Raw genomic sequence first — 57,671 nt, forward strand, 5'->3', positions numbered from 1 at the left:
TGGAAAATCGTGACCGGATATCGTGATGATGAAAGTGATGGGATTGAAAATGTTCCGCCACTGGATAAAGGTACCGTACTGACATGTCGTGAGGGAGAAATTGGTGATCATAAAACCGAGCCGCCCCGTCCGTTTACCGAAGCGACATTACTACAGGCGATGACCGGTATTGCCCGGTTTGTTGAAGATAAATCACTGAAAAAGATTTTGCGGGAAACCGATGGTCTCGGTACGGAAGCTACCCGGGCCGGAATTATCGACACGCTGATCAAGCGTCAGTTGTTGCAGCGGGAAGGGAAGCAGATTCGCAGTACTCCTGCCGGGCGGGGATTGATTCATGCATTGCCGGCTGAATCGACATACCCCGATATGACGGCCCACTGGGAGCATCAGTTGCAGGATATGGCTGAAAAGAATCAGGCTTATCAGCCATTTATGGAAACACTGACCCGGCAGATCGATGATCTGATGCAACGGGTAAAAACCTCTCCGTTACCGGATTCTTTGCGTTCATTACCACAACCAGCCAAACGCTCCCGGACCAGAAGAGCGCCAGCGAAACGTTCGGCAAGAAAGTCATCGGCCCGGTGATAAAAAACTATTGGGTAGATTTTTGCAGATATGCAGCCATTTCAGATTCAGGAACCATACCGCCACCAGTGGCCCAGACTAAATGGATGGCATTTTGCATGACCAAATCACTGAGCTGAAGACGAGAGCGGTACGCCTTATCTTCCATCACTCGGAGTGGTCCGGACATACCCGCCAGTGCTGAAGGTTCCAGCTGTATATTTTCCTGCTGACTCAGTGTCCCCAGATCATGATACAGATGTTCGTCAGTGACGGTATAGAAACCATCAATCAACCTTTCCATCGCTTTACCAACGAAACCTGAAGCCCGACCAACAGCAAGACCATCGGCTGCGGTGAGGTTATCGATACCGAGATCCTGCACAGAAATTGCGTCATGTAATCCGGTATACACGCCTAACAGCATACAGGGAGAATGAGTTGGTTCGGCAAACAGACAATGGACATGGTCACCAAAAGCTATTTTCAGGCCGAAGGCCACGCCACCGGGGCCACCACCGACGCCGCAGGGCAGATAGACAAATAACGGATGAGTTTCATCGACAACGATGCCCAATTGATCAAATTGCTGTTTCAGACGCAGACCTGCGACGGCGTAACCCAGAAAAAGAGTCGTGGAATTTTCATCATCGATGAAGAAACAGCGTGGATCCTGAGCTGCGGCTTTGCGCCCCTGAATCACTGCCATACCATAGTCTTGTTCATGTTCAATCACATTGACGCCATGAGCCCGAAGCTTGTCCTTTTTCCACTGACGGGCGTCGGCAGACATATGGACTGAGACGGAAAATCCCAGTCTGGCGCCCATCATTCCAATCGATAGTCCCAGATTCCCCGTTGAGCTGACTGCAATCCGGTACTGGCCGAAAAAGTCCCGGAAACTTTGGCTCAGTAACTTGCTGTAGTCATCCGACTCAGAGAGTAATCCCGCTTCAATGGCCAGTTTTTCGGCCAGGACCAGCACTTCATAAATACCGCCTCGGGCTTTGATTGAACCGGAGATGGGTAAATGACTGTCTTTTTTGAGCATCAGACGGCCGGGAATATGGGTTCCTGCCTGTAAGGCTAGAGTCTGTAACATGTGGGGAATATCGACAACTTCCGACTCGATAATACCACCTGAAGATGCGGTTTCCGGAAAAGCTCGGCGGATATACGGTGCAAATCGTGTCAACCGTTTACTGGCATCCTGAATATCCTGCTCATTGAGACCAACATACGGCAACCCGTTTGTCAGAGTTGTGGAGCTTGGATTAAACCAACAAACTTCTTCCAGAGCGATCAGGTTTTCTGTCAGTGGGTATTGGGCGATCAATTGCTGAAGGTTAGGTATTGCCATAGTTCGGTTCCTTGAACGGTTATACCAATCGCAGTGATTATCTGCTCGTTCTTGCTCTCAAGTTTTTTGTCTGCGCAATTTCTGACCATCGAATTACTTTGACTGGTATTATTTATGTGGATGATTTTTCATCATAAATTAATGAATTTCGGTCAGGAAGTCGATGATTGCCCGGTTCTCTGACATCATTCCCCTGACCGGGGGTATTTATACTCTTGCTGTTCGGGAATGTGGATGTTTTGTAAGAAGCCTCGGCAGGAGAAGCCCCAGAATCACGATGCTCATTCCGGCGAGCTGAACCGGGGAGATGCTTTGCCCCATAGCAAAAGAAGTCAGAGCCGAAAATACAGGAACACAGTTAAAGAATAGTGCAGCTCTTGCCGGGCCTAAATGTCGGACGCCATTGATCCACAGCAGATATCCGGCCACAGTGCCAAAGATTCCGATGTAAATCACATCAAGTATTACCAGTGACGAACTGGTCATGAGTGCGTCCAATGGATGAATTCCCTCAGTTATCATACAAACGAAGCCAATCACTACCATACCAGAAAGCATGCCTGCAATTGTGTAAGGGATGAGCGGCATCCAGCGGCTGATTTGCTGAGTCCAGAACGTATACAGGCTCCATGCCAGCATGCCGCAAAAGATCAGAATATCGCCATGATTCAGACGAAAACTGAGTAAGTAGTCGATATTCCCCTGAGTAATCACCAGTAATACGCCGCCAAGACTGACGATCAAACTGAGTAGCTGGCGATATCCCGGTATGGTTTTCTGGGCGAATGAGGTAATTAAGGAGGTGATCACCGGGCTCAGAGCCATGATCAGAGCACCATTGGTTGCTTCTGTATACTGAAGGCCGGTAAACAGTCCGAGATTCAGTCCGCCGACACCAATGACACTGACGGCAGAGACAATCAGGTACTGTTTTCCGGTTAGATTCGGCCAGTTTATCCGGCGAATTCTGAGATAAACCAGCAAACACAATGCCGCAATGGTAAAACGCCATAAAACCAGAGAGAGTGCGCTGAGTTCCTCTAATGCATGCTTGCCGATTGGAAAGCTGCTTCCCCAGAAAAAAGTACACAGAACGAGCAGAAAAATAGCAGTAGTTGTTGAAGATCTCATAATGATATCCAGGTATTGTGAATCATGTAAATTCAGTGTATAGATTTTACTATTGGGATAAATAAGCAAATTCAGGATGGTATATCTCACATATGAAATCTAATTATTCTCTGGATGATATGCGTTGTTTTTGTGTCGTTGCCCGTTTGGGGAGTTTCAAACAGGCAGCGCAGGCACTCGATATGCCACTTTCTACACTGAGTCGCAGGATTCAAAAACTGGAGCAGGATCTGTCACTGAGGTTATTTCACCGGGATGCCCATAAAGTGTTGCTCACAAATACCGGGAGACGTTACTACGAACGTACTGAAGCACTGTTTGCCGAGCTGAACGATATTGCTGAAGATCTACATGCGGATAAACATGAAGCGAAGGGAATCATCAGGATTGCTGCACCAATTAATATCGGTTCGCAGATACTGGGAGATAAACTGAACCTTTTTTTACAGCAGTATCCGAATATTCAGCTTGATCTCAAATTATCAAACAGTATTACCGATATTGATGAGCAGGCGATCGATGTTGCTTTCAGAATGGGAGTTCCGGCAGTCGATGACTGGATTGCCCGCCCGCTCTGGAATATTCGCTTTGTGGTCTGTGCCGGACCTGACAGACAGGAATGGCATACCATCAGTCATCCGGCACTGCTGGAAAACTATCCGATCATCCTTTGTCATCCACTGAGATTGTGGGAATTGGAGAATCATATCACCGGAGAAAACATCCAGTATCAGCCTGGTCAGAATCTCCGTTTGAATGTGGATGAATTTACCGTGACTATTGGGGCGGTCAGGACAGGAATCGGCATCGGTCTGATCCCCGATTATTATGCCAGCACATTGATTGAGCGAGGGGAAGTGGTCCGGATATTACCTGAATGGAGCAGCCACCCCCGAACTTTGCATATGCTTTACCGGGATCGGGATAATCTGCCACACCGGGTGCGGTTACTGATTAGCTTTATGCTGGAGCAGTTTAAGTCTGTAACATGATTAGGTTTCGTTGTTATTGATGGATTTGTTATGGCAGGTTGGTCTTAGTGTATGCTTTCGGGAGCACTTATTGTGCCAGCAGGAGCATGTGACATATCGCCTATAATTTGTACTGTATCATATGAATTTCTCTTGTTATCGTCACAGATAACAAGCTATTAACGGAATAATTTATTGTTGTATATGACTGAAGAATGATTGTCTCTTTCTGTAAATGAACTATGCTTATGGGGGCAAATTGTCACAACATGGACGATAGTTGTTCAGTCTATGGAACCTGTTGATTGATTTGTTCACATATCTATATGAATAAGAACGAATAAACCAGAGGCAACTCTCGAGGTGATTCCAGCAATGACATATTGCCTTTTATTGGAGTCTATTGCCCTATTTCTTAGAAAAACCCTTTTATTGTTTTTGCAATGCTAAATGCTATTTGTCAAAAATATAATAACGGAGACGTCATGAAAAAATATAAAGCCGAAGTCATTCATATTAATCCAGAAGCCCGGGAAGAAGTGACATTTGATATTCATGGTTCAACTGTTGAATGTTTTCTTGGTCATGTTCCGAATGATATTCGCGAGGGGAAACACTACCTGATCACTTTCGCATTTCTTGATGATGATCTGGCAGAGCAGTTTGGGGAAGGAATTCCCGCAGTAACATCAGAACACGATGATTCTATTGAGTTATCTCTTTCGATCGGAGATGCACCTATGGGAACAGAGTATGCGTCACTGAACGGAAAAACTATATCGATTCAGCTTGAACCGTTCGAACAATGTATGGAATCTTAATCAGTTCAGAACCGATAAAAATAGAATACTGTCATCTGATAAAAATCATTGATGGCGTCAGATGGCAGTTATATTTCTCTCATTTATGATCATCCTTTCTTTGTTTTCCCGTATCTTCTCAATTCTTTAAAAAATACCCGAATGTACGCTCTCTGTGACTGCATCTTCAGGTCATTTGGGTATATATTCATTGAGAGTCAGTAAACATTCCGGAGATTACCCTGATAGATTAAGATTTTTGATGTATGTCTCTTGAAGATGCAGAATCTTATATATCTGAGATCTATGGAATAGAAAATCAGTGCGTCATCATGGCGCCAGCAGAATAATTGATGAGAGAGGAAAACATGCAGACATATCGGGCTGTTCACTTAGTTGCCAGACCCCAGCAGGAAATCACTGCCGATGTATTCACTTTAGCGACAGCAAACATACCAGAACCTCAAGAGGGTGAATTTCTGATTAAGGTGACACACTTGTCTCTGGATCCGGCAATGCGTGGCTGGATGAGTGCGGATGAAAATAGTTACATTCCGCCGGTTAAACTGGGAGATGTCATGCGTGCCAGCGGAGTCGGTGAAGTGGTGGCTTCCAGACATCCGGACTATCCCGAAGGAACCAGAGTTATGGGGCTGACCGGAATGCAGGAATACCTGATTTCAAACGGTGCCGGAATGAATAAAGTACCGCAGGGACTCCCGACAGAAGCTGTTCTGGCTGTTATCTCACTGCCGGGAGTAACCGCTTATCATGGCTTATTTGAAGTCTTACATCCGGAATCCGGACAAACACTGGTGATTACGGCCGCTGCCGGCTCAGTTGGTTCTCTGGTCGGTCAGATGGCAAAGAATCAGGGAGTTCGGGTTGTTGGTGTTGTCGGTAATGAAGAGAAGGCCCGGTGGATTACTGAAGAGTTGGGGTTCGATGCTGCCCTGAACTACCGCGAGCAGGATTTTGCTAAGCAACTGGCGATAGCGACACCAGATGGAATCGACCTGTTTTTTGAAAACACCGGAGGTGTTGCTCAGGGGCCGATTTTTGCCCGGATGAATGCGCATGGGCGAATTGCCGTATGTGGTCTGATTGCCGAATATAATAAGGAACAGCCGGATCCGGGGCCAAGTTGGATCAATATCATTAAACGTCGTCTTTCTATACAGGGTTTCACAATGCCGGATCACTTTGATCGTTTTGCCGAATATGGTCAGGCATTAGGGGAAATGCTCGTGAAAGGGGAACTGAAATACCGGACTCACATGATTTCGGGAATTGAAAATGCTCCTGATGCGATCAAATTATTGTTTAGCGGTGACAATCAAGGGAAGTTAATCGTACAACTCTGATACTCTGTCACTGATGTTTACCGGGCTCTGAAGAGCCCGTTTTTGTCTTTTTTCCCGTTAATTTTCTCATATTTTTTGACTTTGTTATAAAAAAGCCATATTTCATAACTATTCTTCTTTTCCTATTCATATGATTATTAAATTATTTAGCCCTGATTTGGGATAGGAACTTCAATAAAGCCTACAGATGTTCAAGGTACCTCACTTCTGTCGCTGAGTGCTGTTATCTTAGGTTTTGTATGGATTCATACCATATGAGTGAGACAATTACCGATCAATCAACTGTCCTGGGAGGGCACATGCTACGTCGTCTTATATTTACAATTGCTGCTGTCATGATGATTGGCAGCTGGCATCTATCTTTAGCTGCCACTTGTCCGGATTACACTGCTCTTGAGCAGACACCAACGTTGCCGACACCGGAGAAGGAGAGTTTTGACCATTTTGGCAGTCGTCTGATTTCATCACTTTATACGCCTTATCATATGGTTCATGACGCTTTGGTGACTGAGGGAAATCAGGCAACCGTCGTTGGAAAGTTCGATTATGATATTGCGCTGCACAAAGATCTTGAAGATGAAACGGTATACGCTTATCTCTATGGCACAGGGATGAATTCATGGGAATTTCTGGGTACTTATACCACCGACTCTGACGGAAAAGTGTATGTGGATGCCGGAAAACGGGCTGCAGGTGAATATACCGTCTATATGGTTGTTGCCGGTGACCTTTCAACGGCGACCGGTTACCTGAGCGTGATTGAACCGGGAAGTGATGCGATTCTCTTCGATATTGACGGGACACTGACGTTAACGGATTTTGAAGAGGTTGGTGACTATCTGGGAATTAGTACGGCAAAAGCTTACAACTATGCGACAGATGTTGTGAATGCCTATAAGAATAAAAACTACCGGATTATTTATGTTACCGGTCGTCCTTACTGGCTGGCAAAAGATTCCCGTGAATGGCTGGCATTAAAACAGATTCCGATGGCTCATCTGCATACCAATCCGAACGGAGAAATATTCCAGCCTTCAGACGTTGCTGTTTATAAAGGTGACTATATTCGTCAACTGATTGACAGCGGGGTTAATATTGTGCGGGCTTACGGTAATGCAACGACTGATATCGAAGCCTATGCAGACGCTGGTATTGCCAAATCCAATACCTATATTATCGGTAAACATGCCGGGGAAGAAGGGACACAGGCTCTGGGCGAAGACTACAGCGAACACTATGCGACAGTTGTAGCCAACACGCCGGTTGCCAGCTGTAGCCGGTAACACTGGTATCGTCCTCTGAATCCAGAGGATGGAAGCCGCGAAGCAGTACCATGACCGGAGCACTTGTGCTCCGGTCTGGTGTTTTTGTTCTATGAGTTGGTTTCCAATAATCGTCGGCATGACTCTCAGTCTTTACCAGATTTTATAAATATGCTCATAGCCGATACTCAGGGCTGCATAAATCAGCAGCAGTGCCAGTATCTGCTGGATACGTTGTAGCCAGACTGCATTGAGCAGATGTTTTCCGACGACTGCGCCAATGACGGAATAACTTCCCGGTGCACATCCTGCAAACAGAGCCAGTGCAACAGACCAGTACAGGATTTGCCCGCCGGTAATGCCCTGTGCCGGAAACTGAATGGTGGCGATTGGGAGTGTGGCGATCATACCTTTCGGATTCAGCAACTGGATCAGTAGCCCGTTTTTAAATGAGAGTACGGACGGTGAATCCTGTTTTAATGTGACCGGTGAGCGAAGCAGCTTCCAGGCCAGATATAAAATGTAGCTGCATCCGGGCAGTGCAACGTACGGCAGGATAGCATCATTGATCATATAGCCACCCAGATAGCTTAAGCTGATGAATAGGATCAGCATCGCGCAAGCCACTCCGAGAAAGAATCCGAGATGGTGACGGGTGTGTCCCTGAATACCGCCATTCAGGCTGAGTAGGTTGACGGGGCCGGGGGAATACATAATTCCCAGAGCATAGGTCCATATATCAAGCATAATTTTCCTTACCCGGGCAAACGGGCATCAAGGTGATGAGTGAAAGGTGTGTTGTTTTCTATCTCTGGGTGTCAGCAGTCAGCGTTAGCTGGTTCTGGTATTGCTTTGGTGTCATACCATAAAGCTTTTTAAAGCGCCGGTTCATGTGGCTGACATCAGCAAAACAGAACATCTGGGCAACGGCGGTGGCCGGAAGACCGGATTCAAGTGCTTTCTGGGCTCCGTTGATCCGGCAGTTCACTACATACTGATGCGGTGTTATGCCAAACTGTGCCCGGAACAGCCGGATGAAATGGTATTTCGACATACTGGCGACTGCAGCAATATCATCGATAGATAAATTGTTCTGATACTGGCTGTTGATAAACTCTTTGGCCCGGGTCAGTAGTGTGTCCTGACGCCGTTGGGGCGTGGCTTCATGCAGAGCTCCCGATTTTTTCACCAGTGTATGAGCCAAGCGGAACAGCGACAGTTCCTGTTCGATCTTCGAGTGATAACCGCTGTTGATCATTCGGGTTAGCATCAGAATTTGTTGTTTCATAACCAGATCATCAAACAGAACGCCTTCAATACGCAATGTATGATCTGGTTTCACGCCCAGTGCGAGGAAAGGTGCGTGCAACGCCCGGGGGTGAATGTAAGTCATCACATAAGATAAATCGGTTGTTCCACCCGAATGTCCGTCGTGAACATCATCAGGATTGAAGAGCATCACACCGCCGGGAGGACTTTTATGAAAACGGCGACAACAGAAAAAATCCTGCCTGCCCTGTACAGTTACTCCCAGAGAGTATTCTTCGTGGGCATGCTTGTCATAACTGAAATCATGCATATTTGCCGTCAGCACTTTTACGCCCTGAAGGTCTGTACTGCTTTCAAATCTGAAATGATTCCCTGTATTCATGAGGATACCCGACTTGCTGTCACTTTACTTTCGTTCCATGATAGAAAGGTCAATTCAGGAAAACTTGAACAAAATTGCTGAATTGCCAGCTCATATAAATCCTGTTTTTTTAAATACTGACAGAAATGTAAGAAATTAAGCTTATGCTCACAATACATTTTATTCAATGCAGGTAAGCTGCTCTTGATTACAAAATGAAATCTTTCGGGATTGTCATAGCAATAGCAAAACCCGAAGGCGATGATACTGAGACATCATCGCCTTCGGGTTTTTTATTATCTGAGTAAAATGCCTATTCAGTTTCATAATGAAGGTTTTTTCAGGAATGGCACTTGGATACAGGTTAGCAGAAGTTTGATGGAGTTATCGCCATGATCCCTACGAAATTGAAAGTATTACCTCTATTGATGTCAGCACTGGTTTTTAGTGGTATCAGTCTGGCAGAGAATAACGTGCCTCATACTGATGGTATGGCGGATAAAACCCGTGTCATTGTATTAACGGACATCGGTAACGAACCGGATGATTCAGAATCATTTGTCAGATTTCTGACTTACAGTAATGAGTTTGAGATAGAAAATATTGTGGCAACAACATCAACCTGGCAACGGGATCAGGTACAGCCAGAGTTGCTGAAGGAGAGGATTGATGCTTATGCAAAAGTGTATCCGAATCTGATCCGCCATGCGGAGGGATTTCCGACACCGGAATCTCTGAAAGCGAAGATTCTCAGCGGCCGGGTTGCCTACGGAATGAAAGGTGTCGGCCATGGTCTGTCGACGCAGGCCTCACGCAGTATTATTGCGACCGTAGACAAAAGTGACGACCGTCCGGTCTGGATTACTCTCTGGGGCGGTGGCGTTGACCTGGCACAGGCGTTGTGGGATGTGAAAGCGACACGGACATCTACAGAAGTTGCTGATTTTATAAGCAAGATACGAGTTTATTCCATTTCGGATCAGGATAATACCGGCGCATGGATTCGGCGCAACTTTCCGACGATGACCTGGATTAGTAGTATTCACAGTTACAACGATTACTGGTTAGCAACCTGGGTTGGTATCTCTGCGCCAAATCTTGAAGGTGCAGATATGGCGCAGGTGAACAATGACTGGGTGAAAAAGCATATTCGGCTGGGGCCGCTGGGAGAAAAATATCCACCGATTATGTATATTATGGAAGGTGACAGCCCCTCGTTTATCTATTTGCTGAAAAATGGCCTGAATGTACCTGAACATCCTGAATACGGTAGCTGGGGTGGGCGTTATGCGCCGGTTGCACCGGATGATGAATCAGGGTTGCGTACCGGCACATCGGACAATGTACTGGGAACCGATGGAAAAATGCATAAGACAGCACCAGCAACCATCTGGCGTTTCAGACATCAGTTTCAGAACGATTTTGCCGGACGGATTCAGTGGACGCTTACAGATAACTATGCCAACGCGAATCATAATCCGGTTGTGAAGCTGAATGGCGAACCGGGCATACAGCCGTTGCAATGGCAGGTGAAATCCGGTGAGAAAGTGGTGCTATCAGCCAAAGGGAGTTCGGATCCGGATAACAATCAAATCAGCTATCGCTGGTGGCAGTACGGAGAGCCGACAGCTCAGGCTTTGCAAATCCATTTTGCCCCGGAAATCAAACTGGCCAATGATTCTCAGGAATCGACCAGCTTTATTGCACCTGAGGTAAGTAGGCCAACACCATTCCATGTCATTCTGGAAGTTCATGACAATGGTACACCTGAAATGTATGCCTATCGCCGGGCCATTGTGACGGTCATGCCTTAAACTGGAAAACAGAGACCGGCAGACTTGGTTTAAGGGTTTCAGTGAGTGTCAGAAGGGTGAAATGAACGAGCCAGACATTATAGTCTGGCTCGTTTTAACATCGGTCAATGTCCGATCAGTTTACAGTACGATCGGACAAGCTACAGCGTGTTGTTCGTCTCCGCTCAGTACCGGTTTATTCTGGGCACACTGTGGCTGTGCTTTCGGGCAACGGGTCCGGAACACACAGCCTGACGGCGGATTGATTGGCGACGGCAGATCGCCTTCCAGCATCTGAATCTTTTTCTGTCGTTCCAGGTTAGGATCGGGAATCGGCACCGCCGACATCAGAGCTGTTGTATACGGATGCTTTGGTGAAGCAAACAGGGCATCAGATTCACCGATTTCGACCACATTACCCAGATACATCACCATAACCCGGTCAGAAATATGCTTCACCACGGACAAATCATGGGCAATAAACACCAGACTTAACCCTAGTTCTTTTTGCAGCTCTTTGAGCAAGTTGACCACCTGAGCCTGAATCGAGACATCCAGCGCAGAAACCGGTTCATCACAGATGATCATTTTCGGTCGGAGAATCAATGCGCGGGCAATACCGATCCGCTGGCACTGGCCGCCTGAGAACTCATGCGGATAACGGTTGATCACATTGGGCAATAGCCCGACCCGCATCATCATCTCTTTAACCCGGTCTCTGACTTCCAGAGATGTCAGTTGCGGATAAAACGTTTTAAGCGGTTCGGCAATAATATCGCCAATCGTCATCCGGGGGTTGAGTGATGCCAGCGGATCCTGAAAGATCATCTGAATCTCTTTGCGGGTTTCCCGCCGTTGCACGGCTTTCATCCGGGTCAGATCCTGACCGAGCCAGACGACTTCACCTTCTGTTGCATCGACCAGACCGATAATCGCCCGGGCAAAAGTTGATTTTCCGCAGCCGGATTCACCAACCACACCTAGTGTCTCACCTTCATAAAGACGGACATTCACCCCGTCAACCGCTTTCAGAGCAGTAGGTGTCGACCAGGGCCAGGCTGATTTTGAAGCCATCTGGAAGTGGACCTTCAGATCCTTGATATCAAGTAGTAAAGGTTTCTGGTTCATTTTTCCCAAGCCTCCCAGTCAGAAAAACAGGCCCGCTGACGTTGGTTGCCAAAAGTTGTCAGGGCCGGTGTGTCACGTTTACAGCGATCGGTAACCCGGTGGCATCGTTCCTGATAAGGACAGCCGGGTGGCAGACGTAACAGGTTGGGTGGATTGCCCGGAATCGTCGGAAGGATTTCTCCTTCGGTATCCAGACGAGGGATTGCCTGAAGCAGACCTTCGGCATATGGATGACTCGGATTGTAGAAAATATCATTGACGCTGCCGTATTCCATTGTTCTTCCGGCATACATCACCAGAACTTTTTCACAGGAACCGGCAACAACACCGAGATCGTGAGTAATCATGATAATGGCTGTATTGAATTCTGATTTCAGCTCATTGAGCAGATCCATAATCTGAGCCTGAACCGTTACGTCCAGCGCGGTGGTCGGTTCATCTGCGATCAGCAGTTTCGGCCGACAGAGCAGGGCCATTGCAATCATTACCCGCTGACGCATACCGCCGGAGAATTCATGAGGATACATGGTGATACGTTTACGGGCTTCCGGGATTTTGACTGCTTCCAGCATACGCACCGACTCTTCGAATGCGGCTGCTTTCCCCATACCTTTATGCTTCATCAGTACTTCCATCAGCTGCGTGCTGACTTTCATGTAAGGATTAAGCGAGGTCATCGGATCCTGAAATATCATCGCAATCTGTTCGGCGCGGATTTTATTCAGTGCCTTTTCCGGGAGGTTCAGAATTTCTTTCCCTTCAAATAATGCGCTACCGGAAACCTGTCCGTTCTTTGCCAGTAATCCCATCATGGCAAATACAGTCTGGGATTTCCCTGAACCGGATTCGCCGACGATGCCCAGAGTTTCTCCCTGTTGTAATGAAAAATTCAGATCGTTGACGGCGGTGACAGTGCCATCCGGTGTCGAGAATTCAACCCGCAGATCTTTAACATCAAGTAAGTTCATACAGTGCTCCCGGATTATCTGTCTTTCGGATCGAGTGCATCACGCAGCCCGTCGCCGACATAGTTAAAACAAAACAGAGTGACAATCATAAATGCGGCAGGAAATGCCAGTTGCCAGATAGCCAGATCCATGGTGTTCGCACCTTCCTGAAGCAAAGCTCCCCAACTGGTTCTGGGTTCCTGAACACCAAGACCGAGGAAGGACAGAAACGATTCTGTCAGAATCATGGTTGGGATTAGCAGTGTAGAATAGACCACCACAATACCCAGTACGTTCGGTACAATATGGCGGGTGATGATATTCCACTGACTGACGCCACAGACATGAGCCGCTTCGATAAATTCTTTACTGCGCAGGCTGAGGGTTTGTCCACGGACAATCCGTGCCATATCCAGCCATGAAATGGCTCCGATAGCGACGAAGATCAGCATGATATTCCGGCCAAAGAAAGTCACCAGAACAATCACGAAGAACATAAACGGGATTGCGTACAGAATTTCCAGAAAACGCATCATAATCCGGTCGACTCTGCCGCCGATAAAGCCGGAAGTGGCACCATAGAGTGTCCCGATGACGACTGCAACCAGTGCACCCAAAACACCAACGGCCAGCGATATCTGACCACCGATCAGTGTCCTGACATACAGATCCCGACCCAGTGCATCGGTGCCGAAAACGTGTTCGGCTGAAGGTGCTGCATTCATCGCATACCAGTCGGTATCTTCAAAGCTGTATGTTGCGAGATAGGGCAGGAGGATGACTGCCAGCGTAATCAGAACCAGAATAACCAGACTGACCATGGCCGCTTTGTTGCGCAGAAAACGCATTCTGGCATCCTGCCACAAGCTGCGGCCTTCAATTTCCAGCTGTTCGCTGAATCGCTCCAGTACCTGGGCATTATCTTTTTTTCCAATCATGTGTCTTTCTCCCTTTAATAGCGGATTTTCGGATCGATATAAGCGAGGAGAATATCGACGATCATGTTGAACAGAATAAACAGGAATCCAATCAGAATGGTGATTCCCAGAACCAATGAGTAATCTCGGTTAAAAGCAGCGTTGACAAATAACTTTCCGATGCCGGGTAAACCGAAGATTGTCTCAATGACCACTGAACCGGTAATAATGCCGACGAACGCCGGACCCATATAGGAAACCACCGGTAACAGGGCTGGCTTTAATGCATGTCGGATAATAATGTAACGGTAACTAAGGCCTTTAGCTTTGGCGGTGCGGATAAAATTACTGTTGAGGGTTTCAATCATTGAACCCCGGGTTATCCGGGCGAAAGTTGCGATGTAGAGCAAAGACATACCGAGCACAGGGAGTGCCATATATTTGAAAGACCCGTCGTTCCAGCCACCAGCGGGCAGCCATTCCAGATTAATTGCAAAAATGTATATCAGAACCGGAGCAAAAACGAAGGAAGGAATGACGATTCCCAGCATCGTTGTCGCCATTAATGAGTAGTCGATCCAGGAGTTTTGCTTCAGTGCCGCGATTGTACCGATCGCAACTCCGAGAATAACAGTAAAGATAAAAGCGGTTGATCCGATTTTTGCTGAAACCGGCAGCGCATTTCCTACCAGTTCGTTCACACTGAAATCTTTATATTTGAATGATGGTCCGAAATCACCATGCAGGATATTGTTCAGATAAGTCAGATACTGAACACTAATGGGCTTATCCAGACCATATTCTGCATTGATGTTAGCAAGTACCTGTGGTGGGACGGCCCGCTCTGATGAAAATGGGTTTCCGGGCGCAAAGCGCATCAGAAAAAAGGAGACTGTGATCAGCACCAACAGCGTTGGTATTGCTTCCAGCATCCGCTTCGCAATGAATTTAAGCATAAACTCACTCTTGTGTATTAATTGCAACCATGAAATGAAAGGCTGTATAGCAAAAACATACCATACAGCCCTGTTTGTGATGACTCAGGATTAATTATTCTGCTTTGATATACATATCCCGGGTATAAGTCATATCTCCTGCATTATGAGTCGGATAACCACCGACATGAGGAGCGAGTAAGTGTGCCTTAACATACTGATATGTCGGTGCTACCGGCATATCCTGAGCAATCAGCTGTTCCGCTTGCGAGTAGTAATTAACACGTTCATCTTCGGAGGTGCTCAGCATTGCTTTTTCCATTGCGTTGTCGTATGCCTTGCTGTGATAGCGGGCATAGTTTCCGCTGTTGTTTGAAAGCATCTGAGAAAGGAAAGTCGAGGCTTCGTTATAGTCACCACACCAGGCATCGCGAGCAACTTCGAAGTTCCCCTGGCGACGGTTATCCAGAAATGTTTTCCACTCCTGATTTTCCAGATTGGCATTCACGCCCAGTGCACGTTTCCACATAGACTGAATGGCTGTGGCAACTTTCTTATGGTTATCCGAAGTGTTGTAAATCAGCGTAAGAGTCAATGGATTATTTTTGTCGTAACCGGCTTCGGCTAGCAGCTCTTTTGCTTTTTCGTTGCGCTCTTTCTGGGTCCATTTGCCATATTCCGGCATTGGCGGATTAAAACCGGCAGTAATATCCGGAGTGAAGGCATAAGCTGGTTTCTGACCCTGCCCCATAACTGCCTTGGTAATGATATCCCGATCGATTGCATAAGACAGTGCTTTCCGGACGCGGACATCATTAAATGGTTTTTTCTCCATATTGAAATCGTAATAGTAGTTACACAGATATCCGGTCACGGAAACTGACTCCGGATATTCTTTCTGGAGTTGTTTAAAGTGCTCCACCGGCATCTCATAGGTGAAATCCATTTCACCGGCGAGGAAACGGTTCATTTCCGCATTCTGGCTTTCAATTGGTAGATAGGTGACTTTATTGATAATAGTCTGGACATCATTCCAGTAAAGCGGATTCCGCTTCAGAACCAGGCGCTCATTGACGACCCAGTTTTCCGGAACATATGCACCGTTACCGACAAAGTGTTCAGGTCTGGTCCACTTGCTGCCCCATTTTTCTATAACGGCACGAGGAGCCGGGAACGTTGATTGGTGAACCAGCATTTTAACAAAATAAGGGGTTGGTTTATCGAGATGAACTTCCAGTGTCTGTGCATCGATAGCTTTGACACCCAGTGTTGACTTATCTTTTTTACCGGCGACGATGTCCGCAGCATTGGTGACATTGCCTAATTCTAAATATTCAGCATAAGGAGAGGCCGTTGCAGGATCAACAAGGCGCTGCCAGCCATAGACAAAATCCACCGCAGTTACCGGTTCGCCATTTGACCATTTTGCTGTTTTACGCAGGTGGAAGATAAATGTTTTGTTGTCTTTGGTTTCCCATTTCTCGGCAACACCGGGAATAATTTCGCCGTATCCGTCTTCATTGACCAGACCTTCAAATAAGTCTCTGTCTACGTTGGCTCCGGGAACGCCATTTACTTTTTGCGGATCGAGTGTTTCGATTTCTGAGCCATTTCCCCGAACCAACTCTTGTACCGGGGCTAATTTGGTTCCTTCCGGAACCTGTGCTGCGTTGGATGGAAGTGTAGTACCGGCCAGAGTTAGGCCGAGTCCCAGCAAAATTGCCCGGGAAATATTATTTTTATTCATGTAAAACTCCAGATTTTGTGTGATGACATCCGTGATCGTATTTATAAAGAAGTTTGCTGTGTTGGTATGATCGATACCCAAATGACCTGAAGACACGCTGAGTTTTGGTATCTCAGGATAACTTGGCGTATTTATTAAGCCCACTTTATAAATATCCCGTTACCCTAGCAACTTTTGGATGAATTTACCATTTGCTATACGTTGAATTAACAAATTGATCTGATTTTTAATATTATTATGGTTATTTATTCTATTTTTGTTGTGAAAGTTAGATGGAATAGAGTTATGCAATCCATTTCACCAATATTTTATGACGCAGGTTTTGTTGGGGGTTTATGCTGTTCATAGCCATCATTATGATATTTTTATCTAATATCGGTTGGGATTTAAATAACATAGCGTTTTCTTTACTAAATAACCTTATCAATGAGGTGGAAAATCTGGTCTACGCTTTGTATAGGATAGGATTGATTCGAATGATACTGCATACAAAAATAGTGTGATAATAACGGTATGTCTTTCTTGTTATGCCCGGATGAGTACATTCATCGAGGATGTATTAAGATTATCCGGGGATAATTTTTGCCCAGAATATGCTTATTAGATAAAGATGAAACATAAATTAATTCAGACCAGTCTGGAAAAAGAAGTCCGGGAACGTGCAAAACGGGATTTTTTCTATGTCTGTTTCACTGTCCTGATACTGACTTTATTCTCTTTGCTTGCCAGTGTTGATCTATTTGAACAGCTCTATCACTTTAGCCGGGAGCATGAACATTGGGAAATGGATGAGATTACGCTGACGGCTTTGTGGTTTGGGCTTGGCGGACTTTTTTATGCATACCGCCGGATGCAGGATTTGCGTAGTTTACTCCACGAAGCATCGGATAAGGCTTTTTTCGATCAGGTCAGTCAGTTGCCAAACCGGACTTATTCTCTGGAATGCCTGACGCAAATGATTCATCGGGCTGAACGTCTGGATCGGCAGGTGGCGGTCATATTTATCGATCTGGATAATTTTAAAATGGTTAATGATACCTACGGGCATGCAAAAGGCGATTTGCTGTTGCAGTCCGTAGGGCAGCGACTCCGTAACTCAATCCGTAAAAGTGATGTTGTCGGACGATTAGGGGGAGATGAATATCTGGTTCTGATCGAATTAGCTGATGAAGATGAGCTTGCCCCGGTTCTGGAACGTATCAAACTGACTCAGGAAGAGGCTTATCGTCTGGATGAAAATGACCTGTTTTTACGTTTTAGTGCCGGTGTGGCTATTTATCCATATGATGGGCGTGATGCTGCTGATTTGCTCAAAGCTTCTGATATCGCAATGTATAGTTCCAAAATTAGCGGAGAAGGGCATATTCAGCTCTACACACAGGGAATGGCTGAGACGTTATACGCCCGGTACCAACTTGAATCCGATCTGAAAAAAGCGATCCAGAACAAAGACTTTTACATGGAGTATCAACCGCAGCTGTCACTGGAGAATGATCAGATCATCGGATACGAAGCACTTATTCGCTGGGAACGGAAAGGCGAGCTGGTTCCGACAGCTCAGTTTATTCAGGTAGCAGAAGAAACCGGTCATATCGAAGAACTCGGTCTATGGGCTCTACATCAGGCGCTTGAAGATGCGAAATTTTTTCTGCGTTCTGATCAGGTGCTGGGGGTGAATATCACGCCGCGTCAGTTCAGGCATAGCGATTTTGTTTACCAGATTCAGGGAGGTTTATCTATTTATGGGTTCTCTCCCCATCAACTGGTGCTGGAAGTGACGGAATCTGCCTTAGTCAGTGAAGCATTTGATGATATTCGCCAGAAACTGACTGATCTGAGACAACTCGGAGTGAGTGTAGCCATTGATGATTTCGGGATTGGTTACTCTTCTTTGGGACGGCTGAAAGATCTGCCAATCACCTGCCTGAAAATCGATCAGCTTTTTACCCATGCGCTGATGACCTCAGAGTTGGACCGGAATCTGGTATCGACGCTGATTACACTGGCAAGAAATCTGCGTTTGTCTGTACTGGCTGAAGGTGTTGAAACCAAAGAACAGCTGGAGCTTCTGCGTCAGATGGGTTGTCATCTGGCTCAGGGGTTCTATATCGGTAAGCCAACATCGTTGGCACAATTGGCTGACTCTGTGAAGTTCTCATCTGAATAAGATCTAATATCAGGATAAAATATAGACTTAGGTTATCTTTAGATGCTGGATTGCATGTCTTCAGACCGTAAGCCAAAGGAAGATAACCGTTGAAACTGTGACTCCATTTCAACGTATATTCATCCCCTGAATTATTCAGGGAAGGCTTTCCATACAACGGGAGACCTTCTATGTCCCGACTGATTTACCATGTCATCCTGATGGTATTACTGACAGCATGTCAGACTGATGAGAACAAAGTCGCGTTGGGAACGCTGGAGCGTGACCGGGTGACATTAACGGCGACAGCCAGTGAGATTGTCCGGGCTTTACCAGTAAAAGAAGGGAGTACAGTCAGTCAGGGGCAGATTCTGGTACAGCTTGACCGGAAAGAACAGGAAGTGCTTCTTGCTCAGGCAGTTGCCGAGCAGGCCAAAGCCACAGCTTATTTGCAGAAACTCACCAATGGGGAAAGACCGGAAGATATTGCGGCCGCGCAGGCCGATGTAGCCCGTTCCGAAGCCCGTTTCATTGAAGCAGAAAAAAACTACCGGCGAACCAGTGAACTGGTCGCGAAAAAACTGCTAAGTCAGTCAGAGAAAGATACGGCACTGGCAACCCGGGATGCCGTGAAGGCTGAGTTGAATGCTGCCAGAGAAGCATTCGGGAAGCTGACTGCCGGTTCACGGATAGAAGATATTGAACAGGCAAAAGCCGCACTGGACGCCGCTGATGCCAGCGTGATGCTACAACAACACCGGCTGGATGAGCTGACGGTTGTGGCAACCCGGGATGGTGTACTGGACAGTTTACCTTACAAACTGGGAGAACGGGTGACTGCCAATCAGGCAGTGGCGGTGATTGAAGCCGGTCAGGTGCCTTATGCCCGGGTTTATGTCCCGGCCAGATACCGGGTTCGTTTTGTTCCGGGGCTGGTTGTCCGTGTTCATGTCGACGGGGTTGAACAGATCTTTCAGGGCACAGTCCGGCGGGTTTCCGATGAACCGTCGTTCACGCCTTATTATGCGTTGACGGAAGAAGAACGCTCCCGCCTGATGTACATGGCCGAAATCGATCTGGACCACTCGGCAGAATCACTACCTTCGGGAATCCCGGCACAGGTTGAACTGGAGGGGATTAAGCAGTGACAACCTATGCGATTGAGGCAGAAAACGTAGTGAAGCGCTTTGGGGATTTTACTGCGATTGAAGATATCCGGCTGCAAATACCGAAGGGATATATTTATGGTTTTTTAGGGCCGAATGGTTGTGGTAAATCCACGACAATCAGGGTGTTAACCGGCCTGTTGCATCCCACATCAGGACAAGTGAATGTGCTGGGGTTGGATATTCCCCGCGAATCTGAACAACTGCGGCTGAAAATCGGTTACATGACTCAGAAATTCTCACTCTATGATGATTTATCGGTTGAAGAGAACTTGCAGTTTATCGGACAGATCTTCGGTATGGATCGTCAGCGACTCAGACAGCGTCTCACCCAGCAGCTCCAGACATATGGATTGGATCAGCGTCGTAAGCAACGGGTCGGAGGCATGAGTGGCGGGCAGAAACAGCGCCTGTCGCTGGCGGCGGCAACAATGCATAACCCCGAACTCCTGTTTCTGGACGAGCCGACATCTGCCGTCGACCCGGAAAACCGCCGGGAGTTCTGGGAACAACTCTTTGATCTCTCTGATCAGGGAACGACCATTCTGGTGACATCCCACTATATGGATGAGGCCGAACGCTGTCACCGGCTGGCGATTATGGATTCCGGCCGGATTCGTGCCGACGGAGAGCCGGAGCAACTAATGAACGATATGGGTGTGAATGTTGTTGAAGTCCGGGCTAATAACCTCCGGACGTTAAAAGAACATCTGCTGACTTTTCCTCAGGTCCGTTCGGCAGCACAGCTGGGAATTCGTTTACGGGTTCTGATCTATCAGGATATTGTTGAGCCTGCTATGTGGCTGAGAAGCCAGATTCCTGAGCTGGCAAATGCAGAAATTGCAGTGGTCCGTCCCAGTCTGGAAGATGTTTTTGTCACAGTTACCGGGGAGGGACGGCAATGAATTCGCTATACCGGATGAAAGCAGTGATGATTAAAGAGCTGCGTCAGCTCTCCCGTGACAGGATTACTTTCGGGATGGTGGTGATGATCCCGCTGATTCAGTTGTTACTGTTTGGTTTTGCGATTAATACCAATGTCCGTCATGTTCCGGTTGCTGTCGTTGATCTCAGTGAAAGTACCACGGGCAGGATGTTGACTGAAGCCGTCCGGGTGACTCAGGTTGTGGATATTAAACAACATTATGCAACGGCTAAAGAAGCTGAGCTGGCGATTCACCGGGGCGTTGTCCGGGCAGCAATGATTTTGCCGAAAGATTTAGATCAACGTCTGACGCAGGGACGGGTGCTGGGCCAGTGGATTGTGGATGGATCCGATACGATGATTAGTTCTGCGGTGATGGGATTGCAGAATATGTCGCTGAGTGGCTTGGGATTGCAGAGAAATGGCCTTTTGAAGCAGTCAGCGGAGCAGACATTTCATGTCGCGCTGTATTACAACCCGAGCCGGCGCTCGGCAGTGAATATCGTGCCGGGATTACTGGGTGTGATCCTGACCATGACCATGATTCTGTTTACCAGTGCTGCGATTGTCCGGGAGCGGGAGCGCGGCAATCTGGAACTGTTGATTACCACCCCGATTCATTCCATCGAACTGATGGTGGCTAAAATCGTACCTTATATCTTTGTCGGTCTGATTCAGGTGTGCATTATTCTGGGGCTGGGCCATTTAATTTTCGATGTGCCGATTAACGGAGATCTCAGTCAGATTTTGTGGGGCACGTTGCTGTTTATTTCGGCGAGTCTGACTCTGGGACTGATGATTTCTACAATTGCGACGACTCAGTTGCAGGCGATGCAGATGACAGTTTTCATCTTACTGCCTTCGATTTTGCTGTCCGGGTTCATTTTTCCTTATGAAGGAATGCCAGTCATCGCACAATGGATTTCTGAAGTTTTACCGGCGACTCACTTTATGCGGATGATTCGGGGGATTATTTTACGGGGAGCCGATCTGCTCGACCTGTGGCGCGATACCTTATGGATGGCCGGATTTACCCTGCTTGGCTTGCTGGTTGCCTCCATGCGGTTTAAGAAATCTTTAGATTAATCGTTATGCTCAAAAATTCATGGCAAGCCAGTCGGTCTCGCCATGAATCTTCCACCGGTCTGGATTTCAGAAGTAGTTATGACGGAAGAAGTAGTTATGACGGAATATGCAGTTGAAATTCCTCCGCATCCTGTTCCAGAGTCAGCCGGGTATAATTTGTCATGGTGCTGACACCCATCAGTGCCTGCGAATCCTTTGCCTGTGTTAAAACACCGATGACCTGACTGCCTGCCGCCAGACCGGAGCGAACACCCGCCAGAGCATCTTCAAACACCAGACACTCCTGCGCTTTAAAACCAAGCGCGTTTGCGCCGAGCAGATAAGGTTCGGGATCCGGTTTCCCGCGGGTAATCTGATCGGCCGTAATAACAATTTCAGGCTGAGGCAGATTAGCGGCTTTGATTCTGGCATAGGCCACGGAGTCATTCCCGGAGGTCACAATTGCCCACGGAACACGGTATTCATTCAACTGGTGCAGAAATTCGATTGCCCCTTCAATCGGGATGATGCCGTCAGTATCGCTGGACTCGGCTTCTTTCAGCCAGGCAATTTCCTGCTCTATCTCAGACTGAGGTTTCCCGGCCATAAACTCTGCAACCGATTCGCTGGCAGGACGCCCGTGAATATGATGTAAGATGTGTTCCGGATCGAGATCCTGCCGAGTGGCAAATGCAGTCCAGGCCCGGTTAACGGCGGCCAGTGAATCGATGAGTGTTCCGTCTAAGTCGAACAGACAAGCGCGAAAATGAAATACTGTGGACACAGCGACTCCTTGATTGAAGGTGAACTGAAGACGTGTTGTTACATACCTGTGCTGCATCATACCCCGAAGCAATCATCACTTGAAGTCAGAGAATGGTCAACTTGTTGCAATATACGAGAGGAGAGAGTGGAAGGAAAAGAAGAAAGCCTCTGAAAGTCAGAGGCTTGAAGTTATTCAGAACGGTTGTTAGCCGCGGGGGCGCCACAGCATTGTTCTGACATAAGCAAATTTAGTGAGTTTACTCATCAGAATAATGGCACTGATGTGAATGGTTACGGCTGCCATGGTTGCGTTAGCAAAGAACTCATGAAGCTCAACCATCCAGTCTTCTCCCCAGAACCAGTCAGTTTCGGATAACCATCCGCTCCCGGCTGTACTCAGAATGAGAAACCACATCAGCCAGATCATGATTGCCCCGGCCGGATTGTGACCAACATGCTCGTCTTTCTTGGTCACCAGTACTTCTTTCAGGTGTTCCAGCGCCTGAGGAACAGAAGGTTTGAACGCAGACAGACGCGCCGGAGAACGGGCAATCAGCCCCCACAACAGACGAATACAGACCACTGCAATGACGATGTAGCCGAACCACTGGTGCAACTGACCACCTTCTTCGGTCAGAAAGTAGTTCGACAGAAACAGCGCTGCGGTTGTCCAGTGAGTGACCCGGACGACAATGTCCCAGATAAAATCTTTTTTAGTCATCTTTTTCCTCTTTTACGACACTCATATCAACCGGATTATAGTAAATCTCAACTCTGTTTTTATTGGAGTCATAGCCGTAAAGCTCATAACAGCCTGTGTGGGTTTTCTTAAATTTTTTAATCTGATATCCCATTTCGACAACTTTGGCTCTGGCTGTTTCAAAAGGCATCCAGGATGATTCAGGCTGTTGCGTACAGACTGGATCAGCAAAGACCAGAGAAGAAGCTGTAGTAGTAGATAACAGAACCGCCAGACGGATGAACGTTGCTTTTGACATATTGTATGCTCCTATTGCATAGAGGTTTAATTGTACTTCTGACCGGACTGATTATGTGGATATAAACTTAAGAACAGCTTAAGAAATTCACTTGGTCAATGTCACTGACATAATTTTTTATCGCTTCTATCTGCAATTATTCTTTCACTCAATTGTTATTGCTGTCCCAGATATGGGATAGGCAACCTGTCTCTGGGAACTCTTTTGCGTTCAAAATTGGGATTCTTACCTCCGAATGAATGGAAAATCCTTAAAAAACAAATAAATACAATGTTGGCATTGTTTGTGCTTATTGAGTATCAACTTATGAATGAAACTGGTTATTCACATATGGATATTCAAAAAACTCGGACGAAATCAATTCCGAAACGAAAGTTGTGGTTCGCATTGATTGCTGTAGCTGTTGTGACGTTGGGCGCATATGCGACGACCGTCAGTCCCGGAAGTTATGAAGTCCGTCGGGATAGTATTATCATTTCTCAGGTAAATCAGGGTGATATGAATGTTGAAGTCCGTGGTAACGGGGTATTGGCCCCGAAACACATCCGCTGGATTTCGACTAATGTCGATGGCAGAGTCGAATCTGTTCTGGTTAAACCGGGGGCGGTAGTCAAAGAAGGTGATTTGATTGCGGAATTGATCAATCCGGAGCTGGTGCAGAAAACGGATGAAATCCGTTGGGAACTGGAGGCTGCACTGGCAGAGAACAAAGCGTTATCTATTCGCCACGACAATAATCTGCTGGATGCTCAGGCCCGGATTCTGAAAGTAAAACATTCTTATGAGAAAGCAAAGCTTCAGTACGATGCCGAGAGTACGTTGTTAAAACGCAACAATGGTTCTGTTTCTCTGATCGACTACAACCGTTCCAAACTGGATCTGGAACAGTACAGAGAGCAGTTGCAGATCGAAAAAGAACGTCTGGAAAAACTGAAAGTGACACAGGAAGCCGAGTTTCAGGCAAATACCGCGATGGTGAATAAGCTGAAAAAGAGCCTTTCCCGTTCAGAGATGATGATTCAGTCGCTGAAGGTGGTCTCGAATCAGTCTGGTGTGATTCAGGCAGTTAATATTGAAGCCGGTCAACGGGTACCGTTAGGTCTCAATGTCGCCAAACTGGCCCGGCAGGATCAGCTACTGGCCGAGTTAAAAATTCCGGAGCGTCAGGTTCGCACGGTTGAGATTGGTCAGGATGTTATTATTGATACGCATAACAATCAGATTCACGGTTCAGTGATTCGGATTGATCCGGCGGTAAATAATGGTACGGTTCAGGTTGATGTTTCGCTCAATAGCCCGTTACCACCGGAAGCCAGACCGGATTTGAGTATCGAAGGAACGATTCTGGTCTCGAAATTACAGCATGTGTTGTATGTCAATCGTCCGGCATTTGCTCAGAGTAATTCTCCCGGTACGGTTTACCGATTAGCCGCCGATGGCCGGCAAGCCGACAAGACCCGGGTTATTTTCGGGCAGGGTTCTGCGGATAAGATTGAAATAAAAAGTGGTTTGCGGGACGGGGATCGGATTGTGACATCGAATCCCAGTGCCTGGGAACACCAGGACCAGATCAGCATTCAGTAACATTACCGATTCATAATAAAAAGGAAGAAATATGTCATTCATTGTCGAGTTGAGCGGGGTTAACAAAGTCTTCCATACGGAAGAGATTGAAACTCATGCATTAAACGATATCAGTTTTGCCATCGAGAAAGGTGAGTATGTCTCTATCTCCGGGCCTTCTGGCTGTGGGAAGTCAACTTTATTATCGATTTTAGGTCTGCTGGATAGCCCCAGCGGCGGAAAATATGTCATTAACGGTTTTGAGGTCGGTTCACTAAATCCCCGCCGGATGGCAGAGATCCGTAATCAGGAAATCGGTTTTGTCTTTCAGTCTTTCAATCTCATCAGCGATCTGACGGTTGAAGAGAATGTCATGCTGCCACTGACATATCGTAAAGGTATTGCTGCAAAAGAAATGCAGGCTGCTGCGCTGGCGGCGCTGGAAAAAGTAGACATGCAGCACCGCAGTAAGCATTTCCCGTCTCAGCTTTCCGGCGGACAACAGCAGCGGGTTGCAATTGCAAGGGCAATCGTCGGTCAGCCTTCATTGCTGCTGGCGGATGAACCGACCGGTAACCTGGATTCTAAAAATGCCGAAGCCGTCATGAATCTGTTTGACCAGTTACATTCCGACGGTGTGACTATCTGTATCGTCACGCACGATCCTCGTTCTGCGGCGCATGCTCTGCGGCAGATTGATATATTTGACGGGATGGTCATTGATGACCGTCATCTTGACAGTCAGGGGCTGGTTGCCTGAGGAATCAATGCATATGAGTTGGTTATTTGATCTGAAATATGCCGTCAGGCTGATGCTCAAACGTCCGGGATTTACGGTCTTCACCATGCTGATCATGGCTTGTGGACTCGGTTTGTGCATTTATATGTATTCCCTCATCAATACGCTGGCATTTAAGCCGCTGCCATTCCCTGGCGGTGAACGTATGGTGATGGTCAGCCCCAGTATCAATGGGATTCGCTTCGGTGATTCACCGATTAGTTATGCAGACTTTAAAGACATCCGGGATAAGAGTCAGCGCTTGGAAGAGGTTGGTTATTACTACGGTGATGTGGCGAATGTCAGCATCGACGGTAAAGCTTCTCACTATATCGCGATTCGCAGTCGGTCTGATTTATTCGCATTCACGCATACTCAGCCGGCCATGGGACGATTATTTACCGATGCCGATACGATTGAAGGCGCGAATCCGGTTGCTGTTCTCGGCTATGAACTGTGGCAGAACTATTTTGGCGGACGTCAGGATATTATCGGTCAGCGGGTTCAGATTAACGGTATCGGAACGGAAGTCATCGGAGTGATGCCACCGAAATATGAATTTCCGATGAATAATCAGATCTGGCTGCCGAGCCAGCTCAACGAAGCTAAATTTACGGTAGAGAATGCCCCGAAAGTCTCCATTTTTGCCAAGCTTAAACCGGGTTTTAGTCTGGCAGATGCCGACGTCGAATTGCAGGATATTATGGCGTCCCGGGCATTACAGTATCCGGAAATTAATGCCGGGCACTCTGCTTTCACCATTACCTTCATGGATAGCTTCATCGGAGAAGATTCGAAACCGATTTTCCTGGTGATGCTTCTGGGCGTGGGATTTGTGCTGCTGCTTGCCTGTTGTAATGTCGGTAACCTTCTGCTGGCCCGGGCAACCGAGCGTTCCAAAGAGAGTGCCATCCGGATTGCCCACGGTGCACCCACTTTCAGACTGGTGATCCAGATGATGTGGGAAAGCACCCTGATATGTACGCTGGGTGGCATTCTGGGTGTGTTGTTTGTCGGCTGGGGATTGTCGCTGACGAACGGCCTGATTAGCTCGATTGTTCCCGGAAAACCTGCGTTCTGGTGGGTTCTGGGACTGGATGCCGATGTATTGCTGAAAACGGTCTTACTGGTGGTTCTCGTCAGTCTGGCAACCGGATTGCTACCGGCATGGAAAATGACTCAGTGTAATATTAATGAAGTGCTGAGGGACGGTACCCGTGGCGCACAGAGCCGCAGCAGCGGGCGGGTCAGCCGGATACTAGTGATCTTCGAAGTCGCGCTGTCCTGTGCGGTACTGTCGCTTGGTGCGCTGCTGTCTATGGTGGTCTATGAAGCGACAAAGATTGATTATGGTGTTCAGCCACAAGGCATTTATACCGGTAAAATCAGTCTGCCGGATCAGTATTATAATACGCCGGAAAGTCTGCTGACGTTCTATAACCGGCTGCAAAGTGGTCTGGAATCTTCTCCGGCTGTTTCCAATGCAGGAATCATTAGTTCGGTTCCCGGTGCGTTCATGGTTGCCGGAAAAGTCGAACTGGAAGGTCACCAGCAGCTTCGTTCCCAGCAGAATCTGCTGCCGCGGGCAAACAATGTGACTGTGATGCCGGGAACGCTGGATCTGTTGGGTGTCACGCTGGAAGAAGGCCGGATGCTGAGTCTGTCTGATGACCAGAACTCACAGAAAGTGGTGGTGGTTACCCGTTCATTTGCCCAGCGATACTGGCCGGAAGAACGCAATATTATCGGGAAGCGGATCCGCAAAGCCGGAGAGAATGACTGGTATACCGTGGTTGGTGTCGTTTCGCATGTGATTCAGGGACGTCCGTTCGGTTACAGCAAGCGGATGCCGACGGTGTACCGTTCACTGATGCAGGCGCCAGTGCGTAATCTTTCCGTGGTTGCAAACTCTGCCCAGAGAGAAAATCTGACTCTTCCAATCGAGCAGGCTGTAGCAGATATCGATACCGGATTATCGGTTTATCAGGTGAAGCCACTGGCTCAGGTGATTGCCCGGAATACTGCCGGTCTGACATATATTGCTATATTGTTCAATGTATTTGGTATGATTGCAGTCTTACTGGCAGGAAGTGGAATTTATGGTGTCATGGCAAAAGCAATCAGCCAGCGCTATCAGGAACTGGGTATTCGTCGCGCACTGGGTGCAACGGAAAGCCGCATCATCCATATGCTGATGAAGCAGGGATGGTTACAGCTGCTGATTGGCCTGCTGATTAGCGGACCGATCGTGATGTTTGCCGGTCCGTTGATTACCCGGATTCTGGGACACAGTCCGTGGAGTGTCTGGGCTCTGTTTGCGCTGACTGCTGCCGGCATTAGTGCTGTGGTATCGCTTGCAACTTTGCTTCCGGCATTGCAGGCCGTCAGATTAAGACCAATGGATGCCCTGCGGGAGCAGTAACCGTGACGCCGGTTACATTTGGCAACAGATAGACTGAGTGTGTCGGTGGACACACTCCTGTCTCTGTCTTTATATTCCTGAACATGATAACAACGTCAGTATGGCCGGGATGCAGCCGAGGCTGCTATCAATAAAACAACAATGAAAAACAACAAATAAGAGTTTTATGCGTAATCAACAATATCGGGTTTTAGTCGCAGACGACGATGAGAATATCCTGAACACACTGAGGTTAATTCTCAAAGTCCGTCATTTTGATGTGGTGACGGTCAATTCACCTGAGCTTGCTCTGGAACTGGTGAAACAGGCCGATGCAGATATTGCGCTTATCGATCTGAATTATCAGCTGGATACGACATCAGGACAGGAAGGTCTGGACCTGATCCAACAGATCAAATCCATCGACAGTGATCTGCCAGTCGTGGTGATGACCGGATGGGGCTCGGTCGATATTGCCGTTGAAGCGATGAAAAACGGGGCGGTGGATTTTATTGAGAAGCCCTGGGATAACGAACGGTTGGTGCATATTCTCAACACCCAGATCCGTCTGAGTGAAGGCTTAAAGAAACAGTCCCGCTTGCAGCAGCAGAATCAGTTGTTGCAGGAACAACTCAACTTATGTGCTTTTGACAACATTGTGGCGTTTTCTCCGGCGATGAAAACCCTGATGGAGTCACTGACGCTGATTGCTGAGAGCGATGCCAATATTCTGCTGACCGGAGAAAACGGGACCGGGAAAAGTCTGCTGGCAAGTTATATCCACCAGCATTCTTCCAGAGCTGAACGGGAATTTATCTCCGTGGATATGAGTTGTATTCCGGATACGCTGTTTGAAAGTGAAATGTTCGGTCATGTGAAAGGCGCATTTACCGATGCGAAGCAGCAGCGTATCGGCCGGTTTGAACTGGCTGACGGCGGCACGCTGTTTCTGGATGAAATCGGAAATATGCCTGTCGGTCAGCAGTCGAAACTGCTACGGGTGCTGGAAGAGAAGCAGTTTGAGAAAGTCGGCGGGGCGAAAACACAGCGGGTTGATGTCCGGGTGGTTTCTGCCACCAATGCTGACCTGAATGAGATGATTGGTGAAAGGGTATTCCGTCAGGATCTTTTTTACCGCCTGAATACGTTTGAATTCCGGGTGCCGTCGCTGCGGGAACGGGTGGAAGATATTATTCCGCTGATCGACCGGTTCGTGCAGATTTACACCGAGAAATACCGAAAGCCAATCGGTGAATTAACGGCTGAAGCGATTGCCATTCTGCAATCTTATGACTGGCCGGGGAATGTCCGTGAACTGAGTCATGTGGTTGAACGTCTGGTACTGCTGAGTCAGGGGAAAACCTTAGACAAGCAACTGCTCCAACGTGTGTTACCCGATTATCAGGCAGATGAAGTGTTTCAGAATGCGCCTTTGCCGTCACAGAATCATATCGCTTCAGTGAATGGCAGTATGACGTCAGTGAATAACAATACTGTGGCGGAGAGCCGCGCAACCTATTCCGGTAATGTAGCGCATTCAATTACACTGGAAGAGATTGAACAGGACGTCTTAAAACAGCGTCTGGATTATTTCGATGGCAATGCAGGTCAGGCTGCCGAATCTCTGGGACTCAGCCGGAGTGCTTTCTACCGGCGCTTAGGGAAGGCGAAATGAGGGTGCAGCCATGTTAGAAGCTTCAATCCAAATCGTGCAGCGCCGGCTGATGCTGGTTGCTTCGGTAACGCCGACTTGTCTGCTGCTGATTATGATGGCAGTGCATGGTTACTCCGGCTATCTGATTGCGCTGACGGCATTTCTGAGTGCATTACTGATTATGTATTGTCTGGTGACGGTAGATCACAGTTTAAATTTTCATCTGGCAACCGTAATGAATCTGGTGGAATCGCTGACCAATAATGAGTTCAGTATGCGTGGGAAGCGCACCGGACGAAACGATTCTATGGATGGTCTGATTGGCATGATTAACCGTCTGTCTGAATCGATGAACCAGCAGCGTCTGGAAATCCGCCAGCAGCAATATCTGGTAAAGAAAATCATCAACAACATTGATGTCGCGATATTCGCCTTCAATGAGCAGGGAGAGATTGCATTCGTCAATAAAGGTGCCGGTCTGCTGTTCGACCAGGAGCCGAAATCAATGCAGGGCCAACCGATTGACTCACTGGCGATTCATGACTTACTCCAGTGTGCCTCCGGGGATGTAATGGAGTGGCATTTCCCGCAGAAAAGCGGCAAGTTTCAGATCAATCAGGACAGTTATTACGAAAATAGCCGCAGACAAACTCTGCTGTTTGTCACGGATGTCAGTGAGTTGCTGCGCGGACAGGAACACCGGGCGTGGAAAAATCTGCTACGGGTATTGAGCCATGAAATCAATAACACTCTGACGCCGATTGCATCATTGAGTCAGATTCTGAGAGAACTGCTGCCGCAGGAAAAAGACGAGTCGATTACGGAAGTCGATGGCGGGTTGAAAATTATTGAAGAGCGGGCGAAGAACCTCAAATCTTTTATTGAGAGCTATCGCAAGCTGACCCAACTGCCGGCACCGACGAAACGACAGCAAAATATTAAGACGCTGCTCAGAGAATTACTGCCGCTGTTTGAGCATCGTAAAATCAATATTGCTTGTTGTCAGGAGACACTGAAAGTCAATATCGATCCGGTCCAGATACAGCAGTTACTGATTAATGTATTTAAAAATGCCGACGAAGCCATGACCGATCCGAAAGGTACGATTACGGTGTCATGTGAAGTACAAAAGCATAATCTGATTCTGGAAATACTGGATCAGGGAACCGGTATTACCAATAAGAGCAATCTGTTTGTCCCGTTTTATAGTACCAAATCTCACGGCAGCGGAATTGGATTAACTTTATGTCGGCAGATTGCTGAAAACCATAGCGGATATTTTTCGATTGATAACCGGGAAGATATGCAGGGCTGTGTCGCCCGACTGATATTACCGATATAACCCGTTATTTATGAACCCATGATTTTATAGGTGGTAAAAATTTATAGGTGGCAGAAATGCTGCCGGGGTTCGTACGCTTTAAATATTCGTATGTATTAAATAAAGTTATTGATGAAGGTAGATGCAATGGAAACATATTTGCCTGAGTTGGAAGATAATGAGTATTTATTATTTCTTATTAAAAACGAAAACTATCAATATGATGAATGTCAAATTAATTTAAATAAGGAGGAAGATAAAAAACTAAGTGCACAGTTCATTCGCTCGATATTACCTTATTACCATAAAGATGGTGGAGAAATAATAATTTACAGAAAAGAGTATGGTAAACCAGCTATCGCTGGTACATATCCGCTCTGGTTTAATATTTCGCACTCCAATGGTGTAGGTGTATTACTGCTGTCAAAAAGTGGTGACATCGGTGTGGATATTGAGTTTAAAAAGAAAGACAGTCAGATATTAAAGATTGCACAGAGATTCTTTCACCGTCAGGAAATGGCGCAGCTTGAATTGTTACCTTCCGGAGATGCCTGTCGACAGGCCCGGCAGCTGTGGACACTGAAAGAGTCGTATATCAAAGCAATTGGCAAAGGGTTGGCACAACCATTAAACAGCTTTTGGTTCGATCTGAACGAAAGTCTGGTGAACATGTATTTGGGAGAAAATAAACAACCGGAAAGCGGATGGTTGTTTTATATGTATGAGTATCAACAGTTGTTCGATTTGTCTCTTTGTGTACCGAAAGAAGGAAAGGTGAAAATATTTCATGTGAACAATGAAAAATTACCATTTTCCGTAGAAGAGATAAAGTCAGATACAGGATCGTTTCAGAGAGTGAAATAAAATAGATTAATAATTAAGTGAGGCTGGGAAATGAACCACAAAATTAATTACTACTGTTACGAAAACATGGAACACTTCAGAGATAATCTGATCAATGAACTTTATCAGATTCAACCTTCTTTAGGGTTATCGAAGTCAAGAAGGAAACTGGATTTGTTGGTAAAAACGCTCGACTATGTCATCGAAAATATCTCAATGGAAATATCACTGGATGATATTTCTGAAGAGGTGGATGCATCCAAGTATGAGATCTGCCGGTTATTTAATGAAGTATATAAAACTTCGCCAATGCGTTGGATCTGGGACATCCGGATTGCGCTGGCGAAGGAATACATTGAAATTGCACCGGACTGGTCATTAACGGATATCAGCAACGCCTGCGGCTACTCTTCTCTCGCTCACTTTTCCCGTAGCTTCAGCAAGGCACACCAGATCACGCCGTTAAAATATAAGCATTCGATCACCACCAAAGAAAAAGAGAGCAAACCCTTTGAAATCATCTACGGTAACCACCGCTCTTCTTTCTCAAGAGGTGTTCTGCTGGATAAGATGCGGTGATCCCGATGTCCATTCCTCAGTGATAAGCAACCAGAACAAGGGCATCAGGCCCTTGTTTTCAGGGGCTTTGCTGATCATGGAAACCCATATCTGCTGCCTAATCTGGTGGCATCTGTGACCGATGGTGTCCACTGCCAGCGATTCATTGTCACACTTCACTGAATAGATTCATCCTCTGATTTTCATTTCATCAATGTTTCTTCTACTTTTTAGATTACTCCTCCGAGGTCTAACCAGAACAAGGAATAATACATGAACATGAAACTCTACTTAGTTGTGCTCTGCTTATTCAGTCCTGTTGTACAGTCTTCCACAAATGCACCTGTTTCGGATAATACCGGCTATACCCAGACACGTTATCCTATTGTGCTGGTGCATGGACTGTTTGGGTTCGACACGCTGGCGGGTATGGATTACTTCTACGGGATCCCTCATTCACTGACTAAAGACGGTGCTTCGGTATATGTTGCACAACTATCGGCGACCAATAGCAACGAGCTGCGTGGTGAGCAGTTACTGTCTCAGGTTGAAACGTTGCTGGCGGCGACCGGTGCAGAAAAAGTGAATCTGATCGGGCACAGTCATGGTGGTCCGACGGCACGTTATGTTGCGTCTGTGCGTCCGGATCTGGTTGCGTCGGTGACCAGTATCGGCGGTGTCAACCAGGGATCGAAGGTTGCGGATCTGGTCCGGGGCGTCATGACAGAGGGTTCAGCGGGCGAGGCGATTGCCGTCAAAGTCACGGAGGCTCTGGTGGCGTTGATCGATCTGTTGTCCGATGGTCGTGATCTTGAACAGGACCCGCTGGCCGCACTGGCTTCACTGACGACAGCAGGCTCACTGGCGTTCAATCAACATTATCCGGAAGGCGTGCCCACATCAGAATGTGGTGAGGGTGAGTTGTTGGCGGACAATGGCGTGTATTACTACTCCTGGACCGGTTCGTCCACTTTTACCAACCTGTTGGACCCGAGTGATGCTGCCATGACGATTCTCGGTCTGGCCTTCGATGGCCCGAATGACGGACTGGTCAGTACCTGTAGTGCACACCTTGGCAAAGTGATTCGTGATGACTATCAGATGAACCACCTGGATGAAATTAACGGCTTACTCGGTGTGCACCATTTGTTCGAAGTCGATCCGGTGACACTCTACCGTCAGCATGCCAATCGCCTTAAACTTCAGGGTCTGTAAGGAGTCACCGATGAAAAAGTCCGCATGGGTGGTATTGACATTGATGATCGCCTTGGGGGGCGCCGGTGCGGTCTTTTTATGGCGACAGCCGGCGGAAATACAGCCGGTGAAGTTACAAGCGCCATCTCAGCAAGATACTGAAATTGATGAATCGTCGGGTCGGGATCTGCTGGAATACGCGCTGAGCGGGCTGGGCGAGACCGATTTGAACCATCTTCAGAATGAAATTGGTACCTACGCGAATGAGAATGATCAACTGCGGGTTGATGACACGTTGTTTGCGCAGTATGTCCGCTATAAAAAGGCGCTGGCGCAACTAACACTCCCAGACACCAGCCAGAATATCAGGGAAAGGCTGATGGCGCTCAACGATGCATTGCTTGCGCTGCAAAGTGAGTATTTTACTCCTGAACAGCAAGCACAGTTGTTTGGTGATGAAAACCGCTGGCGTCAGTTGGCCATAGACAAACTGGATATTCAGGAGCACGCGCTGGATGAGGCCGAGCAGCGCAGCCAAATGGTGCAGATCAACGCTGAACTACCGGATTATCTGCAAAAAAGTGAACGTAATGCGACCATGGTTACAGCACTTATCGCAGCCGATTCGCAGAGTGAACAGAACCGCTACCTGAGGCGGGCCGAACTGGTCGGAGAAAGCGGTGCACAACGCTTGGCTGAACTGGACAGCCAACGCGCTTCATTTAAGGCTCAGTTAGACGACTATCTGCAACAGCGAAGTGAAATTCTGGCCGACGAACAGTTGGGTGAACAAGAGAAAGAACAACAGATTACCGCACTCCGGGAGCAGTATTTTGATCCGGTGCAGTGGCGTCGGGTTGAAGCACTGGAGCGCATTTATGGGCAGTCGGAGTAATAGACTGACTCGCAGGAGCGAGTCAGTCTCATTCATAAATATTCATATATATCAGGCACTTTATGTTGCCTCACTTTGCATAAACTCAATAATCTTCTGATGAATATTGCGATCTTTCAGCACGCCGCGGTGTCCCCAGCCGTCGGTGAGGAACAGTTCGCAGTTGGGGAAGGCGGCGCTCATCTTCTGTGCCTGGGTAATGTCGATGATAGTGTCGTTGCGGTCATGGCAGAGCAGGGTCGGCAGCGACAGGGTTTTCCATAACGGTGTATCGATCATATCCGGGTGCATGCCGTAGCGGCGGTGATAGATCTGTTTGAGTCTGTCTTTGAGGACCGCCGGGATCCGGTAGTAATCGATATAGGAATCCAGCAGATTGCCTAACCCGTCGGGGCTGCCGATCTTGATCAGCCGGTGGGTTGAAAGCCCTGCATCAATTGCCATGGCTAGTGCTGTGCCGCCAAACGAGTGACCGATCGCGGCATGAAAAGCGCCGAACTGCTGATTGATCTGCAATAACAGCTGCGCCAGATCGTAGAACGAACAGCGTTCGCCTTCCGAGCTGCCGTGGGCGATCAAATCCGGAGCGATAACCCGGTAACCGTTGGCAAGCAGTTTTTCTGTCAGCGGCCGGAACATCACACTCCTTCCTTCCCAACCGTGTACCAGCAGAATTGTTCCCTGTACCGGAACAGAAGCCGGTGGTTCATGACAGAACACGTTAATCCGGCATTTGTTGAACGTCAGTTGATGTTGCTGGCTCTGCTGTTCAAATTCCAGATCGTTTGCCATGCAGGGCATTCGCGTCGGTTTTTCAAACATACGGATCGCGTAACGGGCGGCCCATCCGGGAGAGAGGCGGGAGAGTAAAATCGTATCTGCCCGCCGAAGTTTGCCACATAAGCCATTGTAATGTGTTTCCGGCCGGACCGAAGTTTTGAGTAATAACTTCGGACGGCGTTTCATCATCACCAGACACCAGTGATAGCGCTGATGTGCCAGTGCAGAAAGCTGCATGAAAGGATAGGCAAGATTATAGAGCATCTTCCCCTCGCAGATTTTTTGTCAGCAACCAGTATTCACGCAGGAAAATCGTAAAATAAACCACGTTGAAAATGACGATCAGGTGTGCCAGTTCGGTAATATTCCCCTGCGACTTCATCAGGACCAGAATACCGCCGACCATTGCGGACTCAACCACCAAAGTCATGAGCAGTACTCTTTTGCCCCGGCCAAGCTGTTCAAGCATGGTCTGGGTTGCGGCCAGCATGGAAGTCAGGAAGAATGTTGGCAGCAGCAGTGACAGTAACAGGTAACCGGCTTGCTGAACGGCGGCGGTATTGGCTAACAGATCGACCAGACGGTGCTGATTCAGGTAAACCATCGCAGTCAGGGTGATATACAGCAGGCTGATCGCGAGCATTCCCCGGCTCAACATGCGGGTGAGTGAATCTTTTGTGGCGGCAGAAAGTTGCTGATTGACAAAAATTGCAATCGCGGAACCCAGTGCAACCGCCGGAATAATAAACAGAGAACGCAGTTTGACGACGATCAGGAAGCCGGGCGCATAGTCGGTATTCATCTGACTGATCAGCGGAAAGATTACGGCAGAGCTGGCGAATGCAATCAGCATTGACAGAAAAATCGGAATCCCGGCATCGGTCATCAGCGCGAATAGTCTGGGTAGAAAAGCCTTCGGCTGCGGGTCAGAACCGTGATTGACAGTTCTGAATAACATAAACAGTGAAAACGGCAGCATCGCCGATGCGGAGATCAGATTGGCATAAATGACCGCCTGAAATCCGAGCTGATGCTGAACAAAGCCGACGTAGCAAACCGCCAGATTAATGGTGATAAAGCCGGAGATGAGCAGCATACTGCTGAGGGTTTTTCCCTGTCCCCGTAGTCCGGCATTGCCCAACTCAAAGATCAGCAGCGGAATGAGGGATAACAGATACAGCGGTAGTGTCTGGCTGAAGAGATTCTGTGTGTTACCGCCCATGACCGATTGAAGCGGTGCTTCGAACAGGTAGCTGACACCTGCCAGCAGACACAGGAAAACAGTTCCTGCAACGGCGAGCAACAGGGTGCTGTTCATGACTTTTCTGCTGGGCCAGTCACGGGTTGAACGGGCACTGAAGACCTGATTGGTGATCGTCAGGCATTCCAGCAGTGCAATGAAAAGAAAATGAAAGGGTTGCAGCATCGATAGCTGATACAACGCCTGACTCTGTTCATTCTGGCCGAGGATCCATATCTGACCATTCTGCGATAGCGACACCACAATTGCGATCAGGATCATCGGCCAGGCGATGCCCAGTACCTGTTTGACATCACCCATTCCGCTGGCCGGTAAAGTGAGTGTAGATTGCTTGGAAATGCTCATAATTATCCTTTTGCTGTCATGAACAATGGCCGTCTGTCCTCAGACGGCGCTATGTGCCTGCTGCTGTTCCCGTGGACTGCTTGTACCGAATAGTGAGTAAAGCAGCATGGAAAAGTGGCTGATGGTATGACTGTTTCCCAGCAGGAAGCCATGTCCGCCCATCAGCTTCTCAGCATGGTTGGATAATTGGGTAATCTGCAGGTGTTCTTCATCCGGGGTGCTCAGATCACCACTGTCCAGACGATAGTGCAGCTGTTGTTTCAGCAGCGACACATCGCCGTAAATGTCTGAAAAACTGGCTTTAATCAATTGATGACGGGTCGTTTTCTGACCAAAACTTTTCCGGTTTTTGAGGTGCTCGAACGACAGATCCAGAATCCGGGCGACCAGCCCCAGACGCAGTGCACAAACCACTAAAGATGTCGCTTCTGTACTCTGACTCTGATCGTCAACCGTGGCGGTTTCCAGTTCCAGATGCCGGAGAACCCGGTCCTGAGGCAGGTGTGTACAGTGAGATGGCGCAATGGTTTCTCCCTGAACATTAACCAGCTCGGGTGACGTTCCCGCAGGAAACATCGTCAGGCTCTGGCTGACCAGACAGGCATGTTTGCCTGTCATCCAGAAACCCAGTTGTGGTAGCAGTTCCCGGAGGTCGGTTTTCCGGCCACCGGCATAAGCTTGATCGAGTATTTCTGCTGTGATGTTCATATCAGGCTTCCGCAACTGTAACCTGGGATTCGATAAACTCGATTAAAGAACCGACGTTGTTGAATGAAGACTGGCTGATCAGATCCGGATCGAACAGCAGACCGTCAATACTTTCTTCCAGCGTCAGCAGAAACTGAACAAACAGAACGGAATCCAGATCTAAGTCCTCATCGAAATTGGTCTCCAGATCGATGGTGACTGTTTCTCCGTCCAGAACCTGTGACAGTGCTTCGTTGATTTTATCCATGATATTCATTGAGTGAGTTCCTTTATTGGTATGGGTTGAGTTAATGACGGACAATACCGAGCGAGGAATAGGTCACGCCCATTCCGGCGGCAAACAGTAATGCCCGTTTGAAATTGTGCTGTGTCTCTGCCGTGAGCAGGTTATAGAAAACGTCAGAACAGTAGGTATGTCCGGTCTGACGGATATTGGTGGTATACAGTTTTTCCGCCCAGCCCAACTCTTTCGATACCCGGTTCAGTAACGGCAGATTCAGGTTGTAGGGCAGAATGATCTCCGGTTCGGAAAGCGTTTCTGTCCGGAGAAAATCGAGCATGCCGGTATAAAAATCACCCATCATGGCGCGTTTTTCGGCAGCGCTCATGTTTTCCGGGTTTTTATAGAACCGGCTGAGATGTTTCACTCTGGAAGCCGATATTTCCCACTGTCCATCCTGCGGGGACAGCAGGCAGGCGGCGGACATTTCTCCCAGTACGCCGACAGTCATCTTATTCAGATCCGGGGCAAAACTTTTTTCACCGCTCAGGACAATCGCCGGGGCTGTTTCTCCGTTCTGATACATCCGGTTGATCAGGTGAACAGCACTGAGACCGGACGCACAATGGTTCAGACTAAGTGTGACCGATTTCCAGTGGCGGAGACCGCATGCCTCTGTCAGCTTTTGTAACCAGTGATCGTCAAAGCAGGTATTGTGTGTCTGGGTTTTGGTATAAAACAGATAGCCGGTCTGCTGACGCAGGGCCGGATGCTGACTGACCAGCGCCGACAGGGTTTCTTTCAGCATCGCTTCATGGGGCAGCCGGTTCATGGCAATCTGTTCCAGTTGATAGATGCGCTGATAAACTTTGGCTTCCTTTTCGGAAATATCGTGACTCAGTCCCAGTTCATCCAATGGGATAAAAGAAGTACTGTCTGACTTGCTACATTGAATATCTACGATATAAGTCATTGCATTTTCCATGATCACTGAGTCGGCCGATATCTGTACTAAATTACAAAATATCGTGCGGTTAAATATATTAAAAAAGATATCAGCAGAGATTGTTAAATAAGCTGTTTCATCTGGTGATGATATTGCTTTTCTATCTACAGAATAATTATTAGCGATTCGATTAGCATTTTTTTGACTGAAATTGCTGGTATTAAAAATGTCTTAAAATTGTAAAAATATTTTTATTGATAAGTACAATTTCAGTCAAAAAAATGAAATTGAGAAAGGTAACATTAGCATCATTCAACGGATCCTCAGGGAATAGAGTTTTATGTCTCTCAGTAAAGATAATGTAGAACAGATATTGTTATCTGAATTAAAAAGTCTCGGATTAGATGACGGTAAAATAAAGCAGATTACCAGTGGTAGCGATATATATAGTGATTCCGGATTATTAGATTCGGCTTGTCTGGTTTCTCTGATTGCCGGGTTGTGCGAAAGAATAGAAGACGAGGCAGCACAAGAGTTCGACTTATTTTCATGTATGGATGGCAATTTCCTTTCCCATTTTAAAAATATGAATACACTGACGGATTATTTAGTCGGGAGTTTAAATTATGCATAGTTTTAAATTTCAGAATGAATATATTAATTCATCTCATGTAGATCAGGTTGAAATAGAAAAAATTGCTGCAACGGTAAAAACACCTTTTTATGTTTACAGTGCAAATCAGTTAAAAAATCACCTGACAACATTAAAAAATACCTTACCAGATGCGCTGAATTACTTTTATTCTCTGAAAGCGAATCCGAATCTTTCTTTAGTCGGTATCATTCATCAGCAGGGAATTGGCTGTGAAGTCTGTTCGCTGGCAGAACTGGAAACCGCACTGGCAGCGGGTGCTTCTCCGGCAGAGATTATTTTTGTTGGACCGGGCAAGTCGGCACATGAATTAAGCCGCTGTGTTGCGCTGGGAATTAAAGCCGTTGTGGTTGAATCATTATCCGAACTGGCCCTGCTGAATCAGCTGGCAGAATACGCCGGCGTCGTTCAGCCGTTTGCTTTCCGGATCAATCCTAACTTTACCTCTGAAAAAGCGCGTCTGGTGATGAGCGGTAAACCGCGTCAGTTTGGGATTGATGAACATACCGTGCTGGAAACCCTGAACCATCTGGATCAGTATCCACATGTCGCGCTGGAAGGGATTCATATTTATCTGGGCACCCGGATTCTGGATGCGGAAGCAGTGGTGGTTAATACGCGCAATATTCTCTGTCTGGCGGAAAAAATTCAGCGCGATTACGGCATCACTCTGAACTTCGTTGATATCGGCGGCGGACTGGGTGTGCCTTATTATCCGAAAGAGACTGAACTCGATCTGGACGTTGTTGCCGCCAGGATGGAACCGGTGATTCGTGAATTCCGCTATAGCTTCCCGCAAACGAAATTAATTATGGAGCTGGGACGCTTTATTGCCGGACGTTCCGGTATGTTCGTTACCCGGGTGCGTTATCTGAAAGAATCGAAAGGCAAAATGTTTGCTGTGTGTGACGGTGGCTCAAACTGTCATGGTGCTGCTGCGGGACTTGGTTCGGTGATTCGCAAAAACTTTCCGATTGCCCGGCTAGGTACCGTACGTGATGCAGATGATGTACAGCCTTACATGTTAACCGGACCGCTCTGCACCCCGACTGATCTGATCGGCGATGATGTGCAACTGCCCCGACTGGATGAAGGTGACCTGATTGGCATCTTTCATTCAGGTGCTTACGGGCCAACGGCTTCTCCGGTGTACTTCCTGAGTTTCGGTTATCCCACAGAAGTACTAGTAGATGGTGATCAGGTTACGGTGATCCGTCATGCCGATGGTGTTGAACATATGCTGGCACAACAGCAGCCACAGCATATTGCCGTGTGATGACACTGCCGGAAGCCAAACCCATGACGCTATCACTTCATCCTGCAACACTCACTTGTATGCCGTTTGCCGGAACAGCGACGCCACAGCCGCCGACGATTGTCAGCGAAGCGCGGGTGAATCACTATTTGCAGGCATTCTGTCAGGCGAACGGGAAGCCATTTGTACCGGAGGACAGCCGTGTCCGGGAGTGGCTGGCGGGTGAAAATCAGGTCTCGTTTACAACCATGGCTGAGGTGCTGGTAACACAGCTTGGCAGTAAGACCGATCTGAGCGATCTTGATATGGTGATTCTGGCGCACTGGACACCGGATGCCGAGCTGGGACAGGCAGTTACCAATTATGTTCTGCACCGTCTGGCGCTGGAAGATACCTTTGCGTTTGCCCTCAGTGATGCGGGACTGGTATCACCTTTTATGGCTCTCGATTGTATTGATCGTTATCTGCCTGCGCAGCAGGGCAAAGCGCTGCTGCTGGTGATGGATCAGAACAGTCTCATGTCTCATTCGCCAGCGGTTGATCAGCACTCGGTAGCCAATGCGGCTTCCGGCATGATTGTCGAACGTCACGGTTCAGGGTTACAGATTCAGACCCGGACTTATGACTGCACCGGAGCAGAGGCAGAAAGCACTCTGTTACAGCAGTTGTCTGAACAATTCGGACTCACGCCTGAATCGACGACGGTGATCTGTGAACCGGAGATTGCGGCACGGCTGAGCCCACAGTTACACATTCGTTGCACCCGGCCGGATTTGCTCTGTACGGCACCGTTCTGGGAAATGCAGCAGGCCATCGCTGCCGGTAAAGATTCCACACAATTATCTGTTTTTACACAACATTTTGTTCTGTTGAGCCAACATCAGGGAAAAGGGTATGCCCTGACTGCAATTTCGGATCACACATTATGAAAATCATTGATGTCGCAACGCATATCAATCCGTCACTGACGTCGCTGGATAAACTGCACCAGCTTTATCAGTGGGGAGATAGAAATCAGAAAATCTTCAGCCGATTTCACAGACTGGAGTCAGCCTGTATTTTTCCTCATCAGTCACTGGCTGAAACTTTGACGTCCTGTCTGGAACGCTTGTTGGCACAACATCCGGATAAGCTGGATGCAATTACGCATGTCGCGTATGCCCATTCGCTGCATACCACGTATCCTTTTGATATCCGCCTGCTGGAATCGATTGTCCGGCAGCAGTTATCCGCCCGTGTGGAAGTGATGTCTCTGACGCAGGGTTCATGTGCTTCTTCATTTATGGGACTGGCTCTGCTGGATAAAGTCTGCCGCGTCAGCCCGGACGGAGAATCACAGCAGCCGACTTATGCGATTTTGCTGACCGGCGATAAATGCTTTCATGAAACTATTCAGTATGTCGATCAGAATGGTTTGTTCGGGGAAGGATGTACGGCGGTGCTGGTCTCATCTCATCCTGACACCACCGGCCTGAAGATTCAGGGACTGAGCTGGTCGATGATTGGCGGCATCAGTCACCGGACCGTGGATACCAGCCGGGAAGATGAAAACCGTTATGACCGCTCTTTTATCCCGACCATGATGGATGCGATCGATAAAGCGCTGGTGCAGGCCGGAATTTCTGCCGGGGAGATTCACTCCCTTTTACCTTATCACATGAGTCCGCCGACCTTTGACCGGCTGGCGGATCGTCTGGGCATCGAACGCAGCCAGATTTACCGTAAGAACCTGTATCGGGTCGGTCACTGTTTTTGCGGCGATGCCTTTATTAATTTGCATGACTTCTGGAAAGAGGACAATCAGCAAGTTTCACCAGGTCCCATGCTGGCTGTTGCGGCTGGTGTGGCAGGGACGTTCAGCGCAATGGTGCTGACAGCATAGGAATTCAGTTCATGGACATTAACAGACAGATTTTAAGCGAATATCTTGATTTCAGCGCGTATCACACACCGGAAAAAATTGCGCTGATCGATGCCGACCAGCAGATGACTTACAGTCAGTTACGGCATCACGCCCTGCAACTGGCCCGCTATATGTCCCGACAGGGTGTCGGGCGCGGTGATCGGGTGATGCTGTATATGGCAAACTCGCTCTCCTTCATTCAGTGCTTCTGGGCGATTCAGTATCTGGGCGGTGTTTTCATCCCGGTCAACCCGGATACCAAGTATGAAAAACTGGCCTGGCTGATCGATGACAGCGAATCGGCACTGGTGGTGGTTGATGAAGCTCTGATGGATGAATTCGGTAAAGCCCGCGGACTGATGAAAAGCCAGCCGGAGCTGCTGGTCAATGGCCTGTTCAGTGATGGCGTTACTCTGCTGGAGCAGGCGCTGGCCGGTGAATATTCTCAGATTAATCTGGTTGCCCCGATTTCTCAGGATTTAGCGGCAATTATTTATACATCCGGTTCAACCGGTACGCCGAAAGGCGTCATGCTCACTCAGAAAAACATGGTGGCGGCTTCTAAGTCTGTTTCGACTTATCTGCGGCTGGAATCATCGGATCGTATTTTCTGTGCGCTGCCACTGAGCTTTGATTATGGCTTACATCAGGTCACGATGTCGGCACTGCATGGTGCAACCCTGATTATTGAAGCCTCTTTCAGTCAGCCGCTGTTTGTGATGCATCGTCTGGTGAAACAGCAGGCGACGGTTTTCCCGATTGTGCCGACCATGCTCAGCCTGATCGAACCGCTGGCAAAACGCTTCGATCTCTCGTGTGTCCGGACGGTCACCAACACTGCGGCGGCATTACATCCGGATGCGATCGATAAGGTTCAGAACATATTTTCTGCCGCACGGCTTTATTCAATGTATGGCCTGACGGAATGTCACCGCTGCACCTATCTGGAACCGGAGATGCTGTCACAGCGCAAAGAGAGTGTCGGCAAGGCTATTCCCAATACTGAGATGTGGCTGGTGGATGATGAAGGCCGGGAACACCGCAGCAATGCGACCGGAGAACTGGTGATCCGCGGCGATACCGTGATGCCCGGTTACTGGCGTAATCCGGAGAAAACCGCGGAGAAACTGAAACCGGGCCGTTATCCCGGTGAGATGGTGCTGTATACCGGAGATATCTGTCGTCTGGATGATGAAGGTTATCTCTATTTTGTCGGGCGGAAGGACGAGATTCTGAAAAGCTGTGGCGAAAAGGTGGCACCGAAAGAAGTGGAAACCGTGATTGCTGCACTGGCCGGTGTCGCGCAGGTGGCGGTGATCGGTGTGCCCCATGCGGTTTATGGCGATGAGATCGTTGCCTGGGTCGAACAGCAGACCGAACTCAGCCGGGAGCAGATTAAAGCGTGGTGTCACCAGCATCTGGAATCTTACATGGTGCCACACCGGATATTTATCCGGGATTCACTGCCGAAAAACGGCAACGGAAAAATTGACAGGCCATTGCTCGGCAAACTGAGCCAGCCGGTTGAAACGTCAGAAGAACTGTTTGCATAAAAATTATTTATATAAGGAAAATAAAATGGATAGTTACGTGAATCATGTGATAAATGCAATCGGCCTGGTCATGGAGATTGACGATTTATCGGAACTCCATGAGGCAACTCAGATTGAACGGGATCTGGGCTTTGACAGCGGATTATACATTGAACTGATTATGTATCTTGAAGAAGCTGTCGAAGGGCTGCATATCGATCCGGCTTCGCTGGATATCAAAGATTTCGAATCGGTCGGCAGCATTGCCCGTTATATCGAAAGGCTGTGTGTCGATAAGGTGGCCTGATGAATCCGCATAACGATCGCCTGCTTGCTGTTTTTTCTGCATTCCGTCGTTGTGAGGGAATGGCTTACCACCATGTCGGTGGTGACCTGAGTTACCGTCAGCTTTTTGATGCCGCCGTTTCGCTTGCCGGGCAACTGAATGCCGAGGGACGCGGTGCAGTGCTGATTTACGGACATAAGAACTGCCGGTATCTGATCGCTTACTGGGCGTGTATTCTGGCCGGGAGAACATTCGTTCCGATCGAACCGGAGAACAGCACGGAACGGTTACGTCAGATCATTGTCAGTGCGCAGGCGACGCTGATTCTCGATGCTCATGATTTCGATGCTGATGAAAGCCGACTGGATACACTCGGTATTTCCTGTCAGGTTGTTGATGCAGAATCGGCCTTTTCTGCTGAAGAAAGTGAGTCACAGTTTACTGATTTGCTCCGGGTCCGGAATGTCAGTCAGGCGACGGACGCGATGTATATTATGTTTTCATCCGGCACGACCGGTCAGCCGAAAGGGATTGCTGTCAGCTATGCCAATGTGGCGGATCTGGTCATGTGGCTGGAACGTGCTTTCCCGGTTGACGGCAGTGTCAGCGGCAATATCCGTTACTGTTTTGATGTCTCGCTGTATGAACTCTGGCTGGCCTGGATCAACCTCAAACCGATCTCGGCACTGGATCATCAGGAGTTTATCAACACCCGTAAATACATAGCCAGACACCGGGATTACGGTGTGACAACCTGGGTTTCAACGCCGACGATTACCCGTTATTACCTGAAAGACCGCCAGTTCTGCGCCAGTCAGCTCCCTCATCTTTCTCACTTTATTTTTTGCGGAGAAGTCTTGTCCAAAGAGATGGTCGCTCAGTTATGGGAACGCTTTCCCGGCTGTCGTGTGACCAATACTTATGGTCCGACGGAGTGTACGGTGGCGGTTACGGCGACAGACATTCTGCCGGTACATCTCCATAGCAGGCAGCCATTACCACTGGGGCGGGTTCGTCCCGGCAGTGAAGTGCGGATTGACCGAATTTTGGAACATGGCCGTGGAGAAATTATTATCCGGGGCGATTGTGTCGGTCCGGGTTATCTCTGCGCACCGGCTGAGCAGCAGGCTCGCTTTTCCGTTGACCCGGTTGATAAAGTCCGGGAATACCGGACAGGAGATATCGGTTCTCTCGACGGCGATATGCTCTATTTCTGGGGACGGGGCGACCGGGAACTCAAAATTCAGGGCTACCGAATCGATCTGAACGAAGTCGAAGCCTACCTGCGCCAGTTGGAAGAAGTTAAAGAAGTCTTCGTCGAACCCTGGTTCCGGAAAGAAGATTTACAGGGGATGCGGGCTTTTGTACTGCCGGAGCGGGAGCTCGATTTTCAGCAACTTGCAGCAGCAATGGCCGACAGTTTTCCATCCTACATGGTACCCAGATTCTGGTATGCCATTGAAGAAGATGTATTAAACCTGAACAGTAAGCTGGATCGCCGGGCGGTCAGCGATAAAGCACTCCAAAAAGGGAATTGTTATGTTTTCAAATATGATGCAGGCAATCATTGACAGAATCCATGCACAACCGGAGCAGGTTGCGCTGGTGAACCGTCAGGGTCGGGTTGATTTCCGGACGCTGGGCGCAAGAACGCAGGCGATTGCCGATGAAATTCAGCAGCGCCAGCCGAACCGGGTACTGATCTACGGGCATAAAGAACTGGATACGTTTGCCAGTATGCTGGCCTGCACTCTGTGTGGCATTTCTTTCACGGTGGTGGATGCGGCGAATCCGACGTCCCGGCTGTTACAGGTCGCCGCGATGCATGAGGCTGATCTGCTGATCCTTGGCGCTGAATCTTATCTGGACCAGACGCTGAGTGGTGAAGCCCACTTCATTGCGGCCCACCAGCCTTCGGTCGCCTTTCGTTTTCAGCAATGGCAGCGCGGAGAAAATCCAATTTTTTATGTGCTCTCGACATCGGGAAGTACTGGTGTTCCGAAAGGTGTGATGATTGGTTATGACGGCTTCGGTCACTTCTATCAGTGGTACAGAGAGAGTCTGACCCTCAACCATTCCGGCGGTGCTCACGTCAATCACGCCTGTCTGGCGTTTGATATGGGCATTCTTGACTGCTTTCCTTCGCTTGCGGTTGGCAAAGCTGTCGTAATGTTACCGCATGAATATAACGCTTTGCCCCGTCAGAATATCCGCCTGATGACCCAGGAAGCGGATGTTGAAGTGTCGAGCTGGTTCTCCACGCCGAGTTTTCTGGAAATGATGTGTCTGGACCCGAAATTCAATGCGCAGTCCCTGCCGGGAATGCGGGTGTTCTTTGTCGGCGGAGAGTTTGTCCCGCATCAGTTGATTGCCAAAATCGAGGCGCGCTTTCCTCAGGCGCAGGTGCTGCATGCCTATGGTCCGACGGAAACCACCTGCGTGACGCATGCCTGTCCGGTGACTGCCGATGATATGCGCTATTCGCAGCGGTTGTCGCTGGGACAGCCATTGGGTGTGAATCGTATCCGTATCGAAGATGACGACGGACAGGAACTGCCGGTCGGTGAAATCGGGGAAGTGGTGATTTACGGCGGACAGGTTGCGCATGGATATCTGCCGGTTTCTCATCCGCAGAATGTCGCATTCGGCAGCCGGGATGGCGAACGTTTTTACCGTTCGGGAGATTTCGGCTATGTGGATGAATCCGGTAATCTGTTTCTGAAAGGACGCAAAGACGGGCAGATCAAATGGAATGGCAATCGTATCGAACTGGTTGAAATTGAAAACGTTGCAGCCCGTTGCGATCAGGTCCGTCAGTCGGCTGTGATTCCGATTTATGTTCAGGACAAACTGACCCAACTGGTGATGTATGTCCAGCTTGAACAGGATACTGATAGTTATCGTCAGACATTCGAGCAGTTTATGCACCAGCACCTTCCCCGTTACATGGTGCCTTCATCGGTCCATTTTGTGACTGCTTTACCGATGAGCCTGCACGGCAAGATCGACCGGGTGAAACTACAACATCAATGGCATGAGCAGCAAGTCAGTTAGTGAGCCACAGCACAAGGCAGAGGAAAGAAAAATGACATTCAACCACAGATTATCCGCCGAAGGGCAGGCCATCCGGGACTATGTGACAGCGACACTGGAAGAAGGACGGGCGCTTGGCCGGCTGATCGATGAAAATCCTGAAAATTACCGGGCTACGGCTCACTATTCGCTGGCTCATCAGATGAACCGGCTCGGATTGCCGGAGGCTTATAACCCGACGCCGATCGAATTAGCCAACGGACAGGTTCTGCATGAACTGACGGTAGTGCAGCGCTGTCTGTTTTATGAAGCGCTGGGATATGTAGAACCAAACCTGATTTTTGCCTGCCCGACACCGGGCATGGCCGGATTCGTATTGCAGGGATTGGGGAATCCGGAGCAACAGGAATGTTTCTTTGGTCTGTTCCGCGATCAACTGAGCTGGAGCTGTTTTGCCATGAGTGAACCGACCGTCGGTTCCGATGCCGGAAATATCAAAACGCAGGCCACAAAAGTGGATGGTGGCTATCTGATCAACGGTGAAAAATATTTCATCGGCAATGGTATTCACGCGGATATCGGGGTTGTTTTTGCCCGGACCAATCAGAATTCACTCGGCACCGATGTCTTTCTGTTCGAGCCCGCAAAAGTTGAGGGTTTTCGCCGGGAGCGGCTGCCGGTACACGGTGTGCCGGGATGTAATGTCTCTCATCTGGTCTTTGAAGATATGTTTGTTGGTGATGATGCACTGTTAGGTGCTCATCTGAAACCGACTCAGCGCTTTTCCGGCGCGGCGATTGCGACATTTGACAGTCTGCGTCCCTGTGTTGGCGGTCTGGCGTTGGGCAGTGCCAGAGCGATGCTGGATTATGTGGTTCAGCACGATCGGATGGATGCTGCATACCATCAGACATGGCTGAAATCGGCACACTTCCGGCTTGCCGGAGCATTACAGAATCTGCTGACGATTTCAGCCCGTTATGACCGGGGAGAAACCGTCACGAAGCAGATCGGGCTGGCGAAAGCCAAAGCGGCAGAAGTTGCTGAGTCTGTGGTTGAAGAAGCACTGCATCGCTGTTATGGCGGCGTGTTAGTGCAGGATCAGACACTGGCGAAGCTGCACCGGGATATTAAATGTTTCGAATATGCAGAAGGCACCCGCAATGTACATCTGCTCAATGGGGCGATGTTATTCAGGGAGGTTGCCTGATGAGCGGGCAGAATGACAGTACAGCTGCTTTATGGCTGAACGATTTAGCTGTATTCCGTCCGGCATCTCCGGCGGTCCGGCTGACTGATGAAGAGCAGAATGGTCTGACTCCGTGGCTGGCCGTTCATCCGGAGGTGGACAGACAGCAGTTGATCCGCTGTGCATCCGATGCCCTTTACCGGCAGGTTGCGGCGTTCTGTCAGCCCCAGACAGAAGCACGTCAGGCGGCATTACTAATGATTCACCGTTATGCACAACTGGACAGCAAAACCCCGCAACTGCAAAAACGGCTGGCAGAAAATCATACGATTTCCCGCGCTTTAGGCATGAAACACTGTGGTGAGGAACTGACACCAGCTCATCTGCAACTGGCCGGGGCAATGCTGGCAGAGAGTGACGATTGTCTGGTGGTTTTTGATGGCTTCCGGGAGTTTAGTGTCGCGGGAAGTGACGCGGAGTCACCGATGATCCTCTGTGCCCGCTTCAGCCGGACGGCAGAGCAACACGCAGGACAGCGCTTTGTTCCGGTTGCATTGGGTGATATTGCCCGCCCGGACTTTTCCATCTGGCAGCAGGTGGTCGCGTTTATATGTCAGCCTCAGCCGTCGGTGCTTCCCGCGAAGGAAATGCCGGAAAGAGGCACTTTCCTGCGGCGTGGCAGGGCAGAGGTGACTGGGGAGAATCTCAGTGTATAGCGTCGGTGAATCCCACAGCAGAAACCTCTATTCCCATCTGTGGTGTGACTTGTTTGATGATTTTGAACAGCCGCGTTGCCTGCCGATGCGCAAAGAGGCGGAGATGTGGATGGCACAGGCTGAACAGCTGACGCTGGAGACTGCTTTCGGGCAGGTTCCGCTTTATCGGCAGGGAAATGTAACCGCACCGGTGGTTTTAATGATTCATGGCTGGGGCGGATACGGCGCGATGTTTTCGGAACTGGCGCAGCAACTCAATGCCAGTGGTTTCTGTGTTCTGATCCCGGATCTGCCGGGCCACGGGCACAGCGAATGTACTCAAAGCGGTTATGCACAGCAGCTTGAAGTGCTCAACCTGATTATCGAAACCTTCGGACCGGTGACACATCTTATCGGGCACTCTGTCGGTGGATTGCTGGCGGCGATGTTCCTTGAAAAACAGCAGGCTTATACATTCAGCACTCTGGTGCTGCTGGCTGCGCCCCGGAGCCTTGAATCACTGTTCCGGGCTTATCTTCTGTCGCTGGGAAAGGTTTCTCAGGGATATAAGTCACTGGAAAAAGTGCCACAGGAAAAAGGTGCAGGAGATTCCCGTCAGCTGGCCATCCGTTATCAGATGCTGACCGGTTTACCGGAAGCGTGCCTGACGGAAGCGATTTACGCGCAGGATGTTGACCTGCTGATTTGTCATGGGCTGAACGACCAGCGTTTTGAACCGGCAGAATCTATGTCGATTCATGCGGTGGTGCAGGCAGAACAGCTTTTTTTCAGCCGTGACACCGGGCATCTCGGGATGCTGAACTGCCCCGAACTTCATCTGACCGTCAGCAACTTTCTTCTTCGTTATTCAGATACGGGTCATGCAGGTAAATCAAATGATATGCAATATTAAAGACATAGAAATCAATTTTGCCGCCGGACAACAGACGCTGCATGAAGCGGCGGAATCATTGGGACTCTCCGGTGTTGAAACCCGGATGTTTGACCGTTTTTACGGACTCAGATCATTCCCGCATCAGGACGAAGAGACGATTGCCGGGATGATTCGCCCGGCACTGGAACGTCTCTGTGAGCGTCATCCGGAGCTGAGCGGGCAGGTGAAACATGTGGTTCACTGTCATACGATTCCGACGGTGTTTCCTTTCGGGGATAACCAGGTTGCCAGACAGGTGACTGAGATTTTCGGGCCGCAGACCGAGTATGCCAGTTATACCATGAGCCACTGCGCAACCGGTCTGTCGGTGCTGGATTATGTCTCGGCGCAGCTGGACGACGATGAATACGCGATTGTGCTGATTGCCGAAAAGGCATTTCACCGCTGGGTTCAGCTGATTCCGGATACAACCATTATGGGTGAAGTGGCCTGTGCCGTATTGCTGAGCCGTAACGGTAATCAGTTCCGGATTACAGATAATGTTACCAGCCGGGATGGTTCTTTCAGTCTCAATAGCGGCTATCCGGAAGATGCGGAGCAGAATTCATTTCAGGATAAATATTTCACCTTTACCCAGAATCATATGGATTACACCTTGCAACACAGTGGCCTTTCATGGTGCGATATTAAATATCTGGTGCCACATAATGTGAATATTTCTTCCTGGAAACAAATTGCCAAAAATATGAATTTACCACCGGACTTATTATTCCTTGAAAATGTCAGTCAGTATGGTCACTGCTTTGGTGCTGATCCATTTATTAATCTGAAAACATTATTTGAATCCGGGCGTCTGGAACCGGGAGATAAAGTGATGCTGATGACGGTTGGGCTTGGAGCGACGGCATCATCTGCCATTGTGGAATGTGGTGAAAATATTTAATCCATCTGCTGAATTGCAATTCTAATCAATTTATTTATAGCTGATTCGATATGATCGAATTATCCATAAAGAATTATTACAACTTATTAAGTCAGGCAAATATTGGCCAATGGAGCACGACCATGTGTATTGAACAGGAACTTAAATTATCCGGGCTGGATAAACATTTAAGTAAGTTTGCGCAAGCAGGTTTATTGATTGAAACCGATCCTGATGCAGCGCGTCAATTACTGAATGATGACGTTTTGCTGGCAATTTCTCATATCGGATTACCTGATCAATATAATCCTTACCGGGAACGTCTGAATGAAATGGCATTTGACCCGGAAAATTTTATCCATTATCTGGCATTGGTTGAATATATTTCGAGATTTGACGCCAGCGGCATGATGGCAATGCCGGGAACATCATTGTCATGCCGGGCGGTGATGGCTCAGGGAAATGAAGCTCAGCAGGAATTCTTTTTCTCCCGGTATTTGCAGCAGCCGGTCTGGACATTTTTCGCTGTGACGGAGCCTGATTTTGGTTCGGATGCACAGGGAATCTCTGCCACGCTTACCCCGGAAGACGATTATTTTCTGCTCAATGGCGAGAAGATGTTCATTGGCGGAGCACAGCTTGCCAGTGTCGGTCTGGTCTTTGCCCGAATGGGCAACAGCCAGCGTCTGGTCATGGTTGAACCGGCTGCGCATCAGGAAACATTTACTGTCACACCGCTGGATGCCTATGGCCTTGCCGGAGCGGGTCTGTCGCGAATCGAAATGCGTAACCTGCCGGTTAGTGGAGAACATATTCTTGGCCTGCATGAGAGCGGTCTGCGTCAGGGGATTACGGCGATCGGTACGGTGTTTGAAAAGCACCGTCCGCTGGTGGCGGCGATGGCGCTGGGAACGGCAAGAGGATTGCTGACAGCGCTGGAACAGGCAAATGTGACTGGGCTGGCGCATGAGTGGCGTCAGTATCATGCCCTGTACCAGAAACTACTTCAGGTTGGGGAAGGTTATCAGCATGGCGATGCCAAAGTGCATCTGACCAGTCAGCTGAAATGTCAGGCGACCCGGTTTGCCGAGCAGGTTGCGCTTTTGCTGCCGCATCACCTGCCTGAACAGTGGCTGACCGATGCCGCGTTGCAGAAACGCTACCGGGATGCTTTCGCCTTCGAATATATGGAAGGCACAACCAATATCCACCGCCTGAACGCTTTTCGTTCCTACACGGCAAGTTTAGGGGCTGCGTGATGAAAACTGTTATCAATCAACAGCAGATCATCTGGGATACGTTCGGTAATCTGGAAACATTCAATCCGGAGTGGCTGGAACAACAGGATCACTGGGAAGATTTTATCGCGGCTTTTTTCAAATCAAACGGTCTGGCTTATGACAGCAATATGAGCCGGGTAGAAACCTGTATCCGGGCCGAAGATAAAGCGGCTTTTGCCAGTATGTTCGAACAGTTGCTGCCCCGTCTGCGTCAGAGCACGGATTTAAGTGATGTCGACACGGTGATTCTGGCGCACTGGACACCGGACCTGCATTTGGGTACCTCGGTGGTCAATTACGTGATTCATTCACTGGAACTGGGTGAACAGAGTTTCGGACTGGCGATCAGTGACCGTGGTTTATCCGCTCCGTTTATGGCACTGGACTGCGTCCATCGCTACGTTCAGGAAAGAGACAGCTCGGCGCTGTTGCTGATCGCCGATCAGAAACATTTGCTGTACCGTTCTGCGCTGATGGATGCACTGGCTCCGGAAAACAGTGCCTGTATCGTCAAGATTAACCGTTCCGGAAGCGGCTGGTCTTATGCCGGATACCGCAAGCACACCCATGTGACCGAACGGGATCTCGGCCAGTCAGTTCAGGAAATGATCACTCATTTTGGTCTCTCTCCGGAAGCGCGGATTATTGCTTCTCCGGCACTGCTGGCTCAGTTTTCTTCCGGACTGGAATTGTCTTCCGGACAGGTGCAGGAACACGGTGAAACACCGGGGAGCGCCGGTGAACAATATATTGCGATTGATGAAAAACTCTTGTGTGCCGCTCCGTTTGCGGCGCTTGAACAGTACGGCCAGCCGGAACAGGACTATCTGCTGGTCCGTTATGACGAAGGTATTCTGACCGGGGTTGGCTTTGCTCATCAGGAGGAAGACGTATGCGCATAGCTGCGATGTCTTCTTTTATTCCGGATTTGCGGATTGATGCCGGAGAGGTCGTTCAGGCTGCCGGAGGGCGGGCCATAGATGCCAGAGTTTTCCGGCAGTTGTTCGGGATGGACAGTGTGGCGGCACTCCCGGCGGATATGAGTATCCGTCAGGCGTTTCTCCGGCTGCTGTCGGACATGGCATTCTCAGTTGAACCACAGCCAGTTGACGAACCTGCGATTGATACGCTGGTTTATGTGCATGCTTTTCCGGTTCAGCATGCCGATGGCATCGACTTTCCCCGTGAACTGTGCCGGAGTCATCCGGTACTGAGTCAGGTTGAGCGGTGCTACGAAGTAAACCAACACAATTGTGGCAGTGGATTCTGGGGACTGTCGCTGGCTAAATCGTTGCTTGACTGTGGCGTGGCAAAACGAGTGATGCTGCTGATCGGCGATTCATTCTCGCAATTCCCGCTCGGTCAGCGCTATATCCCCGGTTGTACCATGATGGGCGATGCCTTTGTGGCACTGGTTGTCGATAATCTTCCCGGCGGATGTCAGATTGAACGGCTCCATTTACAGCATCATCCGGAATTTCATGGCGGACTGTTTGGTCATGAGCAGCAAAACCGCGACTTCTTTGCCGCGCATCATCATATGGTGATGGACGCACTACAGGCAGTGGCGTTTGATACGCATTCCCGGCAGGTGATTCTGCCGCATAACATCAACAAACTGAGCTGGATGAATTTTGCCAGAAGTTTTCCGGAAACCGGCGCTTGTCTGAATCTGGATCTGTTACCCGAAATCGGCCATTGCTGTGCCACCGATCCTTTTTTACTGCTTCAGCGTTATTTCGATAGTCAGGCATTGCCCGGTGAAGAGACTGAAGCGGAAGATATTGCGCTGCTTTCGATTGGATCCGGTGCTTATGTCGGCGCCTGCCATGTTCATTTTTCGGATCAGGGAGAAAGAGTATGACCATATCACCACAGCAGCTACCGACGGAACACGTCACGCTGAAAAGACTCCACAGTTTTGGCATTCTCAAAGTGATTGAGGATGGATTCAAACAGCATCAGGGCGCATTCCGGCTCATTTGTGAAGGGGAAAGCGAACTGGTCATTCTGGGCAAGGCCGGGCATGTGCAGTACTGGCTCGATCATTACGACAGCTTTGTCAAAGAAGTACACAAATTGCCTTCATCGTCGGCAGTCGGGCGGATCATTCTGGGTGACTCGCTGACGTTTGCCAAAGATGGTGAAGAGTGGAAAAACGGCCGGAAAATGACAGCACCGCTGGTTAGTCCGAAACTGGAACGTACTCATGCGGCCATGGCCGAAGCTGCCGACTGGATTACCGAACGTTTTCTGACTGCGGGCTCCGGGGCCGGTGGTATTGATGACATCTGGCCGGTCTGCGTTGAATGGGCTGCCCGCAATGTACTGGACCCGTTTATCGGCAGTGCAGTTTCGGTTGAAGAAGGGATGCGTTTTGTCACCTTAAATCACGAGATTTTCTTCCGGATGATTCAGATGGCGACAGCGGATAATCAGGAAGCACTGCGCAATGACCCGGAGTTGCTGGCTTATCAGGCTAAAATCCGTGAGCTGACCGAACGGGCGCTGGTCACGGCAGAACCCGACACCATGATTGCCGCGCTGGCGCAGACACTCGATGTGGAGCATCAGCCACAGAATATGGCTTCGCTGGTCAATATGCTGATGGGGAATCTGTTCGGCAGTATCGATAATCCGGCGACTAACCTCTGCTGGTGCCTGATTCATCTGGCCCGCAATCCGGAAGTGATCGAACGTATCCGTGAGGAAGCCGAGAAACTGGAAGATGTAGCGTGGTCGATTCAGCGCTGCCCGGTCACGATGGCGGTGGTGAAAGAGTCACTCCGGCTGACCCCGGTTTCGCCGATTATCGAACGGACCACCAGCGAAGACGTTGAGATTGACGGTTACCGGCTCGAAAAAGGGACCAATGTGATGTTCTCGCCCTGGCTGATTCACCGCAATGAGGAATACTGGGAAAATCCTGCTGATTTCAATATTGACCGCTTCCTGCAACTCAAACGGCTTGATCCGACTACTTATCTGCCGTTCGGACAGGGGAAACGAAATTGTGTCGGCATGACACTTTCCCTCAATCAGCTGGCATTTACCCTGCTGAAGCTGTGCTCAGAATGCCGCTTTACCCTTGATCCGCAAATGCAGATGTTAAATCTGCGTCCGAAATTTGATACCAATCTTCATCCGCGGGGTGTCGTCGCTTTTCAGGTCGCGGCGCATTCATCGGTTCTGCCGGTTTCTCTGGCATCGCGGCACAGTGAGCAACAGGCACATGTGCCGTCATAATGAGAATGTATTCATGGACATATGTAACAGGTGTGTTATCAATAGGCATGTTAGCCTCAACTTATAAGGAGTTATTATGAAGTTTCCATCCATGAAATGTCTGGCACTTGCCGGTGTGGTGATGTCATCACCGCTGTATGCCGCAGAGCAGACTTTTCCGGTTGATTCATTCAATCAGCTTGTGCTGTCAAAAGGTGTTAATGCCGAAGTGGTTTGCAGCAGCACGCCGCAGGTCGTTGCTTCCGGTAAGCAGTATCTGCTGGACAAACTGCAACTGAGTGTCACCGGCAATGAACTTTCGCTGGTGAATGACGGTTATCGTGATGAAGGTATCTGGCCGGATAAACTGACCGTGAAGATTTATACCGATCAGCCATTAAAATCGGTTGAAGCGCAGTTTGGTGTCTCGGTTGCTGCCGGCGACTGTGCGCTGACTGATGAAAAACTGGCAGTGAAAGGTTCTATGGGTGCTTCTTATGCACTGAAAGGAAACGTTAATACTCTGGATCTGGATGTCAGCATGGGTGCTGAGTTTAACAGCGATGTGAACGATTTCTATGCACAGAAAGCTAATATAACCGTTGCGATGGGTGCGAAGGCTAATCTGTGTCATGCCGATACAGTCAATGGCTCTGCTTCAATGGGTGCGAAAGTCACTTTAGGCAAACAGACGCAAAGTAATCTGTCTGTCTCAATGGGTGGATACAGCTCAAGAAGCGACTGCCAGTAATTTTCTGCTGATACGAATGAAAGAGATGCGCTGTTGATACTGATCGGCAGCGCATGTGTTTTTGTCCCGATTCTATCGTTTGTTGTCCCTCCGGCCACTTCTGCATGGCAATGATTCCACAGATAATCTCATTCAACCCAGACGAAATGGCATGAACACTCATGCTGATTTCTGATTTTAACTGATGTGAGGATCTGTTATGCAACTGACTCAAATTCGTAATGCAACTGTCCGGATCACGTACGCCGGAACCCGTTTTCTGGTCGATCCGATGCTGGCTCCCAAAGGCAGCTATCCGGGATTCCCGGGCACCCTGAACGACCATCTGTCTAACCCGCTGGTTGAATTACCGATGTCACTTGATGAAATTACCGACGTCGATGCGGTGATCGTGACACATACTCATTTAGACCACTGGGATCCGGTTGCTGCACAGGTGATTCCGAAAGAAAAAACGATGTTTGTTCAGCATCAGCAGGATGCAGAGCTGTTAGAACAGGCCGGTTTTCGCGACATCCGGGTGTTGGATGAGCACACAGAATTTAACGGGATTACACTGGTGAAAACACCGGGCCAGCACGGTAGTGACACAACCATTGCTGCATTGCGGGAACGCTTGGGTGAAGTCTGTGGCATCATTTTTCAGCACCCGGCAGAGAAAAACGTCTATCTGGCCGGAGATACGGTCTGGAATGATATGGTCAGGCAGACTTTATCCCGTTTTTGCCCGGAAACTGTGATCCTGAATGCCGGAGATGCGCAGATCCCCGCTCTGGGATCGATTATTATGGGGAAAGATGACCTCTGGCAGGTTCATCAGGCTGCACCGGACGCAACGCTGATTGCCGTTCATCTGGAAGCGGTCAATCATGCGGCGTTATCGCGCCGGGAACTGGCCGCATTTGTCGCTGAAAAATCAATCTCCGGGCAGGTTCTGATCCCGCAGGATGGGGAAACCCTGATGTG

At 48.7% G+C, this 57,671-nt stretch carries 54 protein-coding genes (2 of these 54 cut by a window edge); 37 read left to right on the forward strand and 17 right to left on the reverse strand.

Annotation, left to right across the window (positions count from 1 at the left end; genetic code table 11):
• Positions 1-591 carry the 3' portion of a DNA topoisomerase III gene (locus OCU74_RS05280; RefSeq protein WP_087480583.1) on the forward strand. 1,353 nt of this gene lie to the left of the window's left edge, so the window shows 591 of its 1,944 coding nt (coding positions 1,354-1,944); the start codon falls outside the window, past its left edge; its stop codon occupies positions 589-591.
• 7 nt (positions 592-598) lie between these two features.
• Here the strand turns inward: OCU74_RS05280 and OCU74_RS05285 are convergent, their stop codons facing one another.
• Complete coding sequence (locus OCU74_RS05285) at positions 599-1,930, reverse strand: D-serine ammonia-lyase (protein WP_087480584.1); 1,332 nt, start codon at positions 1,928-1,930, stop codon at positions 599-601.
• 207 nt (positions 1,931-2,137) lie between these two features.
• Entirely contained in the window at positions 2,138-3,061 is a 924-nt protein-coding gene (locus OCU74_RS05290) for a DMT family transporter (protein ID WP_087480747.1), read from the reverse strand.
• Positions 3,062-3,153: 92 nt separating this feature from the next.
• On the opposite strand from OCU74_RS05290, the gene OCU74_RS05295 reads away from it, so the two are divergent.
• The 4 genes from OCU74_RS05295 (at position 3,154) to OCU74_RS05310 (ending at position 7,479) form a co-directional block, all read left to right on the forward strand.
• Positions 3,154-4,053, forward strand: a complete 900-nt coding sequence (locus OCU74_RS05295) for a LysR family transcriptional regulator (RefSeq protein ID WP_087480585.1) — start codon at positions 3,154-3,156, stop codon at positions 4,051-4,053.
• Positions 4,054-4,517: 464 nt separating this feature from the next.
• Positions 4,518-4,853, forward strand: a complete 336-nt coding sequence (locus tag OCU74_RS05300; RefSeq protein ID WP_087480586.1) for a hypothetical protein — start codon at positions 4,518-4,520, stop codon at positions 4,851-4,853.
• 347 nt (positions 4,854-5,200) lie between these two features.
• Positions 5,201-6,196: an NADP-dependent oxidoreductase gene (locus OCU74_RS05305; RefSeq protein ID WP_087480587.1), complete on the forward strand. Its 996-nt coding sequence runs from the start codon at positions 5,201-5,203 to the stop codon at positions 6,194-6,196.
• 254 nt (positions 6,197-6,450) lie between these two features.
• The gene (locus tag OCU74_RS05310) at positions 6,451-7,479 is read left to right on the forward strand and encodes a lipin/Ned1/Smp2 family protein (RefSeq protein ID WP_200807693.1); all 1,029 of its coding nucleotides are present in this window, start codon (positions 6,451-6,453) and stop codon (positions 7,477-7,479) included.
• 132 nt (positions 7,480-7,611) lie between these two features.
• Here the strand turns inward: OCU74_RS05310 and OCU74_RS05315 are convergent, their stop codons facing one another.
• Both OCU74_RS05315 and OCU74_RS05320 read right to left on the reverse strand, forming a co-directional pair.
• Positions 7,612-8,205: a LysE family translocator gene (locus OCU74_RS05315; RefSeq protein ID WP_087480588.1), complete on the reverse strand. Its 594-nt coding sequence runs from the start codon at positions 8,203-8,205 to the stop codon at positions 7,612-7,614.
• A gap of 58 nt (positions 8,206-8,263) precedes the next feature.
• Positions 8,264-9,109 carry an AraC family transcriptional regulator gene (locus OCU74_RS05320; protein WP_087480589.1) on the reverse strand — a complete coding sequence of 282 codons (846 nt, stop codon included), beginning with the start codon at positions 9,107-9,109 and terminating at the stop codon, positions 8,264-8,266.
• Between the two features lie 371 nt (positions 9,110-9,480).
• On the opposite strand from OCU74_RS05320, the gene OCU74_RS05325 reads away from it, so the two are divergent.
• Positions 9,481-10,902 carry a DUF1593 domain-containing protein gene (locus OCU74_RS05325; protein WP_087480590.1) on the forward strand — a complete coding sequence of 474 codons (1,422 nt, stop codon included), beginning with the start codon at positions 9,481-9,483 and terminating at the stop codon, positions 10,900-10,902.
• A 120-nt stretch (positions 10,903-11,022) separates the two neighbouring features.
• On the opposite strand, the gene oppF is transcribed toward OCU74_RS05325, so the two are convergent.
• From oppF to OCU74_RS05350, 5 genes are all read right to left on the reverse strand, one after another.
• Complete coding sequence (oppF, locus tag OCU74_RS05330) at positions 11,023-12,009, reverse strand: murein tripeptide/oligopeptide ABC transporter ATP binding protein OppF (protein ID WP_200807694.1); 987 nt, start codon at positions 12,007-12,009, stop codon at positions 11,023-11,025.
• Entirely contained in the window at positions 12,006-12,977 is a 972-nt protein-coding gene (gene oppD, locus OCU74_RS05335; RefSeq protein WP_087480592.1) for an ABC transporter ATP-binding protein, read from the reverse strand. Before oppD ends, oppF begins: the two co-directional genes overlap by 4 nt.
• A gap of 14 nt (positions 12,978-12,991) precedes the next feature.
• The gene (gene oppC / locus OCU74_RS05340) at positions 12,992-13,894 is read right to left on the reverse strand and encodes an oligopeptide ABC transporter permease OppC (RefSeq protein WP_087480593.1); all 903 of its coding nucleotides are present in this window, start codon (positions 13,892-13,894) and stop codon (positions 12,992-12,994) included.
• A gap of 14 nt (positions 13,895-13,908) precedes the next feature.
• Positions 13,909-14,829 (reverse strand): oligopeptide ABC transporter permease OppB, encoded by a 921-nt coding sequence (oppB, locus tag OCU74_RS05345; protein ID WP_087480594.1) that lies wholly within the window; start codon positions 14,827-14,829, stop codon positions 13,909-13,911.
• Between the two features lie 94 nt (positions 14,830-14,923).
• The gene (locus OCU74_RS05350) at positions 14,924-16,555 is read right to left on the reverse strand and encodes an ABC transporter substrate-binding protein (RefSeq protein ID WP_087480595.1); all 1,632 of its coding nucleotides are present in this window, start codon (positions 16,553-16,555) and stop codon (positions 14,924-14,926) included.
• 610 nt (positions 16,556-17,165) lie between these two features.
• Between OCU74_RS05350 and OCU74_RS05355 the strand changes: the two genes are divergently transcribed.
• The 4 genes from OCU74_RS05355 (at position 17,166) to OCU74_RS05370 (ending at position 21,878) form a co-directional block, all read left to right on the forward strand.
• Positions 17,166-18,722, forward strand: coding sequence for a putative bifunctional diguanylate cyclase/phosphodiesterase (locus OCU74_RS05355; RefSeq protein ID WP_087480596.1), 1,557 nt, complete (start codon positions 17,166-17,168; stop codon positions 18,720-18,722).
• A 170-nt stretch (positions 18,723-18,892) separates the two neighbouring features.
• Positions 18,893-19,849, forward strand: a complete 957-nt coding sequence (locus OCU74_RS05360) for an HlyD family secretion protein (protein ID WP_087480597.1) — start codon at positions 18,893-18,895, stop codon at positions 19,847-19,849.
• Entirely contained in the window at positions 19,846-20,772 is a 927-nt protein-coding gene (locus OCU74_RS05365) for an ABC transporter ATP-binding protein (protein ID WP_087480598.1), read from the forward strand. The genes OCU74_RS05360 and OCU74_RS05365 overlap by 4 nt, the downstream gene beginning before the upstream one ends.
• Positions 20,769-21,878, forward strand: a complete 1,110-nt coding sequence (locus OCU74_RS05370; RefSeq protein WP_087480599.1) for an ABC transporter permease — start codon at positions 20,769-20,771, stop codon at positions 21,876-21,878. The genes OCU74_RS05365 and OCU74_RS05370 overlap by 4 nt, the downstream gene beginning before the upstream one ends.
• Positions 21,879-21,972: 94 nt before the next feature.
• On the opposite strand, the gene OCU74_RS05375 is transcribed toward OCU74_RS05370, so the two are convergent.
• The 3 genes from OCU74_RS05375 to OCU74_RS05385 all read right to left on the reverse strand — a co-directional run bounded on the left by OCU74_RS05375 (position 21,973) and on the right by OCU74_RS05385 (position 23,620).
• Positions 21,973-22,641 carry an HAD-IA family hydrolase gene (locus tag OCU74_RS05375; protein ID WP_200807695.1) on the reverse strand — a complete coding sequence of 223 codons (669 nt, stop codon included), beginning with the start codon at positions 22,639-22,641 and terminating at the stop codon, positions 21,973-21,975.
• A gap of 186 nt (positions 22,642-22,827) precedes the next feature.
• Positions 22,828-23,343 (reverse strand): cytochrome b/b6 domain-containing protein, encoded by a 516-nt coding sequence (locus tag OCU74_RS05380; RefSeq protein ID WP_087480600.1) that lies wholly within the window; start codon positions 23,341-23,343, stop codon positions 22,828-22,830.
• Positions 23,336-23,620, reverse strand: coding sequence for a PepSY domain-containing protein (locus OCU74_RS05385; RefSeq protein WP_087480601.1), 285 nt, complete (start codon positions 23,618-23,620; stop codon positions 23,336-23,338). The genes OCU74_RS05380 and OCU74_RS05385 overlap by 8 nt, the downstream gene beginning before the upstream one ends.
• 330 nt (positions 23,621-23,950) lie before the next feature.
• Here OCU74_RS05385 and OCU74_RS05390 point away from each other — a divergent pair, with 330 nt between their 5' ends.
• The 9 genes from OCU74_RS05390 to OCU74_RS05430 all read left to right on the forward strand — a co-directional run bounded on the left by OCU74_RS05390 (position 23,951) and on the right by OCU74_RS05430 (position 34,827).
• Positions 23,951-25,204, forward strand: coding sequence for an efflux RND transporter periplasmic adaptor subunit (locus OCU74_RS05390; RefSeq protein WP_159457401.1), 1,254 nt, complete (start codon positions 23,951-23,953; stop codon positions 25,202-25,204).
• A 31-nt stretch (positions 25,205-25,235) separates the two neighbouring features.
• Positions 25,236-25,943, forward strand: a complete 708-nt coding sequence (locus tag OCU74_RS05395) for an ABC transporter ATP-binding protein (RefSeq protein ID WP_087480603.1) — start codon at positions 25,236-25,238, stop codon at positions 25,941-25,943.
• Between the two features lie 13 nt (positions 25,944-25,956).
• Positions 25,957-28,383 carry an ADOP family duplicated permease gene (locus OCU74_RS05400; protein WP_159457402.1) on the forward strand — a complete coding sequence of 809 codons (2,427 nt, stop codon included), beginning with the start codon at positions 25,957-25,959 and terminating at the stop codon, positions 28,381-28,383.
• A gap of 166 nt (positions 28,384-28,549) precedes the next feature.
• Entirely contained in the window at positions 28,550-30,037 is a 1,488-nt protein-coding gene (locus OCU74_RS05405; RefSeq protein ID WP_087480605.1) for a sigma-54-dependent transcriptional regulator, read from the forward strand.
• 10 nt (positions 30,038-30,047) lie between these two features.
• Complete coding sequence (locus tag OCU74_RS05410) at positions 30,048-31,358, forward strand: sensor histidine kinase (protein ID WP_087480606.1); 1,311 nt, start codon at positions 30,048-30,050, stop codon at positions 31,356-31,358.
• Between the two features lie 126 nt (positions 31,359-31,484).
• Positions 31,485-32,201, forward strand: coding sequence for a 4'-phosphopantetheinyl transferase family protein (locus OCU74_RS05415; RefSeq protein WP_159457403.1), 717 nt, complete (start codon positions 31,485-31,487; stop codon positions 32,199-32,201).
• Positions 32,202-32,231: 30 nt separating this feature from the next.
• Positions 32,232-32,759 carry a helix-turn-helix transcriptional regulator gene (locus OCU74_RS05420; protein ID WP_087480608.1) on the forward strand — a complete coding sequence of 176 codons (528 nt, stop codon included), beginning with the start codon at positions 32,232-32,234 and terminating at the stop codon, positions 32,757-32,759.
• A gap of 252 nt (positions 32,760-33,011) precedes the next feature.
• A complete protein-coding gene (locus OCU74_RS05425) occupies positions 33,012-33,953 on the forward strand; it encodes an esterase/lipase family protein (RefSeq protein WP_390623643.1) in 942 nt (313 codons plus the stop codon).
• Between the two features lie 10 nt (positions 33,954-33,963).
• On the forward strand, positions 33,964-34,827 hold the full coding sequence (locus OCU74_RS05430; RefSeq protein ID WP_159457404.1) for a lipase secretion chaperone: 864 nt from the start codon (positions 33,964-33,966) through the stop codon (positions 34,825-34,827).
• A 60-nt stretch (positions 34,828-34,887) separates the two neighbouring features.
• Here the strand turns inward: OCU74_RS05430 and OCU74_RS05435 are convergent, their stop codons facing one another.
• Genes OCU74_RS05435 through OCU74_RS05455 form a run of 5 tightly spaced genes read right to left on the reverse strand, consistent with a single transcriptional unit; the run spans position 34,888 to position 39,114 of the window.
• Positions 34,888-35,871, reverse strand: coding sequence for an alpha/beta fold hydrolase (locus tag OCU74_RS05435; RefSeq protein ID WP_087480610.1), 984 nt, complete (start codon positions 35,869-35,871; stop codon positions 34,888-34,890).
• Entirely contained in the window at positions 35,861-37,213 is a 1,353-nt protein-coding gene (locus tag OCU74_RS05440) for an MATE family efflux transporter (RefSeq protein WP_087480611.1), read from the reverse strand. Before OCU74_RS05440 ends, OCU74_RS05435 begins: the two co-directional genes overlap by 11 nt.
• 39 nt (positions 37,214-37,252) lie before the next feature.
• Positions 37,253-37,921: an acyl-CoA dehydrogenase family protein gene (locus OCU74_RS05445; protein WP_087480612.1), complete on the reverse strand. Its 669-nt coding sequence runs from the start codon at positions 37,919-37,921 to the stop codon at positions 37,253-37,255.
• Position 37,922: 1 nt separating this feature from the next.
• Positions 37,923-38,177 (reverse strand): acyl carrier protein, encoded by a 255-nt coding sequence (locus OCU74_RS05450; RefSeq protein WP_087480613.1) that lies wholly within the window; start codon positions 38,175-38,177, stop codon positions 37,923-37,925.
• Positions 38,178-38,208: 31 nt separating this feature from the next.
• Positions 38,209-39,114, reverse strand: coding sequence for a 3-oxoacyl-[acyl-carrier-protein] synthase III C-terminal domain-containing protein (locus OCU74_RS05455; protein ID WP_159457405.1), 906 nt, complete (start codon positions 39,112-39,114; stop codon positions 38,209-38,211).
• 313 nt (positions 39,115-39,427) lie between these two features.
• Between OCU74_RS05455 and OCU74_RS05460 the strand changes: the two genes are divergently transcribed.
• From OCU74_RS05460 to OCU74_RS05545, 18 genes are all read left to right on the forward strand, one after another.
• Entirely contained in the window at positions 39,428-39,721 is a 294-nt protein-coding gene (locus tag OCU74_RS05460) for a hypothetical protein (RefSeq protein ID WP_087480615.1), read from the forward strand.
• Positions 39,714-41,015, forward strand: a complete 1,302-nt coding sequence (locus tag OCU74_RS05465) for a type III PLP-dependent enzyme (RefSeq protein ID WP_087480616.1) — start codon at positions 39,714-39,716, stop codon at positions 41,013-41,015. The genes OCU74_RS05460 and OCU74_RS05465 overlap by 8 nt, the downstream gene beginning before the upstream one ends.
• 23 nt (positions 41,016-41,038) lie before the next feature.
• Entirely contained in the window at positions 41,039-41,923 is an 885-nt protein-coding gene (locus OCU74_RS05470) for a beta-ketoacyl-[acyl-carrier-protein] synthase family protein (RefSeq protein WP_143693161.1), read from the forward strand.
• On the forward strand, positions 41,920-42,876 hold the full coding sequence (locus OCU74_RS05475; RefSeq protein WP_087480618.1) for a 3-oxoacyl-[acyl-carrier-protein] synthase III C-terminal domain-containing protein: 957 nt from the start codon (positions 41,920-41,922) through the stop codon (positions 42,874-42,876). Before OCU74_RS05470 ends, OCU74_RS05475 begins: the two co-directional genes overlap by 4 nt.
• Positions 42,877-42,887: 11 nt before the next feature.
• Positions 42,888-44,450 (forward strand): class I adenylate-forming enzyme family protein, encoded by a 1,563-nt coding sequence (locus tag OCU74_RS05480; RefSeq protein ID WP_200807696.1) that lies wholly within the window; start codon positions 42,888-42,890, stop codon positions 44,448-44,450.
• A gap of 25 nt (positions 44,451-44,475) precedes the next feature.
• On the forward strand, positions 44,476-44,736 hold the full coding sequence (locus tag OCU74_RS05485) for a phosphopantetheine-binding protein (protein WP_059121200.1): 261 nt from the start codon (positions 44,476-44,478) through the stop codon (positions 44,734-44,736).
• Complete coding sequence (locus OCU74_RS05490) at positions 44,736-46,286, forward strand: AMP-binding protein (protein ID WP_087480619.1); 1,551 nt, start codon at positions 44,736-44,738, stop codon at positions 46,284-46,286. The genes OCU74_RS05485 and OCU74_RS05490 overlap by 1 nt, the downstream gene beginning before the upstream one ends.
• Complete coding sequence (locus OCU74_RS05495) at positions 46,255-47,769, forward strand: AMP-binding protein (protein WP_087480620.1); 1,515 nt, start codon at positions 46,255-46,257, stop codon at positions 47,767-47,769. Before OCU74_RS05490 ends, OCU74_RS05495 begins: the two co-directional genes overlap by 32 nt.
• A 31-nt stretch (positions 47,770-47,800) precedes the next feature.
• Positions 47,801-48,958 carry an acyl-CoA dehydrogenase family protein gene (locus tag OCU74_RS05500; protein WP_087480621.1) on the forward strand — a complete coding sequence of 386 codons (1,158 nt, stop codon included), beginning with the start codon at positions 47,801-47,803 and terminating at the stop codon, positions 48,956-48,958.
• Entirely contained in the window at positions 48,958-49,653 is a 696-nt protein-coding gene (locus OCU74_RS05505) for a hypothetical protein (protein WP_087480622.1), read from the forward strand. The genes OCU74_RS05500 and OCU74_RS05505 overlap by 1 nt, the downstream gene beginning before the upstream one ends.
• On the forward strand, positions 49,646-50,545 hold the full coding sequence (locus tag OCU74_RS05510; RefSeq protein WP_087480623.1) for an alpha/beta fold hydrolase: 900 nt from the start codon (positions 49,646-49,648) through the stop codon (positions 50,543-50,545). The genes OCU74_RS05505 and OCU74_RS05510 overlap by 8 nt, the downstream gene beginning before the upstream one ends.
• Positions 50,529-51,470 (forward strand): 3-oxoacyl-[acyl-carrier-protein] synthase III C-terminal domain-containing protein, encoded by a 942-nt coding sequence (locus OCU74_RS05515; protein ID WP_159457406.1) that lies wholly within the window; start codon positions 50,529-50,531, stop codon positions 51,468-51,470. The genes OCU74_RS05510 and OCU74_RS05515 overlap by 17 nt, the downstream gene beginning before the upstream one ends.
• A gap of 122 nt (positions 51,471-51,592) precedes the next feature.
• Positions 51,593-52,708 (forward strand): acyl-CoA dehydrogenase family protein, encoded by a 1,116-nt coding sequence (locus tag OCU74_RS05520; RefSeq protein WP_159457407.1) that lies wholly within the window; start codon positions 51,593-51,595, stop codon positions 52,706-52,708.
• On the forward strand, positions 52,708-53,631 hold the full coding sequence (locus tag OCU74_RS05525; RefSeq protein ID WP_087480626.1) for a hypothetical protein: 924 nt from the start codon (positions 52,708-52,710) through the stop codon (positions 53,629-53,631). The genes OCU74_RS05520 and OCU74_RS05525 overlap by 1 nt, the downstream gene beginning before the upstream one ends.
• Positions 53,622-54,593 (forward strand): beta-ketoacyl-[acyl-carrier-protein] synthase family protein, encoded by a 972-nt coding sequence (locus OCU74_RS05530; RefSeq protein WP_087480627.1) that lies wholly within the window; start codon positions 53,622-53,624, stop codon positions 54,591-54,593. Before OCU74_RS05525 ends, OCU74_RS05530 begins: the two co-directional genes overlap by 10 nt.
• Positions 54,590-55,975, forward strand: coding sequence for a cytochrome P450 (locus OCU74_RS05535; RefSeq protein ID WP_087480628.1), 1,386 nt, complete (start codon positions 54,590-54,592; stop codon positions 55,973-55,975). Before OCU74_RS05530 ends, OCU74_RS05535 begins: the two co-directional genes overlap by 4 nt.
• Positions 55,976-56,051: 76 nt before the next feature.
• On the forward strand, positions 56,052-56,705 hold the full coding sequence (locus tag OCU74_RS05540) for a GIN domain-containing protein (protein WP_087480629.1): 654 nt from the start codon (positions 56,052-56,054) through the stop codon (positions 56,703-56,705).
• Positions 56,706-56,904: 199 nt separating this feature from the next.
• A protein-coding gene (locus OCU74_RS05545; protein ID WP_087480630.1) for an MBL fold metallo-hydrolase crosses the window boundary here: on the forward strand, positions 56,905-57,671 show its 5' portion. The gene runs 4 nt beyond the window's last position; 767 of the gene's 771 nt are visible here — the first part of the coding sequence; it begins with the start codon at positions 56,905-56,907; its stop codon lies off the right edge, out of view.

The sequence above is a fragment of the Vibrio mangrovi genome, assembly GCF_024346955.1.
Classification (GTDB): domain Bacteria; phylum Pseudomonadota; class Gammaproteobacteria; order Enterobacterales; family Vibrionaceae; genus Vibrio; species Vibrio mangrovi.

Bases quoted from the DNA above. Each gene is read 5' to 3' on its own strand.
- OCU74_RS05285 (WP_087480584.1), bottom strand. From the start codon at position 1,930: ATGGCAATACCTAACCTTCAGCAATTGATCGCCCAATACCCACTGACA.
- OCU74_RS05290 (WP_087480747.1), bottom strand. From the start codon at position 3,061: ATGAGATCTTCAACAACTACTGCTATTTTTCTGCTCGTTCTGTGTACT.
- OCU74_RS05295 (WP_087480585.1), top strand. From the start codon at position 3,154: ATGAAATCTAATTATTCTCTGGATGATATGCGTTGTTTTTGTGTCGTT.
- OCU74_RS05300 (WP_087480586.1), top strand. From the start codon at position 4,518: ATGAAAAAATATAAAGCCGAAGTCATTCATATTAATCCAGAAGCCCGG.
- OCU74_RS05305 (WP_087480587.1), top strand. From the start codon at position 5,201: ATGCAGACATATCGGGCTGTTCACTTAGTTGCCAGACCCCAGCAGGAA.
- OCU74_RS05310 (WP_200807693.1), top strand. From the start codon at position 6,451: ATGAGTGAGACAATTACCGATCAATCAACTGTCCTGGGAGGGCACATG.
- OCU74_RS05315 (WP_087480588.1), bottom strand. From the start codon at position 8,205: ATGCTTGATATATGGACCTATGCTCTGGGAATTATGTATTCCCCCGGC.
- OCU74_RS05320 (WP_087480589.1), bottom strand. From the start codon at position 9,109: ATGAATACAGGGAATCATTTCAGATTTGAAAGCAGTACAGACCTTCAG.
- OCU74_RS05325 (WP_087480590.1), top strand. From the start codon at position 9,481: ATGATCCCTACGAAATTGAAAGTATTACCTCTATTGATGTCAGCACTG.
- oppF (WP_200807694.1), bottom strand. From the start codon at position 12,009: ATGAACCAGAAACCTTTACTACTTGATATCAAGGATCTGAAGGTCCAC.
- oppD (WP_087480592.1), bottom strand. From the start codon at position 12,977: ATGAACTTACTTGATGTTAAAGATCTGCGGGTTGAATTCTCGACACCG.
- oppC (WP_087480593.1), bottom strand. From the start codon at position 13,894: ATGATTGGAAAAAAAGATAATGCCCAGGTACTGGAGCGATTCAGCGAA.
- oppB (WP_087480594.1), bottom strand. From the start codon at position 14,829: ATGCTTAAATTCATTGCGAAGCGGATGCTGGAAGCAATACCAACGCTG.
- OCU74_RS05350 (WP_087480595.1), bottom strand. From the start codon at position 16,555: ATGAATAAAAATAATATTTCCCGGGCAATTTTGCTGGGACTCGGCCTA.
- OCU74_RS05355 (WP_087480596.1), top strand. From the start codon at position 17,166: ATGAAACATAAATTAATTCAGACCAGTCTGGAAAAAGAAGTCCGGGAA.
- OCU74_RS05360 (WP_087480597.1), top strand. From the start codon at position 18,893: ATGTCCCGACTGATTTACCATGTCATCCTGATGGTATTACTGACAGCA.
- OCU74_RS05370 (WP_087480599.1), top strand. From the start codon at position 20,769: ATGAATTCGCTATACCGGATGAAAGCAGTGATGATTAAAGAGCTGCGT.
- OCU74_RS05380 (WP_087480600.1), bottom strand. From the start codon at position 23,343: ATGACTAAAAAAGATTTTATCTGGGACATTGTCGTCCGGGTCACTCAC.
- OCU74_RS05385 (WP_087480601.1), bottom strand. From the start codon at position 23,620: ATGTCAAAAGCAACGTTCATCCGTCTGGCGGTTCTGTTATCTACTACT.
- OCU74_RS05390 (WP_159457401.1), top strand. From the start codon at position 23,951: ATGGATATTCAAAAAACTCGGACGAAATCAATTCCGAAACGAAAGTTG.
- OCU74_RS05395 (WP_087480603.1), top strand. From the start codon at position 25,236: ATGTCATTCATTGTCGAGTTGAGCGGGGTTAACAAAGTCTTCCATACG.
- OCU74_RS05400 (WP_159457402.1), top strand. From the start codon at position 25,957: ATGAGTTGGTTATTTGATCTGAAATATGCCGTCAGGCTGATGCTCAAA.
- OCU74_RS05405 (WP_087480605.1), top strand. From the start codon at position 28,550: ATGCGTAATCAACAATATCGGGTTTTAGTCGCAGACGACGATGAGAAT.
- OCU74_RS05410 (WP_087480606.1), top strand. From the start codon at position 30,048: ATGTTAGAAGCTTCAATCCAAATCGTGCAGCGCCGGCTGATGCTGGTT.
- OCU74_RS05415 (WP_159457403.1), top strand. From the start codon at position 31,485: ATGGAAACATATTTGCCTGAGTTGGAAGATAATGAGTATTTATTATTT.
- OCU74_RS05420 (WP_087480608.1), top strand. From the start codon at position 32,232: ATGAACCACAAAATTAATTACTACTGTTACGAAAACATGGAACACTTC.
- OCU74_RS05425 (WP_390623643.1), top strand. From the start codon at position 33,012: ATGAACATGAAACTCTACTTAGTTGTGCTCTGCTTATTCAGTCCTGTT.
- OCU74_RS05430 (WP_159457404.1), top strand. From the start codon at position 33,964: ATGAAAAAGTCCGCATGGGTGGTATTGACATTGATGATCGCCTTGGGG.
- OCU74_RS05435 (WP_087480610.1), bottom strand. From the start codon at position 35,871: ATGCTCTATAATCTTGCCTATCCTTTCATGCAGCTTTCTGCACTGGCA.
- OCU74_RS05440 (WP_087480611.1), bottom strand. From the start codon at position 37,213: ATGAGCATTTCCAAGCAATCTACACTCACTTTACCGGCCAGCGGAATG.
- OCU74_RS05445 (WP_087480612.1), bottom strand. From the start codon at position 37,921: ATGAACATCACAGCAGAAATACTCGATCAAGCTTATGCCGGTGGCCGG.
- OCU74_RS05450 (WP_087480613.1), bottom strand. From the start codon at position 38,177: ATGAATATCATGGATAAAATCAACGAAGCACTGTCACAGGTTCTGGAC.
- OCU74_RS05455 (WP_159457405.1), bottom strand. From the start codon at position 39,114: ATGACTTATATCGTAGATATTCAATGTAGCAAGTCAGACAGTACTTCT.
- OCU74_RS05460 (WP_087480615.1), top strand. From the start codon at position 39,428: ATGTCTCTCAGTAAAGATAATGTAGAACAGATATTGTTATCTGAATTA.
- OCU74_RS05465 (WP_087480616.1), top strand. From the start codon at position 39,714: ATGCATAGTTTTAAATTTCAGAATGAATATATTAATTCATCTCATGTA.
- OCU74_RS05470 (WP_143693161.1), top strand. From the start codon at position 41,039: ATGACGCTATCACTTCATCCTGCAACACTCACTTGTATGCCGTTTGCC.
- OCU74_RS05475 (WP_087480618.1), top strand. From the start codon at position 41,920: ATGAAAATCATTGATGTCGCAACGCATATCAATCCGTCACTGACGTCG.
- OCU74_RS05480 (WP_200807696.1), top strand. From the start codon at position 42,888: ATGGACATTAACAGACAGATTTTAAGCGAATATCTTGATTTCAGCGCG.
- OCU74_RS05485 (WP_059121200.1), top strand. From the start codon at position 44,476: ATGGATAGTTACGTGAATCATGTGATAAATGCAATCGGCCTGGTCATG.
- OCU74_RS05490 (WP_087480619.1), top strand. From the start codon at position 44,736: ATGAATCCGCATAACGATCGCCTGCTTGCTGTTTTTTCTGCATTCCGT.
- OCU74_RS05495 (WP_087480620.1), top strand. From the start codon at position 46,255: ATGTTTTCAAATATGATGCAGGCAATCATTGACAGAATCCATGCACAA.
- OCU74_RS05500 (WP_087480621.1), top strand. From the start codon at position 47,801: ATGACATTCAACCACAGATTATCCGCCGAAGGGCAGGCCATCCGGGAC.
- OCU74_RS05505 (WP_087480622.1), top strand. From the start codon at position 48,958: ATGAGCGGGCAGAATGACAGTACAGCTGCTTTATGGCTGAACGATTTA.
- OCU74_RS05515 (WP_159457406.1), top strand. From the start codon at position 50,529: ATGATATGCAATATTAAAGACATAGAAATCAATTTTGCCGCCGGACAA.
- OCU74_RS05520 (WP_159457407.1), top strand. From the start codon at position 51,593: ATGTGTATTGAACAGGAACTTAAATTATCCGGGCTGGATAAACATTTA.
- OCU74_RS05525 (WP_087480626.1), top strand. From the start codon at position 52,708: ATGAAAACTGTTATCAATCAACAGCAGATCATCTGGGATACGTTCGGT.
- OCU74_RS05530 (WP_087480627.1), top strand. From the start codon at position 53,622: ATGCGCATAGCTGCGATGTCTTCTTTTATTCCGGATTTGCGGATTGAT.
- OCU74_RS05535 (WP_087480628.1), top strand. From the start codon at position 54,590: ATGACCATATCACCACAGCAGCTACCGACGGAACACGTCACGCTGAAA.
- OCU74_RS05540 (WP_087480629.1), top strand. From the start codon at position 56,052: ATGAAGTTTCCATCCATGAAATGTCTGGCACTTGCCGGTGTGGTGATG.